The sequence below is a fragment of the Pedobacter sp. genome (assembly GCF_031119335.1).
GTDB lineage: Bacteria > Bacteroidota > Bacteroidia > Sphingobacteriales > Sphingobacteriaceae > Pedobacter.
This window is the reverse complement of record NZ_JAVHXT010000015.1, coordinates 57672-115342: the sequence shown is the minus strand read 5'-3', so window position 1 is coordinate 115342 and position 57671 is coordinate 57672. Positions and strand designations below refer to the sequence as shown.

Genomic DNA, 57671 nt, shown 5'->3' with positions numbered 1-57671 from the left:
TATACCCCCGAAGACCTGAACATTGTGAAAACATATAGATTTGAAGGCATGTCGGACCCGGCAGATAGCTCGGTGCTATATATGGTGGAAGATAGCGATAAGAATATGGGATATATCTTGGATGCTTATGGTGCTTATTCAGATAATGATGGCGCTGCATTCGCAGATTTCCTAAAGAGAATTAATACTGTAGACAGAGATGAACAAGAATTGTTTCGTTAATAACCCTGAATTAAATTGACGCAAACGCTTGATATCTAATTTATCGGGTAAAATCATATATTTGTTGTATACACCACCAACTATATGAAAAAACCGGTAACCATTAAAGAAATTGCGAAGAAGCTAGACTTATCTTTTTCTACCGTTTCTAGGGCTTTACACGGGCATCCAAGCATTAGCTTATCTACCCAGCAACGCGTAAAAGCAGCAGCTGATGAAATGGGCTATGAACCTAACCAAACTGCTATTTTCTTTCAACAAGGAAAGACGTTTACCATTGGGGTAATTTTGCCAGAGTTAGCTGAAGCATTTTTTGCCTCTGCAATTAGCGCCATTGAGGATATTGCCTATAAGAAGAACTACACCGTTTTATTAGCACAATCGCATGATGACGAAGAGCGTGAAAAGTTGTTAGTTGAGAAGCTTAAATCACATCGAATTGATGGACTACTAGTATCTGTATCAAAAAACACATCGAACTTCGATCACTTTGAGCAATTAAGGAAGCAAGGCATCCCCATCGTCTATTTCGATAGAGTTCCACCCTTAAAAAACATTCATTATGTGGCCTGTAATATAGAAACAGGAAGTATTGAGGCGGTAAATTATTTATTAAAAAGAGGGCATAGAAATATTGGACTTATAAATGGTCCTAACTCGCTTATAGCAAGCGGACAAAGAAAAGAGGGTTATATTAAAGCTCTGCAAAAAAATCGTTTAAAATTTGACCCGAGTGTTATCGTAAATTGCGATTTGACAAAAGAAGGAACAACTGCAGCGTTGGAAACTTTACTTAACCATAAACGCAGACCTACGGCAATTTTATGTTTTAACGATTATGTATCGGCTTTTGCTATTAAACACGCCTTAAAGGTAGGTGTAAAAGTAAATGAGGAAATTGAATTTGTGAGCTTTGCAAACTCTCCAATCACCGAATATATGGAATTTCCACCTTTGGCCTCAGTAGAGCAATTTCCGGCAATACAGGGGCAAAAAGCAATTGATACCTTGCTTGATATTATTAAAAATGATGATGGTGGCGATGAGCAGGCTTTTTATAAGATTGTTATAGAGTCTGAGCTGGTTGAAAATATAAAGAAGGAATCTAATTAGTATATCATAGAGAAAGCCATCTACATAGATGGCTTTCTCTATTTAAATTATATCGATTTTATCTATCCAAAGCTATACTGAAATATACTTGGATCACGAAAATTAATATCCGCTATCGTCTAATGCAAAGGTATTTTTTCTCTCTTTCCATTTGCCTTGAGTAAAATCTGGAAATGCCTGCGGTTTGTTCCCTTCTTTTAAAGATTTGGTTGATAAAGGTGTAATTACGCTCATGGTAACCGAATCGTAAACATCTATTGGAGTTTGTTTTTTATCTTTTACTGCAATGATAAAGGCATTAAAAACGAACCAATCCATACCGCCGTGCCCTGCACCTACTGCACTAGCTTCGTATTTTTTCCAAAGTGGATGGTCATATTTCTTAAACCATTCCTCTGCCTTATCCCAAGCGTGCGGCTTTGATTGCCCTTCAATATGAACCGATTTATTTACATCCATCCACAAACCGTCGGTGCCCTGAATTCTAAAACCTAAAGAGTACGGACGAGGCAAATGTGTATCGTGCGACAGCATCACCGTTTCTCCGTTGGCGCAGTTTAACAAAGTGGTAGTTACATCGCCATTTTTGTAATTAATCTTAGCATTTGGATGGCCTGGGGATTTCTTCTCTACGTAATCTGCCAAACCTCTAGCCTTTGAGCTAAAAGAAACGAGGTTTGTAAAACGATTTCCTCTGTTGATATCAACACACTGCATAATTGGACCTACGCCGTGGGTAGGATATAGGTCACCATCTATATCAATATTAAATTGGGTACGCCATTGCGCTTCGCTAATTGCCTTCTCACCAAATTCTACACCACCGCCATAATATTGCTTTCCATCATTAAATAAAACCTCTCTTAAATCATGCTGGTAACCGCCTTCTAGGTGCACTAATTCGCCAAAAAGACCTTGTCGCACCATATTTAATGCAGCCATTACATCTCTCCTATAGCACACATTCTCTAAAGTCATGTAAGGCATTCCGGTTTTTTCTGACGTTCTTACGATGTCCCAATGTTCTTTAACTGTTAATCCAGCAATTACTTCGCAGCCTACATATTTGCCTGCGTTCATACTATAAATAGCCTGCTCATGGTGAAACTGCCAAGGCGTAGAAATGACGATCGCATCAATATCTTTGCGGTCTACCATTGCCTTGTAAGAATCTAACGAGCCTGTGTACTCTTTGGCTGCAGTTCGCCCAGCCTTCGCAATTGCGTTTCTACAATTTTTCAAAGCCCACTCTTGGGTATCGCAAACAGCTACAATTTCTACATCGTCTCTTAAAAGCCCTTCCCTAATGTGGTTCATACCACGGGCTCCTACACCGATATAGCCCAGCCTTACCTTCTTTACATCCTTGGCAAACAATGAACCGCTTGGCAAAATGGTAATTCCTGCCGCAGCCATAGCACTATTCTTTAAAAAATCTCGTCTTTCCATTATAGTTTCATTCGTGGTTTAATCAATTATGGGGTAAGTTAAAAAAAATGAATGTTGAAAATCAAATTATCTAAAGCACTTACACAACGCAAACGTTTGATATTTTATCTCACACTATTTGTACTTTTATCTTTTAAATGAGCGATACGGAAACGAAGAAATATACAATTGGCAACCTACCACTTCAGGTTAAGTTGATGGAACGAGTGGTAAGTATCGATTTTACGGTCTATCATGATAAAAAACATCTACAAAAACTTTATCAAGACAGTGCAACCCTAGTTCGGCTAATTAAGGCAGATTATTTTGACGCCTACGAAACCGAGCTTAAAATTAGCAATGCATCTTTTATAGCAGAAATTTGGGGACACCTCATTGCTTACCGCATATCCCTTTGGTTAAAGAAAAATATTAAGATAGGTTTGATACAGAGGTTGGCGAAATTTACTGCTTTTAGAAGCGGCGTTACGGATTGTGGCGAAGCCAAAGTAGACACTAACCGCTGGTTTTGGGATATACTAGGTTGGCTGTTTTTCCAAAAATACAACTAGCGGTTTCAAAAAAAATACCTAAGCCTAATCTGAACTTTTCAACAAAATAAAATTGAGCTTTTTAACAAAGTGATATTCGATTTTTATATTGACTTTTGTGCTATAGATTAAAGTTGAGAAAATAAAGAAGGGCAACAATTTGCTCCAATTGTACTAATGAAAAAAACACTCAAAATATTTAAATACACCATGATCATCTTATTGAGTTTAGCCTTGATATTGGCTATAGCTACCTATTTCTACATGCGTTCTCCTAAATTTGGCCAAGTACCAAGTGGCAAACGTTTGGAGCGCCTACAACAATCTCCCAACTACAAAGACGGAAAATTCCAAAATATCAGTTTTACGCCAGATTTAACAAAAGGATATTCGATGCTCGGTATCATGTTCGATATGTTTTTTAAAGACCACCCGAGGCGTAAACCGATAGATAGCCTGCCATCAGTTAAAACCGACCTATTGAATTTACCTACAGACTCGAATGTGTTGGTTTGGTTTGGACACTCATCGTATTTTATGCAGATTAAAGGCAAGCGCTTTTTGGTTGACCCTGTGTTTAGTGGCAATGCTTCGCCGGTGCCTGGTACTACAAAGGCATTTAAAGGTGCAGATATTTACAGCGTAGCTGATTTACCTAAAATAGACTTTTTGGTAATTAGTCATGACCATTACGATCACCTCGATTATGAAACGATTATTGAGCTAAAAGGAAAAGTGGATAAGGTAGTTTGCGGTTTGGGCGTTGGCGAACATTTTGAATATTGGGGTTACAAAGCCGACCAACTCATAGAAAAAGATTGGCATGAAAAAGTTGATTTGGGTAATGGCATGATATTAAATACCGTTCCTGGCAGACATTTTTCTGGCCGTAGCTTTAAACGCAACAACACTTTGTGGACATCATACGTTTTGGAAACGCCTAAGGCTAAAATATTTATTGGAGGCGATAGTGGTTACGATACCCACTTTGCTGAAATTGGCAACAAATTTGGCCCAATAGATTTAGCAATTTTAGAAAACGGCCAGTATAACGTTGCGTGGCAAGCTATTCATACTTTACCACAGGAAACTGTACAAGCAGCAAAAGATCTCAAAGCGAAACGTTTTTTCCCGGTGCATTCGTCTAAATTTACGCTTGGTATGCACCAATGGGACGAACCTTTGAACGAAGTTACTAGAATAAACAACGGTCAAATTCCGATGGTTACACCTATGATTGGAGAAGTGGTAAACCTTAACGACGACCAGCAAGTATTTAAGCAATGGTGGAAAGGAGTTAAATAATGGAAGTTAAAGGAATAGAAATTACATCTTGTTATATTGGCCCTGAAATTTCGCCAGAGCATTTTATACCAGAGCATTTATTCATGTTTTTGGCCAAAGGTGATGTAACTGGTTATGATGGAGATAAAAAATACACTTTAAAAAGTGGAGAATATTGCTTGGCAAGAAAGAACCATTTAGCAAGATATACCAAGCAAGAAGACAATGGAGCTTTTGATAAGGTAGTGGTGGTATTTGATGAAGATTTTTTAAAACAGTTTCAGCAGAAACATCAGTTGAAAAGAACCGGAAGCATAGCTAAAGGCGCTTTTTACGAACTGGCTAAAACAGAACTCGTACCCAACTTTGTAAGTTCGTTAATGCCTTATTACAATGGAGCACACAAAATAGATGGTGCTTTTGAGCAGGTTAAAAAGGAAGAATTACTACTTATTCTCCTACAAACCAATCCAGATTTGGTGAACATTCTTTTTGATTTTGGCATTCCAGAAAAGATAGACCTGGAAGCTTTTATGAACCACAATTACAAGTTTAATGTTGGCATAGAACGCTTCGCCTATCTTACGGGCCGTAGCCTTTCCTCGTTCAAAAGAGATTTCATCAAAATATTTTCAGAAACACCGAACAGATGGTTAGTTAAAAGAAGGTTAAAGGAAGCACACTTCCTCATCAACAAGAAAAAACAAAAACCAACAGAAATTTATCTAGATCTAGGGTTTGAGGATTTGTCACACTTCTCTTTTGCTTTTAAGAAGTTGTTTGGTTACGCTCCTACAAGATTGGCAGAATAAGAATTACTCTCTATGCGTAAGCGACGCTTTTTTGGAGAAAAACTAAACACCGCTATTCACAAAAAAACCACCATCTACATTAATAACTGTACCTGTTACAAATTGGGAAGCATCGCTTAAGAGCCACTGCAGTGCACCAATCAATTCGTCAGTATCTCCGAAGCGTTTAAAAGGAGTTTGTTTGATTACCAAATTACCTCTTTCGGTATAAGTACCATCTGGATTGGTTAGCAAATTTCTATTTTGTTCGGTAAGGAAAAAACCTGGTGCTATCGCATTCATTCTTATCTTATCGCCATAACGGTTAGCTAACTCTACGGCAAACCATTGGGTATAACAATCAATAGCCGCTTTTCCCATGCTATAACCTAATACACGTGTTATTACACGCTTGGCACTCATAGAAGATATATTGATAATACTTCCATTTCCACTTTCGGCCATTACCTTTCCAAAAACTTGTGTTGGCAATAATGTTCCCCACAAATTAAGGTCCATTGCTTTGCGCATGCCATCCATACTCATCGCAAAAATATCATCATCTTTCTGTAGCACAGCTTCTGGCATATTTCCGCCAGCTGCATTTACCAGTCCGTCTATCCTACCGTACTTACCGATGATCTCATCTCTAGCTTCTTCTAAAGACTTTTCATTCAATACATCAGCCACCAATGCTAAAGCCTTGCCACCGCCATCAATAACTTCTTCTGCCCGCTGTTTGGCAACCTTTTCATTTCTCCCTAAAATACAAACCGTACCACCGGCAGCAACTATGCCCTTAATAAATGATTTCCCTATAATGCCTGTGCCACCTGTAACTACAATTACTTTTTGGTCTAGCCTGAAATTTACCATATTTATTTTGTTGTTAATTTTTAACTCAATTTACTCCTATTTAACTAAGCGTGCAATTACCAACCCATTTAAACAATAGTTAACCAAAGTTAATGCAATCGATAGCATAAAAGAAATTTATTTTTCTCTAAAAACTACCAAAAAACAAAGATTGTTAAAAAAAGTTATGCAATCGGTTGCAAATTAAAATTTAACTTTATACATTTACCCTAACCAAATATCCTTAAGCCAAATTTAAACAAGCGGATATCACTTAAGATTATTTAAACGTAACTAACCAAATCGTTTTCAAATTAGACCCGTATGGAAAAACCTAGACAACAATCTTTCATGAAGAATGTGCTTTTACTCATTCTTTTCTTGGGATTAAGCCCAACCTTGCTCTTTGCCCAGACTACCCTAAAAGGCAAGGTTACAGACGAAAACAGTTTACCCATGCCAGGAGCTGGGGTAAAACTAATCCCATCTGGAAAAACAACCGTAACCAACAATAACGGAGAATTTACGATAGTTGCCAACAGCGGCGACAAATCAATTGCAATATCTTTTATAGGCTATCCTACAAAAGAATTTGCAATCAACTCAAGCACATCATTTTATAACTTAGGGTTAACACCCGACTCAAAAAACCTAAACGAAGTTGTGGTTATCGGCTACGGGCAACAGAAAAAATCTGATGTTACCGGTGCAATTGCAGGTATTAAAGGCGAAGCCTTATTAGAAGTACCAGCGCCAAATGCTATTGCAGCATTGCAAGGGAGGGTTTCTGGGGTTGATATTGCCAGGAATAGCTCTAGACCTGGAGCAGCTGGTCAAATCAGAATACGTGGAGGCAGGTCTTTAAGTAACAATAGCGACCCCTTAATTGTATTAGACGGTGTACCTTTTGGCGGCAGTATCAACGAAATCAACAACGACGATATCGCAAGTATAGACATCTTAAAAGATGCTTCTTCTACTGCCATTTACGGCGCTAGAGGATCCAACGGTGTAATTTTAATCACCTCTAAACGAGGAAAAATTGGAAAGCCTGCGCTTAGTTATAATTCTTTCTACGGCATCAACAATGTTCGTGACCAATACCAACAATTTAATGGAGAAGAATTTGTAGCCTTTAGGAATGCGGCCTCGCCAGCATACTCTGCGGGATATTCTCCATTAGAACAACAAGGTATTGCTAACGGCGTTTCCACCAATTGGCAAGACCATCTTTACAAACAGGGTTTCGTAACCAACCAACAATTAGGAATAAATGGTGGCGCTGAGAATATTAATTACAATATCTCTGCAGGTTATTTTAACGAAAGCGGTGTAATTACGGGTGTTGGTTTTGAGCGTTATTCTTTAAGTACTACCATAGATGCTACGCTTACCAGCTATCTAAAAATTGGATTAACCACAAGAAATACACTAAACTACAATAATGGAGCTGGCGTTAATCCTCTTTACGCCACCATGCGTATCACTCCGCTTGCCCCAGCGTTTAATGCAGACGGCTCCATGTTATTATATCCGCAAGCAGGTACGGTAGATGAAACAGCAACTGCTAATCCACTCACACTTAATGACAGGAATAATATTGTGGACCGCACAAGAAGGCTTAGAACAAATAATGTGTTATATGCAGAAGTTAGCATTATTGAAGGCTTAAAATATAAACTAAATTTAGGTTTGGATTTTAGACAAGAAGCTAGAGGTACATTTTCTGGTCCTAGAACTATCATCAAACCTGATGCAGCAAATAATGCCAGTGCTACGGCAAGCATAACAAATGCGGAAGCCTATTCTATATTAATGGAAAACCTACTAACCTATGATAAAACTATAGCTAAAGATCACAGAATTAACTTCACGGGCTTGTGGTCTACACAAAGAGATCGCTCGTTTATCAACGGTTTTAATGGCGTAGGCTTTCCTAACGAATCAATACAGTACTATAATTTCTTCGTAGCAAAAACAATTACAGCTATAAATCACGGAGCAAATGCCTTCACCAGAGGTGGGTTACAGTCATTTATGGGTAGGTTAAATTATGCCTATAAGGATCGCTACATGGCCACTTTCACTTTTAGAAGAGATGGCTCTGCTGTATTTCCTGTTAACAAGTATTTAAATTACCCAGCCGCAGCTATTGGATGGAATATTACCAATGAAAGCTTCATGCAAAACCAAAAGGTATTTTCAAACCTAAAACTTAGGGCTTCTTACGGGGTAACTGGAAATCCAGGTATTCCAACAGATGCAACTAGAGGTTCCTTAAGTAACAACAACTATAACTACGGTACCGAAAATGTACAGGGAAGTTTCATTAGCATGCTACCTAATGCCGATTTAAGGTGGGAAAACACCAAACAGTTTAATTTAGGCTTAGATTACGCATTACTTAACAACAGAATAGCAGGCTCTATTGAGGTCTATCAACAAAAAACAGACAATTTGATCGTTCAAAAAGAGCTGCCTAGAAGTAATGGAGCTACAAGCTATTGGACCAACGCCGCAGCAACAAGCGGAAAAGGTATCGAATTTAACATCAGCACGCAAAACATTACAAGCAAAGGCAGCGATGGATTTACATGGTCTACCGATTTTAACTTTGCCATTAACAGAGAAAAAATAGAACGACTAGCTAACGAAGGTCAAACACGCGATATAGGTAACGGATGGTTTGTTGGCCAACCTATAAATGTGATTTACGACTATACTAAAACGGGTATATGGCAAACCTCAGAGGCTGTAGAAGCTAATCGATATGGAGCAACACCTGGACAAATTAAAATTGCAGACATCAGTGGTCCTAATGGTGTACCAGATGGTGCCATTACAGATCATGACAGAAGCATCATCGGCACTTTCCAACCAGATGTAATTATGGGCTTCACCACACGCTTCACCTACAAAGGTTTCGATTTATCTGCTGTGCTTTTCTCTAGATTAGGTAATAAAATTGTAGTTCCTTACTTAACTACAGATGGCACAGGCACAGGTTACTTCGCATTTTTGAATGGTAGAGTAAATCAACCTAAAGTAGATTATTGGACACCAACCAATCCTACTAACGCCTTCCCTAGACCAGCGGGTGGTGCTACGAGCATACCGTACTCTTCAACATTGGGTTATCATGATGGCTCCTTTGTAAAAATGAGAAGTATCAATCTTGGTTACAATTTCCCCAACAAGCTTTCAAACGCTATTGGCTTAAGTTCACTTAGAGTATATGCAACAGCCAACAATCCGTTCATTCTTTACTCTCCATTTGTAAAATCTGGATTAGGCGTAGATCCTGAAGGAACAGGAGTTGGCGGCGCAATTGGAAACAATGCTATCGACAATAGGCGTGCAATAACCGTTGGATTAGATTTGCCATCTACACGCCAATTCATCTTCGGTATTAACGCTAAATTTTAATTAACAGCTAGAATTATAAGAAAATGAAAATACATCAAAATATTAAAATAGGATGGTTAGCCTTAGCTCTAGCGGCGGTTACACCAATAAGCTGTAAAAAAATACTAGAACCTGAATATAGGGCCAACTTAGGACCAGAGTCGTTTAGAACAGCAGACGGTTTACAAGCTGGATTAAACGCATCTTATGCAACTACCCGCTATTTTTGGGGAAGTGAAGGCTTTACCTCTTCGCAAGTTGCTGGCACCGATGAGGTAATTAGAGGGGGCGATGGAGGTTTAGACTTTCACAACTACACCAACATCAATGCACAAAACGGAACTATACAAGGTGTTTGGGATAACAGTTATGTTCCCATCAATAATCTTAATGGAATTTTGGAACTAGGTCCAACAGCCGACATACCTGATGCAGCGAAAAATAAGTTATTAGGGGAAGCTAAGTTTTTAAGAGCATTCTATTATTTCCTATTGGTGCAAACCTTTGGAGATGTTCCGTTAAAATTGAAATTTAATAACCAACCAAGTACGGAAGATTTTCGTGCGCCTAAAAAAGACGTATATGCAGCTATTATTAAAGATTTGACCGAAGCTTCGCAACAATTAGGTGATATCCAAGCTGGACAGTCTAAGGGCAGAGCATCTCGTGCGGCAGCTATGCACTTGCTGGCTAAAGTTTACCTCACCAAAGGTTGGGATCCAGCAGCTAGAGAAGGTGATGGCGTGCCAGACTTTAACAATGCTTACACAACTGCTAACAGCTTAATTACCAACAAGGCAACTTACGGCATTGACTTAGAAGCAAATTTCGCTGACATTTTCAAAGAAGGAAACGAATACGGAAAAGAGGTATTGTTTGTTGCAGATAGAAATACAGACCCATTGTATTCTGAAAGCGGCTTTAACTCTACCAATGCACCTGCTAGCGGCAATAAGGAAAACAGGTTGAATATGTATTGGACTACCTTCTACACCTTAACTAGAAACGTGAACGAAGGTATCCCAGGAGCGCCAAATAACACTACACAAATGATGGCCCGTGACCAAGCAAATGGCCGTATGTTCCGTAGATTTAGGCCAACTCCATACACCTACACTACATTCGATAACAGAACCAATGATGCAAGATACGACGGCACTTTCCAAAAAGCTTGGATCATGAACTTACCTTCTACTTCGAGCAATGACGTGCAAACAACTACACCAGCATTTACGACAACAAGAAATGGCGTTACAGTTTCTCTTACAAAAGGTGTTGATACTGCTATCTATATGCCAGGAAGAGAAGTTACCGTTGCGGAAAGACAAGCATTTAAAGGTGTAATTGTAGCACCATCCCAATATGGTCCAGAATGGTTTCCTACACTTACCAAACATTTAGATAGAACAAAACAGCACTTTAACGATGCTTCTGACAGACCAATTATTTTAATGCGCTTAGGAGAAACCTTTCTAATTGCCGCAGAAGCAGCTTTTAAAGCTAACAGACCTGGAGATGCTGCAACCATGATTAACGCTATAAGAACTAGGGCGGCTTACCGTACAACCAATACACCTGCACAAAATGCAACTGCTGTTGCGGCTTTACAAATCTCAGGTGGCACGGTAACCCTAAACTATATTTTAGATGAGAGAACTAGAGAATTATATGGAGAAATGCAAAGATGGTTCGATTTAACCCGCACACGTACTTTAGTAGAAAGAGCAAAGCTATACAATGAGATGGCCCTGCCTAACATTAAAGATTTCCACGTGCTAAGACCTATTCCTTCTGCTTCACAAATAGACTTGTTAACTAATAGAGATAAGTTTCCACAAAACCCTGGTTATTAAAAATCAATCAAACTAAAGAAGAAATTATGAAACGATATAAACTGTTTTATTTGGCAATTGTTGCCCTCGCCTTAGCTACCGGTTGTAAAAAGGATAGCCAGAACGGCGGTTTTGAAAATGATGGCGATTTTACAGATTTTACCGGTCCGCTTAAAAGCTCCGCTGATTTTCCAATTGGTATTGCTGCCGAGTACGGATTGTCAACAACTAATCAAAAGTATTGGGACATTGTAAAGGCAGAAGCTGGCAACATCACCTTTGGTAATGAGCTAAAAAATGGCTCTATTGTTAGAGCAGATGGCAGCTACGATTTCACAATGGCAGATAATTTCTATAATCTTGCTAAAAACGCAGGTTTAGAAGTTTTTGGACACACTTTGGTATGGCACAGCCAACAACGAGCTAGCTATTACAACAATTTAGTTGGTGGCGGTAGTACAGGCGGCGGTGCTACTAATCTGGCGATAAACCCTGGCTTTGAAACTACCACGATAGGCACTGCAGCTGAACCAGCAGATGGCTGGAGCGTGCTTAATGGTTCTGGCCAATTTACGAGCGTTACTACCAATACGAACTCAGGTTCAAAAGCTATACAAGTGGTAGTGCCTGGCACCAGTCCAGATGCGTGGCGATTACAGATGATTACTAAGGCTCAAATTCCTGTAACTGCCGGCAAAACTTACAACATCTCTTACTACATCAAAGGAACAACAAATACGAGCGTACAAATCGAAATTAGACCTTACAAAGGAGCAACGGCTGATGCGGTAATTTATCGCGGAGGCAAACCTGTAACCACTAATTATGCAAGGGTACTGGATACATACACAGTGCCTGCCGATGTGACCGCCATACAACTTGCTTTCGATTTAGGTAGTTCAACAGCCAATACGCTCTACCTAGACGATGTGAGCATTATGGATGCAGCTGCAGTACCTCCCCCAACAGGACCTGCTATTGTAGCAATTGTAGATAATGCAATGAAAAGCCATATTGAGACTGTTTTAAATCACTATAAAGGGAAGATAAAGGGTTGGGATGTAATCAACGAACCTTTTGCAGAAACTGGAGAATTGAGAAATAATACGAACACTCCTACTCCTTCTGGTCGTACCGATATTTTTGTATGGCAAAACTATTTAGGTAAGGATTACGCCGCAAAGGCCTTCCAATATGCAAAAGCAGTAGACCCAAGTTTAGATCTATATATGAACGATTTTAACTTAGAAAGCAGCACTGCCAAACTTGATGCTTTTGTAGCGATGGCAAAAGAGCTAAAAGCAGCCAACACAGGTATTACCGGAGTGGGCACGCAAATGCACATGCTTATCTCTACGCCTTATGCAAACATCATTAGCATGATGCAAAAGCTGGCTTCCACTGGCCTAAAGGTTAAAATAACGGAGTTGGATATGAGGATTAATCCAGGAGGCCCTAACCCTCAGGCAGGTTTCAAAGCAAGCGCTTATGATTTGAGATTACAAGCAGCAATGTACAAATTTGTAGTTGCTACCTATTTGAAATACGTTCCGCCTGCGCAAAGAGGTGGCATAACCATTTGGGGAGTTGATGACACTTCTAGCTGGTTAAACTCTAGTACCAACGTAACCGAAAATAAGCTAGATTATCCGCTGTTATTCGATAAAGACTTTAACAAGAAACCAGCTTACGCAGGTTTTAAACAAGGCTTACTAAGCAACGGTCAAAACTAAATTAACGCTTTGATAGTTAAAGGCAGTTCAAAAATGAACTGCCTTTTTTTGTTTCTTCGAACTGATAAAGTGAATTATAGGGCTTACATTTTTGATGTGACGCAAGAAAAAATCCTATAATTATCACGGGGCATTAAAACTATCGCTTTAAGATTGCTTTCCCGAAAATTCCTATCGTGTGGACACATCTCGTTCCTCCCCCTTGAATCCCCTCCGAAGCATCGGAGCAGGCTCTCCAAAGGGGGACACGTAGCGCTTAAGCATTTTGCATACCCGCTCTTCGAGAGTTTATCCCGGCTATTCGGGAGGGCAGGGGGAGGAAAATGACATTTGCTAATATTTGTGTCCACACGATAGCAAAAGTCGGGACAGGCAGTTTCTCGCAATGACGACATCCTTCCTAGAAAAAAGATTAATTAACAAATAATTCAAGTTAATTATAACCTAATCGAATGATTTTGCTACAAATTAACGGATCTCCACTTCAAAAGGAGAAGCTGCCAACCCTTCAGAATTGTATAAATTAGCCCCTTCGGGATTATCAGCCCAAGCATATCTCACCTTAACTGGATGAGCTACTTTGGTATTTGAAATTACTACCGTATTAGCGCTTACAATTTTAGCATCAGCCCAAACAAATTTATTATCGTTACCAGCAATAGCAAAATATTTCAAACTCCCGTTTTTAGCTACTAAACCTTTACCAGTTTCAGTAAATATCATCACCAACTTATTCCCTTCTCTTTTTAAGGATTTAAATATTGGACCAGCACCAACAATATTTTCTTTATAAACTGTTTTTCTTGCTTGTAATGCCAAACGCTTGCCAACATCCTTTTTATTTAGGGGATGTATATCGTTCCACTCTCCTAAATCTATGGTTGTAATTAGTGCAGTATGAGGTAACTTAGTTAACTGGCGCTGCTGTTCCCTCATTTCGGCCCAACTACTTTCCATCGGCTGAGCATTAGTCTCCATAAAATTCGGTAACTGAACTATCAAGAATGGCAGTTGGGGTTTTGCAAAGGTTTCCTGCCAATCGGCCATCAAAGTACGCATTAAAGAGCCATACTCTTTCGGATTTCCCGTATTCGACTCCCCTTGATACCAGATCGCCCCTTTTATGCGGTAGTTCTTCAGAGGAGCAATCATTGCGTTGTAAAGACCACCAGATTTCCATCTAAAAAAAGTGCTACTAGGCGCCGCAGTCGACTGAACGCCCCATTTATAACTCCATTTACCGTCGATATTGGTAGTGTCCTTTCCGGTGATTAATTGATAAGGTTTGTCTCTCACAAATTCTGCACTACCATTATTTACTACTAAGCGTACAGTAATTACATTCTTACTTTCCTTCAACAGATCTGTAGCAAAGAGGTATCTCCTTGGGGGATAAAAATAAGTAGTATTGCCTACAAAGTGTCCATTCACAAATGTAGAATCTGCATCACGTAAGGTACCTAACAGCAGCTTTGCCTGTTCTACTGTGGGTTTAGATTTTAGATAAAACTCCCTTTTCAGCCAAACTACACCATTCAACGAACCCATATTTAAGCTATTGAAACTAGCTGGCAGGATGATCTCGCCCCAATCATCAATTTTATCATTTATTTTCCAAGCATTTTTCAAACCCAGATCATTTTGATGTAGGAAATTATACCATTGATTGCTTTTTGCCGTTTCCGCCTTTTGCAAACTATCAATCAGGTCTCTGCTTTTGAAACGTTGCATTTCTTCAAAGTAGTTTGGAAACTTTTTTAAGCCTTTCTCGCTAATCCAGGCCTGCGCAGGCGAACCTCCCAAAGCAGCATTGATAATACCAATTGGCACTTTGTGTTTAGCATACATCTCCTTTGCGAAAAAATAAGCTACTCCGCTAAAATTGAATATGGTATTCGAATCTACTTGCGTCCAACCTGTATTAGTAAAATCACTTCTTTGAGCATTAAAATCATACTCATCTGGCACTAGAAACTGTCTAATTTTATCATTTTTCGCATTAGCGATTTCCTTTGGATATTTATCAATCAAACGGTTCATAGCTAGTTCCATGTTAGATTGTCCACTACAAAGCCAAACATCTCCAAATAAAATATTCGTCAAAACAATTTTATTGCTTGCGGTTAAAACCATTTGATGCGGCCCGCCTGCTTCTTGCGGGGCTACATTTACTGCCCACTCTCCTTTATTATTGGCAACTGCCTGATATTTTTTACCGATAAATTCAATAGTGATTTTTTCTGATGGCGCAGCCCAACCCCAAATCTTTATCAATTCATCACGTTGTAATACCATGCCATTACTTATTAAGCTTGGCAATTTTATTTGTGCGAAACTACACACATAAGTAACTAATAATATCAATGCTAAAAAAACTCTTTTCATCTTAATATCTATAAATCTAATTACTATTTAGGTGATACAATATTCTAGGTAGATAACCGCAAGCTAACATTACGAGGAACTTAACGAAAAGTCTTCATTACAAGTAACAACACCCTTCCAAAATACAAAATAAATTTTTAATTGCAATCGGTTGCATAAATAAAATACTTTACTTAACTTCATCATACCTAACCAAGTATATGCTTCTCAAGAAATTATTTGCTACTGCCATAACCTTATTTATAGCGCAGTTGTTATATGCTCAAATTAATATTAAAAATCCAGTATTGGCTGGTTTTTACCCAGATCCTAGCGTAACCCGCGTTGAGAATGATTTCTATTTAGTAAACTCAACCTTTTCTTATTTCCCTGGCATTCCAGTTTTTCATAGTAAAGACCTTAAAAACTGGAAACAGATTGGTAATGTAATAAACAGACCTGAACAAATGAATTTCATGGGCGATGGCGTTTCTAGGGGGCTATTTGCTCCTTCCATCATCCATCACGAAGGCATCTACTACGTTACTTGTACGCTAATTGATAGAAAAGGGAACTTTGTGGTAACCGCGAAAAACCCGGCTGGTCCGTGGAGCGATCCTACTTGGTTGCCTGAAGTAAAAGGCATTGATCCTTCTTTGTTTTTTGATAACGACGGCAAATGCTACATCGTTTATAACAGCGACCCACCTGAGAATAGACCGCTATACAGTGGGCATAGAACAATCCGTGCTTACGAATTCGATTATAAGAATTTAAAGGTAGTTGGTGAAGAAAAACTACTAGTAAATGGTGGTGTAGATATCAGTAAAAAGCCCGAATGGATTGAAGGCCCGCATATATTTAAACGCAACAACTGGTATTATCTCTGTGCTGCAGAGGGCGGAACTTCTGTTAACCACTCGCAGGTAATTTTAAGAAGCAAAAAACCTATGGGACCTTATATTCCGTACGAAAACAACCCTATTCTTACGCAAAGACATTTAGATCCCGACCGTAAAAATCCAATTACTTCTGCTGGACATGCAGAGTTGGTAGAAGGTCCTGACGGTAAAACTTATGCCCTATTTTTAGCTGTAAGACCATACGAAGGCGATTATTACAATACAGGCAGAGAAACCTTTATTGCACCGGTAGAATGGAAAAGCGACTGGCCAATTATCAACCCTAACCATGAAGAAATACAGTACAATTACCAATTTGGGTTTAAAGAGGCTAAACAGAAAAATGTTTTGCCACAAAGTGGAAACTTTACCTATCGCACTACATTTGAAAAGACCTTAGATCCTTCTCTCCTATTTCTGAGAACTTTAGATACTTCTTGGTTTAGGCTTAGCAAAAAAGATGGTCTTAGCATGAAACTGAAACCTGAAACTTGTATGGATAAAGGTCATCCAGCTTTTATAGCGAAACGCCAACAACATTTGCACGGAAGCGTAAGTACAGCACTTACCTTCCAAGCGGACAAAAAGAATGAGCAGGCTGGACTGTTGATTTTTCAGAATGAAGATCACTTCTATTTCCTCAGTAAATCTGTAAGCGAAGGGAAAAATGTGATCCAACTGCATACCAGCAAGCCGAAAACTAAAACCACAGATTTGATTGAACAGGTAACCATACCTAAAGCAGCTACAGTTTACCTTAAAATTGAAGCAAATGGAAGCTATTACAACTTCTACTATGCCCTAAAATCTAATCAATGGCAGCTTTTGAAAGCTAACGTAGATGGCAAATTATTGAGCACAAAAGTTGCTGGCGGATTTGTTGGTGTCCTATATGCGCTGTATGCTACATCTAACGGAGAAAACACTGAAAACACTGCGAAGTTTAAGTGGCTCGATTACAAAGGAAATGACACCACCTATAAATAAAAAAATTTCCACAGAAATGCAATCGATTGCAAAAACTATTATAAACCATAAAGATTATGAAAAAACAACTACTTAAAAAAGGAATGAAGATGTTATTCCTTACAATGGCTTTAGCAGGAAATGCTATAGCTCAAAATCTATTGAATGTAAACCCAGGCTTCGAAGACGGAAGTGGCAGCGGCCCAAACATATCTCTGGGCGGAGTTTGGTACAGAACAATTGATGGCAGCACTACTGGGGCCGCCAATCAAATCTATCGGAAAGACAATTCCCCTGCTGCCCAACAAGGTTCTGCTTACTTAGAAGCTATAACTCCGTCTGGAGCCACCTATAATGCTTCGTATAAACTGCAAGCTGTAAATAACCAAAGCTTAAATGGAGTTTTAACTGTTGGAAACACCTATAAACTTTCGTTTTATTATCAAAACAGCGCTGGTCATAGTTTTAAAGTTGGCTTACAAGATAATGCAGGTAAAGCGCCGTATAGTTTCTTCACTACTGTTAATACTGAAGCTACTGGGTGGACTTTACATGAATATAGTTTCACAGTAACCTCAGATTTAATTGCCGCAGGAAATGATGTTAGGGTAATGCTTCAATTTGGTGCAGATGCCGGTACGACCCGCATTGATAATGTACAACTTATTAATACAACACCCGTAGCTAGCGGCAGCAATGTTTTGCTAAATCATAGTTTCGAAAGCGGCGCCTTTTCTGGATGGACTAACTATGGAAGCACTGCTGTAACAGAAGCTACTACTGGTTCTCAAGATGGGTCAAAACACGTAAAAGTTACTGTTGCGGGCACTGGTGGCAACGCTTGGGACATTCAATTTCTAACCGCTACGCATTTCAGCGTTGTACCAGGACATCAATATCGCGTTAGCTTTTGGTATAAAGCCGATAAGACCTTTAACTTTATGTTGCAAAATGCGAAGACCGTATCGTTGACTGTAAACGCACCTGTAGCTGTGTGGACCAAATACGAAGCAACCATGACTGTTCCAATTGACGAAAACACATCTACATCTTTAAAATTTCACTTTAATACTGGCGCAGGAACGGTAGAATTAGATAATATGAGTGTTGTAGACCTCACCGCCCTTCCAGTAACACTAAGCTCTTTCTCTGCAAAAGCCAACGCTAACTCCATTGCTGTTAATTGGAAAACGGAAACAGAAACCGATGCCAGTCACTTTGAACTATTAAGAGCTGGTGAAGACGGAAATTTCAAATATTTGACGAAAGTGTCGGCTAAAAATACAGCAAGCACTTACAACTTTAGCGATGCCAAACCATTAAAAGGCATAAACTACTATAAGCTTTTACAATATGATATAGATGGAAAAGTGAACGAAATTAAGGAAATTGCTTCGGCTAAATTTGATTTTAACAGCACCGAATTAGCATTGTACCCAAATCCGGCTACAGGTAATTTCAGTTTTAATTTAGATAGTTACGCTGGTAAAACCATTAGTGTTCAATTAACTGACCTTACGGGTAAAACATTAAAAACCGAAACACTAAATGCGGTTAATGGTATCAACACGGTAAGTTTGCCACAAGCTTTAAGCGCTGGCTTGCATTTCGTTAAAATTAGTGGACAAAACCTCTATAAAACTAGCAAATTGATGATTAAGTAATAAAATAACTAATCAGCCGTCATCATAAAGCAAAGCCCCGATCAAAAAATCGGGGCTTTGCTTGTTTAAAGTTATTCAAAATTTTGATTGTCAGTCTGAGCTTGTCGAAGACTATTCTTAAAAGATGTTTCGACGACTTGTCCCGAAACTTCGGGGGGCTCAACATGACACCTTGCTTTAAAACGAAGAAATCTAAACAGTTCTTAGATTTTAAGTTCTTTATTTCTTTATCGGTTTAATTAATTCGATACTTCCATCTGCATTATGCGTAAGTTCTGTTACTTTGATATTACGCAAATGCGTTTTATTAGAGATCTCTGTATCATGATAAAAAATATACCATTTTCCCTTTATTTCGATAATAGAATGATGTGTTGTCCATCCTTGTACCGGGTCCATAAAAGTGCCTTGATAAGTAAATGGCCCATAGGGGTTATCGCCTATGGCGTAAGCTAAGAAATGCGTATCTCCAGTTGAATAAGTAAAATAATATTTGCCATTGTACTTGTGTACCCAACTGCCTTCAAAAAAGCGTCTATCGTGATCTTTAGTAAGCAAAGGTTTACCGTCCTTATCTAAAATTTGTACATCTTTAACACCTCCATCAAACTGTAGCATGTTAGCACTTAGCTTGGCTACTTTAGCAGTAAGCGCAGGAGAATCTTCTTTTTGGTTGTCTGTTTTAGAACCATTTGCGTCATACTTTCCATTGTTCCAACGTTGCAATTGCCCACCCCAAATACCACCAAAATAAATATAATGGCTACCATCATCATCTTTAAACACCGCTGGATCTATACTGAAACTGCCTTCAATTGGCTTAGGCTCTGCCTTAAATGGCCCAGCAGGACTTTTAGAAGTGGCCACTCCTATTTTAAACACATCATTTTTATCCTTCAAAGGAAAATACAAATAATAGGTTCCATCTTTAAATGCTGCGTCTGGTGCCCACAGCTGTCTGCCTGCCCATGGAATATCTTTAACACTCAATGCCACCCCGTGATCGGTAACTTTGCCACCAATACTGTCCATGCTTAAAATGTGGTAATCTCGCATATCAAAGTGGTCGCCATTGTCATTTTCTGGAGTTCCAGCTTCTATATCATGCGATGGGTAAATGTAAATTTTACCTTCGAAAACATGTGCAGAAGGGTCTGCTGTAAAAATATGGCTTACCAAAGGCTTGCTCAAAAACTTTGAAGATTTAGCTGTATCGGCCTTATCTGTGGTTGCTTTGTTGTTTTGTTGGCACGAAGCCGTTGCTACGCCCGTTGCAACAACCAAGCTTAGCAGTTTAAAATTCATCAATTTCATATCAGTTTATAATTGGTTAATTTATATTATAAGTTTCTTTAGCTCCCAGAAAACTAGGCTTCATACCACCTAAATCGAGTACTAATTTTTGTACAACTACCGCAGGTGTTACCATCCAGTATTTTAAGGTGTGCTTTCCTGTTTTAGTAAATTTTAATGGTGTTTTAAAGATCTTGATACTTTCGGCTACCGATTTCCTCCAAGCAGCTTCGTTATTGTAATCTTTACTGATGTTTACGACAATAGGCGTTTCGTCATCAATAGAAATGGCAAATTTTAACCCATCGGTATTGGTGAAATCTATTGTAGGCGAAATGAAGGTATTTAAAGTGAAATCACCTACTTCATCTATAAAAATATCGTAAGCTAGATGAGGGGTATTTTTATTTAGCCCTTGCGAAGGCGATGTTACCGGACTAGGCATTACACCGCCCAAGGTCTTCCCGTAGTTTGGTAGATCTCTCCAAAGCGCCGGTCTTGAGTTTACCGCTTTGTTATAATTTATGGCTTCGACACCAATTACACCGTTGTTAGCTACAAACAAAGTTCCCTCTTTATCAGTTTTGACCTCATTATCTACAGTAATTGGCAATGTAATTTTTGAACCATCAGAGCCTTTAAAAATTATCTTCGAGGTGCTTTTTCCTTTTGGCGCTTTTGTCCAATCTACATTAATTTCAAGCCGTTTATCAGTTGTAAAAACTCCTTTAAATGTCTCAACTAATATGAAGCTGGGCGCAGTAACCTCGTATTTTAATTCACCTTGGGCTCTGTTAAACAACTCTACATAAAATGATGTATGCGATTGGTAACGATTGAAAACCGGAAATTTATCACTTACGGTCGAACTCCCGATCCAGAAATTCTTACTCCCTTCAATTGTTAATCCAAGGCTTGGTTTGCTAGGCGATACTTCTGTGGGAGCTAAGAAAACAACTTCAGGCATTTTATTGCTATCTGGCTGTTGCCAATAGGTGTAACCAATATGTGTTTGATCCATCATGTGGTCCCATTTGCCACTTGCCATCACTTTATTGTAATAATTGGTGATCTGCGCATCACGTTTAAATAAACTATCAACTTTAGTAGCTAAATCATTTGTTGATATCCTGCCTTGGGCTGCGTACATTTTGTTTTTAGCCGTGATGTAATACAATTCATTTAAATTTGACGCTGCTTCTACCGGATGTAAAACCAACTGATAATAAGCATCTTTTAAGTTAGCCGGCATTTGATTGTAAATCTGCTTCGCTTCAACTTCTAGTTTCTTAAAATCGTTCACTACAGTTTCAAATTCCCGATAGTCAACCAAACTATAGGTATTCTCATCAAGCAATTCTGGCTTAATTCTTCCATTATATTTAGCGTAGGTATCAATTATTTTAGCAGTTTGTTCTGCATAAGTAGGGCCGAATTGTCTTGCTGCCCAATTGATGCTGTACTCTTGCAATTTCTCTACCGGAATAGCTTCTGGTGCCCAAGCAAAATCTAAAAAAAAGCTAATTGGAAACTCCATAGGCTTCAAATCGCCCACATTTACAATCCAGATTTCGTTGGCATCATAACGATAAGCCAAATTCATCTGCTCCCAAACCTTTTGTATCGGATTGGTATTGATCCATTTATAATTCCTCGGATCGCCAACATAATCGAAATGATAATAAATGCCATACCCCCCCGCATGAGGTTTTTCGTTTAATTTCGGCAGCTTTCTTAGATTTCCCCAGTTATCGTCACAAAGCAATAGTGTCACATCATCTGGTACACGCATACCTTTATCGTAGTAATCTTGCACCTCCTTGTACAAAGCCCAAAGTTGTGGCGTTTCTTTGGCTGGCTTTTTGGTTACCTTCTCTATAATTTCACGCTGATCTTTTACGATACGCTCTAGCAATGCAGTAGCTGTGCCTTCTGTCATTGGCTCATCTCCATCGCCACGCATACCAATGGTTACAATCTGTTCTTTATCCGCAACGCGACTAAAGCCTGTTTCCCAAAATTCTCGCAGTTGTTGTGGATTTTGATCGTAGTTCCACTTGCCGCCTTTATATCTTTTCCATTCATCGTGTGCTCTAGTTAAAGGCTCGTGGTGAGAAGTTCCGAAAACAACCCCATACTCGTCTGCTAAAACTGGGTTCAATTTATCATCATCAATAAATGCCCTGCCCCACATGGCAGGCCATAAATAATTTCCTTTTAGGCGAAGAATAAGCTCAAAAACCTTTGCATAAAACTTACTGTTGAAACCACCAAATTCCTTATAAGCCCAGCCAGAAAGTGCTGGAGCTTCGTCGTTTAGAAAAATACCTCTATACTTTACCGCAGGCGAGGCAATGACATGTCTACCTGGAATAACATATAGCGCACTGCTTTTTTGAGGAGCAACATCTGCCCAATAATACCATGGAGAAACACCTATCTGACTGCTCAATTCGTAAATCCCGTAAATAGTTCCTCTTTTATCACTTCCGGCTATTATCAAAGCACTATCCACACCTTTCATCGGGTTTTTCACCACTTGTATAAGGGTACTTTCCCATTTTCCGGCTACACCCGCTACATTGATTTTTCCGTTAGCAATCAAATCATCAATCAGTTTGCTCTTGCCAATGGTACCAATAATAATTGCTGCCGATGAAGGTTGATCTGTCAATATAGAAACCGGATGACCAGTTACCATTTTAATATCTTCTTGCAGATCTTTTGCGGCTCGTTTTACACCTTGCCAATCGTTATCGCTAAGTACAATATTTGGAGATTTACCATTTGCAGCTACAGCCATACTGCCTAATACATACTCTTTAGCTACTATTGGTTTTAAACCTGCTTGTGCAATGCACTGCAAACAAGCAGCAGAAAACACGATCATTAAAAATAGTTTCTTCATCTTAATTATGCTTAAAGTTTACGATCTTCCAGTAAGCCTTTTTAGGCTGTAGGTTTTTATTAAATAGTAGCGGGTAATTTTTTCTACCAGAAACAGGGAAGAAGTCTAGCCAAGAGTATCTGTCGGATACGTTCCAGAAAGTTACGTTTTCTATCACATCTTTATACTTTCTGAAAACTTTGAAGATCATCTCGTACTTGTCAATTTGCTTTTGTTCCATTTCAGCGGTGAAAGCCTCTGATTCGTCTGGTCTTTTTTTACGTTCTTGAGCTTCCCAAGGGTAAACAGAAATGTCTAATTCCGTAATGTGTATTTTTAGGTCTAATGCGGCATATTGCTGAATAGCGGTTTCTAAAGCCAATTGATCAGGTTCGAAAATAGACCAATGAGATTGCATCCCAACACCGTGGATAGGAACATCTTTCTGTTTCAAAGATTTCAGCAAGCGAAGCACATTTGCCATTTTATCTGGGCGTTCTATGTTGTAGTCGTTATAAAAAAGTTGAGCATTTGGATCGGCTTCATGCGCAAATTCAAAAGCTTTCGCAATGTAATCTTCGCCCAAAACTTCGTACCATTTAGATCTTCTGAGATAGTTATTTGGGTTATCGTCTATCGCCTCGTTTACTACATCCCAAGCATAAATCTTTCCCCTATACCTTTTTACCACCGTTTGGATGTGGATTTTTAGTCGTTGAAGCAACAACTCTTTTGAAACCTGCTCACCGTTGGCCCCTAAAAACATCCATTCTGGCGTTTGGTTATGCCAACAGAGCGTGTGGCCTCTAACTTTAAACTTGTTCTTAACGGCAAAACCTACTATCGAGTCAGCAGTAGACCAATTAAAAACACCCTCTTTTGGTTGTAAAGAAGTCATTTTCATTGCGTTTTCTGCGGTAAGGCTATTAAAGTTGTGCTTAATTAAATTGAGTTCATCACCTACTAAACTTCGCTTGTTAATAGCTACACCTACAGGAAAATAATTTCGATAAAAATCTTTAAGCCCACGTTTTTTGGATTGCTGCGCAACACAACAGAAAAACAAAAGAGATGCAGCCAAAGCAATTAAGAACTTCAACTTATATTTCGTTAAAAACATACAGCAATTAATATTTGGTTCACACTTTAACAACTAAGCCAAAGCCTATCTTCATCATTTGTAAATCCACTACTTATACTGTGAACAATTTACGTTTGACGAAATCCTCAAAATGAATTATGCTAAAATAGAATATTAAATTGTAAATTGCAATCGGTTGCATAAATAAAAAACATTTTATTTCCAATTGTTGCATAATGAAGTAATTTTTACTTAGTTTGCTATATCCAAATAAATCGACTATCAATTTGAAAAAGAAAACCACCATTTACGACATCGCTAAAGAGCTTAATGTTACTGTTTCAACGGTATCTAGAGCGCTAAGTGGGTTTTCTGCAATTAGCGATAGCACCAGAGAAGCAGTCTTCGAAGCTGCAAAACGCCTAAATTACAGCCCCAACAGATTGGCTTCGGCTTTAAAATCTGGCCGTACTTATATTATAGGTGTAATTGTTCCAAGTGTACAGGCGCATTTCTTCGCTTCTATTATTCATAGTATTGAAGAAGGGTTGAAAGATAGCGGTTATAGAATAATTCTCTATCAATCTAACGAGTCAGCTGCATCAGAAATAAATGGCGTAAAAACCTTACTAGAAGCACAAGTAGATGGCATAATGGCTTCGCTTTCTTTAGAAACAGAAAATGTTGACCATTTTAACGAAGTGATTAAGCAGAATAAGCCGCTGATATTATTTGACCGTGTACACGAGAAATTAAAAGTACCAACAATTACGCTGGATGATTATAAAGCAGGCTACATGGCCACCCAGCACCTTATAGATAAGGGCTACAAAAGAATAGCTTATGTAACAACAGTGCACCAAATTGCTATTTTTAATGACCGATTAAAAGGCTACAAAGCTGCTTTAGCAGACAATGGTTTAACCCTCGACGAAGAAAACATCATTTTTGGTGGGCTATCTATTAAAGATGGAAGATTTGGCGCTGGAAAACTTATGCGTTCTAATAATAAACCTGACGCAATTATAGCTGGAGACGATTTTACAGCTTTAGGTATCATTAAAAAATTGAAGGAAATTAACGAGACACCACCAGAAATAGGTGTTATCGGCTTTGCTAACGAAGCTTTTTCAGCGTACATCACCCCTAACCTTTCAACAATAGACCAACACCCTAATCAAATAGGTGCCGAATGTGCGAAGCTTTTTTTGAGTATGGTGCAACAAAGTTCACCTTATCAGAATATAACTCACGTAGTGATCGATCCATCACTAGTAGAAAGACAGTCTACGGATATTAGTAGATAATGCAACAAATTTAAATTTGCATTTTAATCCCATTTCTTTTACTTCTTAATCATCAAAATTTTTAAACTTTTTAATAAAATACTTGACATTGCAAATTTAACAGCTATCTTTATGCAACCGTTTGCATAACCAAATATTATAACTATCGCATAAATGTATTTATTAGGCATTGACATAGGCACTTCTTCAATTAAAGTAGCAGTGGTAGACGCAGCAACTCAAAAAAGCGTTGCAACTGCGCAATACCCTGAGGAAGAAACGACCATTAAATCTTTAGCACCAGGATGGGCCGAGCAATCGCCTATGGATTGGTGGCACAACACCCAACAAGCTATATTACGCCTTAACGCCTCAAAAATATTCGATCCTAAAGAAATAGAAGCAATAGGTATTGGTTACCAAATGCACGGTTTAGTAGTAGTAGATAAAAACCAAGAACCGCTAAGAGATTCTATTATTTGGTGTGATAGCCGAGCGGTGGAACTGGGCCACGAAGCTTTTGATGTTATCGGACAAGAGAAATCATTAGCGACTCTTCTTAACTCGCCGGGAAACTTCACCGCATCAAAACTAGCTTGGGTTAAGCAAAACGAACCAAACATCTATGAAAAAATAGATAAAATTATGCTTCCTGGCGATTTCATTGCGATGAAACTCACTGGCGAAATCACTACAAGCATATCAGCATTATCAGAGGGAGTTTTTTGGAACTTCCAGAAAAATGAGATTGCAGAAGATGTGATAAATCATTACGGTTTAAGCAAGCATGTAATTCCAGAAATCAAACCGCTGTTTTCTACCCACGGCCAAGTAAAAGAAGGAGTGGCTAGCCTATTAGGCCTAACTGCGGGAATTCCTGTAGCTTATAAAGCTGGCGACCAACCTAACAATGCTTTATCATTAAACGTACTTCAACCGGGAGAGGTAGCGGCAACAGCGGGAACTTCTGGTGTAATTTACGGCGTAAGTGATCAGCTAACTTACGACAAACAATCCAGAGTAAACACCTTTGCACACGTAAACTATAGCGCAGACGAAGTAAGAACCGGAGTATTGCTTTGCATTAATGGAACTGGCAGCATGTACCGCTGGGCGAAACATACATTCGCTCCGTATTTAACTTACAACGAGCTTAACCAAATAGCCGCCCAAGCACCAATCGGCAGCAATTCTTTAAGAGCGCTACCTTTCGGCAATGGCGCAGAGCGGATGTTGAACAACAAATATACTGGCGCACAATTTCTAGGCATCGATTTAAATACGCACAATCAATCGCACATTTTTAGGGCAGTACAAGAAGGTATCGCTTTTGCTTTTAGATATGGATTTGACATTATGCGTGAAAACGGCATGAAGCCAGCGGTAATTAGGGCAGGCAGGGCCAATTTATTCTTGAGCGATTTATTTGCACAAACCTTTGTTGATGTTACCAATGTGCCCGTAGAGCTTTACGATAATGATGGCAGTGTAGGTGCGGCGCTAGGCGCTGGTGTTGGAGCTGCGATTTTTAGCAGTCCAGCAGAAGCATTTACTAACCATCAAGTATTAAAATATATCGAGCCTAAAAACGCACAAGCTTACGAGCCGATTTACCAGGATTGGAAGGAAATACTTAGAACAAACTTAAAATAATCAGACATCTTAAAATCAATAATAATGACAAAAGTAGTTAAAGGAGAAAAGGAATTTTTTAGTGGCATTAACCAAATTAAATATGAAGGTTTAGAAAGCAATAATCCTCTTGCTTTTAGATGGTACGATGCGAAAAAAGTAGTGGCAGGCAAAACCATGACAGAGCATTTTAAATTTGCTTGTGCTTATTGGCATTCTTTCAATGGCAATGGTGCCGATCCATTTGGTGGCGCAACACATGTTTTTCCTTGGGATGCGAAAACAGACGCCGTAGAACGTGCAAAAGACAAAATGGATGCCGCTTTTGAGTTCATCACCAAAATGCAATTGCCTTATTATTGTTTCCACGATGTGGATTTGGTAGACTATACCGATAGCGTAGTAGAAAATGAACGTCGTTTGCAGGCAATTGTTGATTATGCTAAGCAAAAGCAAGCTGAAAGTGGTGTGAAATTACTTTGGGGCACTGCAAACTTGTTCAGTCACCAACGTTATATGAACGGTGCAGCAACTAACCCAGATTTCCATGTATTAGCGCATGGTGGTGCACAAGTAAAAGCTGCTTTAGATGCAACCATTGCTTTAGGTGGCGAAAACTATGTGTTTTGGGGCGGTAGAGAAGGTTACATGAGCTTGCTAAATACCAACATGAAACGTGAGCAAGAACATTTGGCCAAATTTTTACATGCAGCTAAAGACTATGCCCGTAAGAATGGCTTTAAAGGTACATTCTTTATTGAGCCGAAACCATGCGAGCCGTCTAAACATCAATATGATTACGATGCAGCAACAGTAAAATCTTTCTTGCAACAGTATGATTTATTGGAAGATTTTAAACTGAACCTGGAAGTAAACCATGCTACACTTGCTGGCCATACTTTCCAACATGAATTACAAGTAGCAGTCGATAATGGCCTATTAGGATCTATTGATGCTAACCGTGGCGATTACCAAAACGGATGGGATACAGACCAGTTCCCTAACGATATTAACGAGCTTACAGAAGCAATGCTGATTATATTAGAAGGTGGCGGACTACAAGGAGGAGGCGTTAACTTCGATGCTAAAATCCGCAGAAACTCTACCGACCAAAAAGATTTGTTCTATGCCCACATCGGTGGAATGGATTTATTCGCAAGGGCATTAATCACTGCAGATAATATTCTTCAAAAATCGGAATATCAAAAAATTAGATCAGATAGATACGCGTCTTTCGATAGCGGAAAAGGTGCTGACTTTGAAAAAGGGCTTTTAAACTTAGAAGATCTTAGAAACTATGCTGCAGAAAACGGAGAGCCAGAAGTAAGAAGCGGCAGACAAGAATACATCGAAAACTTAATTAACAGATACATTTAATTTTTCCTTCTAGTACACTTGGTATTTGGCTAAGTGTACTTTTAACACGTATGTTATTGTTTTTCTAGTTTACGAACAATACATTTGAGTTACCAATACCTAACCATCAATAAACCAAAAAACTAAATGAACAGTAATGTATTAGATATCAAGGATTACATTGTATTCTTGGTATACTTTGTAATTGTAGCAGCTTATGGTGTTTATATTTATTACAAAAAGAAATCTAAATCAGCAGATTCTAAAGACTATTTCCTGGCCGAAGGCTCGCTTACGTGGTGGGCAATTGGCGCATCTCTAATTGCTTCAAATATCTCGGCAGAGCAGTTTATTGGCATGAGCGGAGATGGCTTTACTATGGGGCTCGCCATTGCCACTTACGAGTGGATGGCCGCAGCAACCCTTATTGTAGTTGCCGTGTTTTTCATCCCAGTATATCTCAAAAACAAGATATACACCATGCCGCAGTTCTTGCATCAGCGGTATAACGGAACCGTAGCTATGATTATGGCAGTATTTTGGTTATTACTATACGTAGTAGTGAACCTTACTTCCATTTTATTTTTAGGGGCCCTAGCCATTAGTAGCATTTCTGGCATTAGCTTAACCGCTTGTATGATTTTCTTAGCAGTGTTTGCTGTGATCATTACCCTAGGAGGAATGAAGGTAATCGGCTTTACAGATGTAATTCAAGTTTTCTTTTTGATTTTGGGAGGATTGGCTACAACTTACCTAGCACTTGATCTGGTAGCCAAACATTTTGGCACAGAAGGAGCTATCGAAGGATTTAAACACATTACTCAACAAGCCGACACCCATTTCCACATGATCTTAAAACAAGATAATCCACATTACATTAGTTTACCAGGACTAACCGTTCTAATAGGCGGTATGTGGATCGTGAATTTGAATTATTGGGGCTGCAATCAATACATTACCCAAAGAGCTCTTGGTGCAGATTTAAAAACAGCCCGACGCGGCATTTTATTCGCAGCCTTTCTTAAATTATTGATGCCAGTCATTGTGGTGCTACCGGGTATCGCAGCCTATGTGCTGTTCAAAAATGGTTATTTCCAACAAGAAATGATGGTAAATGGTGAGCTTGTAAAAGATAAAGCCTATCCAGTTTTATTAAATTTATTACCGTCTGGATTAAAAGGACTTTCTTTTGCTGCACTTACAGCTGCTGTGGTAGCGTCTTTGGCAGGTAAAGCAAACAGTATCGCTACTATTTTTACCTTAGATATCTATAAAAAGAAAATAAATCCAGAAGCAAATGAAAAAGCTCAAGTACGTATAGGGAGAGCTACCATCATCATTTCGATGCTGCTGGCTGTAATGATCGCTCCATTCTTAGGCATCGACAAAAAAGGTGGGTTCGAATTTATTCAAGAGTATACAGGTTTTGTTTCTCCCGGTATTTTCGCCATGTTCATTCTTGGCTTCTTCTGGAAAAAGACCACAAGTAACGCAGCCTTGTTTGCAACCATTGGTGGTTTCGCCTTATCGGTAATATTTAAGATTATGCCTAGATGGGTAAACTTAGAGTTTTTAAGTCCGATGGGATTTTCTAAACAAGTATTGCAAAAAGACGGCAGTTTAATTTACGAAATTCCTTTCTTAGACAGAATGGGCTTTGTATTCCTGTTTGCTGTATTGGGCATGTATATCATCAGCGTTCTGGAAAACAAACGAGGTGTTGTACCAAACGGACTGGAAGTAGATACCAAAATGTTCAGAACAGATTCTAAGTTTGCAGCTGGAGCTTTAATAGTAATTGGGATTATAGTAGCGCTATACACCATTTATTGGTAGCATTTTGCTATGTGAGTTGGTTCTTCGGTGAGCAATAAATTAAAAACCAGTAGTGATTAGATCGCTACTGGTTTTTTTACAATATTCTACAAGCAAATTAAATTACAAACCGGCAATGCTAAGGTCGGTTTCATAAGCTGTATGCACTATTGCTTCAGCAAAACTCAACAAAGGCTAATAGTAGATTAAAGTATTGTGAGGCAACTTACAAAGTTATTATTTCCCCTAACAAGTTCGCTTGATCCGTGAAGCATCATCCGGCAACTAAAATAGTTTAAAAGCAAAAACCCACTCAGATTATCTCTAAGTGGGTTTTTTGCGGTCCGGACGGGACTCGAACCCGCGACCTCCGCCGTGACAGGGCGGCATTCTAACCAGCTGAACTACCGAACCGTTTTCCTAACTTTCAGACGTCCGTCTTTCCGTTTGGGTTTGCAAATATAGCTTGTTTTATCTGTTTTGCAATAAAAATTTCAAATTATTTATAACAAGTTGTTTATCAGCACCAAAAAAAAAAGATTAGCAACTGAATTATCAGCTAAAATTAGCTAACAGCACCTTCCTTCATTTTTTCAGCGTTCTCAGCAAACTGCAGCTTCTCAATTAACTCTTGTATATCCCCATCCATAATAGAAGGCAGATTATACAACGTTAAACCAATACGGTGGTCGGTAACACGGCCTTGCGGATAGTTATAAGTTCTAATTTTAGCAGACCTATCTCCCGTAGAAACCATCGTTTTACGCTTTGCAGCAATATCTCCATGCTTTTTCTGCACCTCAATATCGTAAAGCTTACTTCTCAGCATCTCCATGGCAATAATACGGTTACCCAATTGCGAACGCTCTTGCTGGCAAACCACTACAATTCCCGAAGGCTTGTGCGTTAACTGTACCTTAGTTTCAACTTTGTTTACGTTCTGCCCACCAGCACCACCAGAACGCGATGTTTGCAATTCAATATCTGCTGGATTTAAGTAAAAATCAATCTCCTCAGCTTCTGGCAAAACCGCTACAGATGCAGCCGATGTATGTACCCTGCCCTGAGTTTCCGTATCTGGCACACGTTGCACGCGGTGTACACCACTTTCATACTTTAAAGTACCGTAAACATCGTCGCCAGTAACTTTTAGCACCACCTCTTTATAACCACCGGCAGTACCTTCAGTTACATCAACAGTTTCAACTTTCCAGCCTCTGCTTTCGAAATAACGAGTGTACATACGGTATAAATCGCCGGCAAAAAGCGCTGCCTCATCACCACCCGTACCACCACGAATTTCAAATACTGCATTTTTAGCATCTTCAGGATCTTTTGGAATTAACATTAACCTAATTCGCTCTTCCATTTCCTCCTGCTGCACCAACAACAAATCCTGCTCTTCTTTTGCCATCTCACGCATCTCCGGATCCTTCTCGTTGTTCAAAATATCTTTATTTGCCTCAATATTGCTCATTACGTTCTTGTACACTTTGTACTCCTCCACAATCTTGGTCAAATCTTTATACTCTTTGTTTAAAGCCGCAAAACGCTTCATATCCTGTATCACATCAGGATTACTCAACTGCTCTTCTACATCTTCCCAACGCAGCTTAATCGCTTCTAATTTATCTAACATATTTTTATAAGAAAATTAAACCCCTAAATCCCCTAAAGGGGACTTGCCCTTTTCGCAGACAATGCTAAAAGTCCCCTTTAGGGGATTTAGGGGTTATCGGACAGCAAAAATACGGCTTTTTCGGTTAACACCGCAATTAATTTGTTTCCAACCGCAACCTGCTTAATGGGCGGCAATAAAGGGAGTTTTGTCTGACTGCTTTCAAACGAAGTTGGATTATAATTTACCAGCTTATCACCTTTAATGTAAGCAATAATATTGCTGGTAATATTAAAATCGGATAGGCTATCTATTGGCAATTCACGCACAAAACCACCAAACCTATCGAACTGTAAAATGCCATTACTTTTCTGCTGCAAAAAAACATATTGGTCAGATGCCACTAATTTCTTCGGGTCTATTACCACATCAAAAAGCTGGTACAAATTGGCAGAACGAGTATCTTCTGTAAAATTACTGCTCAACTTAATGAGCATATTTTGTGCCCTATCAAAAATCCAGAGGCTATTATTATTTGCAGACGCAATTACCGAAACCAACAAATTTCCGTCTTTGGCAAATGAGTAACTGGTAATCTCGTTTAAATTATTATTAAGTACTACCACTTGCTGAAAATCGGCATAAAATAACACTACCCGCATAGGGTCCGAAACATCCACACTTTGTAATTTACCAAAACGATTGTTACTGTAACGCCAGCGCAGTTTGCCTTTCGCATCATACTTTAACAGTTCATCCCTGTCAGAAAGCAAATAGACATTATCTAAATTATCGGCGTAAATGGCTTTGCCAACCGTATCTATTTGGGCAATTTGTTTTAACTGTGCACTGGCAACGCCGTTGTTAAGCAATATAGCAATAAAACAATTCAGCAATAAAACAATTAACCTTTTCATCTCAACTAATAAGTTAACGAATTTATAAAAAAGATATGATAGGCTTTGATTTAATAACACATAGGCCCGATTAACAACATCTAACACTTAACCTTTTGTTATTATTAACACAACAGAATGTTAATGGACTTTTTTAAAGTTTGCAATGTTTTAAAAATCAATTAATTGTGTTTGAATTATTTGCAATTGTTGCCGTGTTGTTAACGGCTTGTTCATATCAGTTTCTTTTTTGTAACGCCAGTTTTAGCAGGCTTGGATGGCATAATTTTCAACTTCGTGCCAATTAAAATGGATATCCGAATTCAAACAAATTAAAAGAACAATTGAAACCGTGCTGATTTCATATCGGGATGCTTCATCACCTCTAAAAACAAAAAAAGAACAAATGAAAACACTTTTTACTTCAGTACTTTTATTTTTCGCTGTAGTATTTGCCCATGCACAACAAGGTAGTGGTGTAATTACAGGTAAAGTAATTGAGAAAATAACCAAAGCTTCTTTGCCAGGCGCTACGGTTAGACTAAATGCAGGCAGTCGCTACACTGTCTCAGACCAAACCGGAGATTACGAATTTCTAAAAGTACCAGCAGGAACTTACGAATTAGAGGTAATCTACATGGGTTATCAAACCCAAAAACAAAGCGTAACCGTAACCACAGGTGGTAACACAGTAGTTAACTTCGTTCTAGAAGACGGTGCTGTTTCCATGAACCAAGTGGTGGTAATGGGCGATAGATTAAGAGGTCAGGCTCGTGCCTTAAACCAACAAAAGAACAAATCTAACATCTCAAATATCATTTCATCAGACCAAGTGGGGCGTTTCCCAGATGCGAATGTGGGCGAAGCTTTACGTCGTGTGCCAGGTGTAACCATGCAAAACGACCAGGGCGAGGCTCGTAACATCATTATTAGAGGTTTGGCGCCAGAGTTAAACTCGGTAACCTTAAACGGCGACCGTATTCCATCTGCCGAAGGCGATAACCGTAAAGTGCAAATGGATTTAATTCCATCAGACATGATTGCAACCATCGAAGTAAACAAAACCTTAACATCTGATATGGATGCTGATGCGATTGGCGGTTCGGTAAATTTGATTACCCGTGCTTCTCCAAATGGTGAGCGTGTATCGGCAACCTTATCATCGGGCTACAACCCAATTCGTGATAAAGCACTTTATACAGGAAGTTTTGTTTATGGAAATCGCTTTGCGAAAAGTGCCATTGGTATGGTATTAAGTGGTTCGTACAACAATCAAAATTATGGTTCTGATAACGTTGAGGCCACATGGAAAAAAGACAATTTTGGAAATACTTTCGTAAGCGCAACAGATATTCGTAGGTATGATGTGCAAAGGGTAAGAAGAAGTATGGCTGCTGCCTTCGATTTTAAATTAGGTAAAAACCATACCATTTTTGCTAACGCGATGTATAACTGGCGTGACGATAGAGAAAACAGGTACCGTATGCGCATAGACAACATTGCTCCTACTTATAACGCAAACAACGAAATTACAGGCTATGCTGGCCGTGTTGGCTTGCAAACTAAAGGTGGTATAGATAACGATAGAAACAAAATGACACGTTTAGAAGACCAACGTGTGCAGAACTATTCGTTACGTGGTGAGCACTTAATTACTTCTGGTTTAGATATGGATTGGACAGTGAGCTATTCTACAGCCAGAGAGTTTCGTCCTAATGAGCGTTATATGCTGTTCAGACAGAACAACAGAACGATAAACTTTACAGGAACTAGCGATTTCCCAGTGTATAACACTACAAATTTTAATGCTAATACCGTAGGTTTAAATACCATTTCAGAAAACGACAACCTAACCGAAGAAAGCGAATTGGGTGCTAAATTGAATTTTAGAATGCCGTTATCAGTAATTGAAGGGCAAAAAGGTAGATTACGTTTTGGAGGTAGATTAAGAGTGAAAGATAAAGACAGAAATAACAGCTTTACTAAATATACACCCGTTACAGCAGGTTTAATCCCGAATTTAGGTTCTATTCCAAATATTTACTTTGATGGCAAAAACTACCAAGCTGGAGAGCAATATGTACCAGGCTTGTTTGCAAGTAGAGCTTATTTGGCTGGTTTAAACCTAACCAATCCTGCGGTGTTTAAAGGCGAAGCAGACCCTACAGAATTTTTAGCCTTAAACTACACTGCCAAAGAGAATATTTTAGCAGGTTACTTACGTTGGGACCAAGACATTAACGATAAATTATCTGCCATTGCTGGTTTACGTGTAGAGCATACTAGAATTAACTACACAGGTAACATCATTGAAGACGAAGAAGATTTAGCTGGTACCCGTACTTCAAAAAATAACTATACAGATTTCTTGCCTAGCTTAACTTTGAAATATCAAGCTAATGACGATTTAGTTTTCCGTGGCGCATTTACGACTGCTTTAGCTAGACCAAATTATTATTCACTTACTCCTTTTGTTGGCACCATTGCTGGCGATCAAGAAATTGATGCTGGCAACCCTAATTTAGATGCTACCTATGCTTACAATTTCGATTTAATGGCAGAGCAGTATTTCAAATCCGTAGGTTTAATTTCTGGTGGTGTTTTCTACAAAAAACTTAAAAACTTCATCTACACTTATGCAGATAGAGCTTACACCACTTCAAAATTTGCTAACGATTTCCCTGATTTAGCTAATCCAATCCCTGCCGGCGAACAATGGGAATTTCAGCAAGATAGAAACGGCGAAAGCGTAGATGTGTATGGGTTTGAGGTTGCTGCGCAAAGGCAGTTAGATTTCTTACCGGGTAAATTCTTAAGAGGTTTTGGAGTGTATGCCAACTATACTTTTACTAAATCTAAAGCCAAAGGAATTGCTGATAGCGATGGCGTTTTGAGAGAAAACATCACTTTACCAGGAACTGCCCCTCACATGTTAAACGCTTCGTTATCATGGGAAAACAGCCGTTTCTCTGCAAGGTTATCAGCAAACTACACTGCAGCATATATAGATGATTTAGGTGGCGATGCTTTTGGCGATGCTTACTACGACAAGCAGTTCTTCTTAGATGCTAACGCTTCTGTGAAGGTTTCTAAAGTAGCTAGATTTTTTGCTGAGGCAACCAATTTAACCAATCAGCCTTTAAGATATTACCAAGGCACAGTAAACCAAACTATGCAAATGGAATACTACCGCCCTAGGTATAACTTGGGAGTGAAGTTTGATTTTTAGAGATTGAAAATTAGAAACACCCCGCCCGTTGGGCACCCCTCTAAAAGAGGGGAATGTTGGACGCAATTCCCCTCTTTTAGAGGGGTGGTCGAAGACCGGGGTGTTTAGAAAATTAACCCTCTCTGGCTACGCCATCTCTCCCAGAGGGAGAGAGTTTGCGAGTTGTTTTTCTCTCCCTAAAAGGGAGAGATCCCGATTTATCGGGAGAGAGGGTAAAAAATAAAGCAGTATGATAAAACAGATTTTATGGCTCCTATCAATGGTATTTTGTGTAGCAGGGCAACTTGCTGCACAAAATCCAACTGCTATTCATGAAGTTAACGAGCACATTGAGAAAACTTCGCCTCAAACTTCGGATGCCCTTTTTATCCGCCAAAACGAAATCTATAAACAAGCAAAAGCTGATGCTGACTTAGTGAAACAAGCCAGGGCGCTACAGCGCATGGGACAAATCTGCTATCAAATGGGTTTGTTTACGCAATCGCTCAATTATCACATCAAAGCAGATGAAATTTACCGTTCGGATAAAAACGAGAAACAAGCTGCAGATAACCTGAACGATTTAGCCTTACTTTTCTTGATTACCAAGCAAGAAAAAGATGCCAAACAGTCGTATTTTAAAGCACTAACTACTTTTCAACGATTGAGAGATAGTAGCGGGATAGCTCGTACTTATGCCAATATTGGTCATTATTACGAGAAAACTTTGAATTATGATAGCGCCTATTTCTATCAGAAAAAAGCCATGCAGGTATTTGATAGCATTGGCGATGCAGAAGGCGCAGCATTAGTACACGAAAATTTAGGTAGCATTTATGAGGACAAATCTCAATTTGATAAAGCTTATTTTCATTTTTCTAAAGCGCTAGCATGGTTTGAGCAAGGTGGTAACACCGAAATGCTGATTGATGCGTATAACAACGTCGGCGATATTTATCGTAAGCAGGGAGCTTATGCTGAGGCCTTGCGTTACACCAGAAAAGCAGAAGCTTTGGCTAAAAGCACCAAATCTTACAGCAGGTTAAGCAGTGCCTATCGGGATTTAGGAAAAACCTATAGCTTCCTTAAACAAACCGACAGTACTTTTCACTATCTAGAACTGAGCAGACAATACTTTTTAAGGTCTTATTCTGAAGAAAGTAAAAACCAAGAAGCTTTGTTAAAAGTGATTTACGGGCTCGATAGAAAGGAAATACAGCTTGCCGAAATGGCTAGACAGGAAAAGGTTGCTTGGGCAATTTATATCGCTTCGGGTATTGCGGCAGTGGTATTTATTTTGGTGGCAGCCATTATCATTCGTAATCAACGGCATCGCATTTTAAAGGAAAGAGCAACCAGTGCTAAGGAAGAGGAAATCTTGAAAACAAAGCAAGAGCTGATGGAGGTTGACCTTAACAATAAGAAGCTGCAAGAAGAGCAATTGAAGGAAAATCTGCACACCAAGGCCAAAGAAATTACGGCACATACGTTACAAACTATCCAGAAAAATCAATTACTGGAAGATATTAGGGAAGCTTTAACGGAGATGATTAAGAGTGATGGCAGAAGTTATAAGAAAGAACTACGAAGCTTATTGAATAAGATTAACCAGAACTTTAACAAAGATGCGTACTGGGACGATTTCAGAAGGATTTTCGAAGAGATTAATCAAGAGTTTTTTGACCAATTGCAGCAAATCAATCCAGGTCTTTCTGCAACAGATATCAAACTAATATCTCTAATTAAATTAAATGTTAACGCGGCAGATATAGCTGCATTGTTAAGCGTATCTACCGATAGTTTACGTGTAGCTCGTTATCGACTAAGAAAAAAATTAAAATTGGAACAGGGTGCCAGTTTAACGGCCTTTATCCAATCCATTTAACAGCAAATGCTGCTTTTTTGACACTCACAAAAGATGGCTTGTTCACTATTTGTAACGCTGTTCTTTTGGTTTAATCAAGTTGAAAAGCAAAATTTGTTCATCAAAACTAAATTGTAATGAATAATTCAAAAACATATTTTTTCGGGCTGATGCTATTAGCTCTTGGTGCTTGCGGCCAGAAAATAAAAGAGGATAAAAACAAAAACAATCCGAACACAGTACAGGCTACCGTTATTACCGAGAAGGTAAAACACGACACCGACGACCCCGCCATTTGGATTAATCCAGCTGATGCTAGCAAAAGCTTAATTATAGGTACTGATAAAGATACTGATGGTGCTTTGTACGCTTTTGACCTTTCGGGAAAAGTAGTGAAAAGAGTGGGCAACATTCAACGTCCAAACAATGTTGATATCGCCTATGGCATTACCCTTGGTGGAAAGAAAGTTGATATTGCAGTTACTACAGAACGTCAGACGAATAAAATCCGCATTTTCACTTTGCCAGATTTACAGCCTATTGATAATGGAGGTATCGATGTTTTTGCTGGCGAAACAGAAAGAGACCCAATGGGCGTAGCTTTGTACACACGTCCTTCAGACAATACAATTTTTGCTATTGTAGGCAGAAAATCTGGCCCAGCAGATGGTTACTTGTGGCAATATCAATTGAAAGACAATGGGAAAGGTGCTATTACTGGAGAAAAGGTACGTAAGTTCGGCAAGTACAGCGGAAAAAAGGAGATTGAAGCCATTGCAGTAGACAACGAACTAGGTTTCATCTACTACTCTGATGAGCAGGTGGGTGTTCGTAAGTATATCGCCGACCCGGCTGCAAAGAATGACCAAGAGCTAGCTTTATTTGCAAAAACTGGATTTTCAGAAGACCACGAAGGGATGGCCATTTACAAAACTGGTGCAAAAACTGGCTACTTATTGATATCAAACCAAGGTTCTCAGAGTTTTATGGTTTTCCCTCGTGAAGGCAGCAATGGCAATCCACACCAATATGATTTGATTACCGAATTTCCGGTAAGTGCAATGGAAACAGACGGTGCCGATGCCACAAATGTAAACTTAGGCACAAATTACCCAGAGGGAATTTTTGTAGCCATGAGTACCGATAAAACTTTCCATTTTTATGATTGGAGGTTGATTGCCGCTAAGATTAAAGCAGCTGCTAAGAAGTAATTTTAATTAACCACATAGGCACATAGCAAGAAAATAAATCTATGTTTCTATGTGGTTGTTTTTGCCCTTACTTCTCGAAATACTCCAATCGCATTTCTTCCCCATTAAAAACGCCGTAAGAGTTGTAATTTAACCACTCGCCAATGTTAATGTAAGTACTTCGGTCGTTTAATTTCATTTCTATTGGCAAATGCCTGTGACCAAAAACAAAATAATCGAAATGTTGCTTTTGCAATTGCTCTTTAGCGTAAATAGCCAACCACTCTTTGTCTTCTCCTAAAAAAACTTCCTCGGCCTTACTGGCTGCCCTACTGTGCGAAGACCAAGTGTTGGCAATGCCCATTCCAATACGAGGCGGCACAATTCCAAACAACCACTGACAAATGGGATTTCTGAAAATCTTACGTAAGAACTTGTACTTTTTATCGCCAGGCCCTAAGCCATCGCCATGATGCAGGTAAAATTTCTTTCCGCCTCGCTCAATCAACAGTTCGTCGCTTACAATTTGTACACCTAGCTCTTTAATGAAATAATCTTTCACCCACATATCGTGGTTTCCTTTAAAGAAGTAGATTTTGATGCCTTTGTCAGACATTTCGGCCAATTTTCCCTGCAATCTCACAAATCCTTTTGGCACCACATATTTGTATTCAAACCAAAAATCAAAAACATCGCCCATTAAAAATAACTCGCTACAAGTAGGTGTGATAAAGTTTAACCACCTAACAATACGGTCTTCTCGTTTCCTGCTTTCTGTATAGTTAGGCGAACCTAAATGAAAATCTGATGCGAAATATATGTGCTTAGTCATGTAAAGCCAAAGGTAAGCAAAAAGCTTAAACAAAAACCCCAGAGCAACAGCCAACTACCCTTAGCTTCTCCCTAAGAAAAAACATATATTAGTAAATAAATTTAGTAAACATGAAGAAACAAATTTTATTAGGCTTATTTGCAATAAGTCTCTTTGCTTGTAAAGAAGGCAAAAAACCTGCAGAAAAAATTACCTTAATGAAATATCCCGATACTAAAAAAGACAGCACTACAGACAATTATTTTGGAACTATCATTGCCGACCCTTACCGTTGGCTAGAAAATGATACTTCAGCAGAAACTAAAGTTTGGGTTGATGCCCAAAACAAAGTAACACAGAATTACCTAGCGCAAATTCCCTACCGTAACGACATTAAAACCCGTCTCACCGAAATCTGGAATTATCCTAAAGAAAGTGCACCGTTTAAAGTAGGCGATTATTATTTATTCACCAAAAATGATGGACTACAAAACCAAAACATTTGGTTCATTAAAAAAGGTTTGGATGGCACCGAAGAGATATTTTTAGACCCTAACAAACTCAGTGCAGATGGCACAGCAGCCATCAGTTTTCTTGGTGTTTCTAACGATAAAAAGTACATTGCTTATTCTGTGGCCCAAGCTGGCTCTGATTGGAGCAATATCTATGTAATGGAAATGGCTACCAAAAAGAAGCTTGCAGACGAGTTAAAGTGGACAAAATTCTCTGGTGCAGCTTGGAAAGGCAATGGTTTCTATTACAGCAAATTTGATGAACCCGCTAAAGGAACCGACCTATCTGCGGCAAATAAGTTTCAAAAAATTTATTACCACAAATTGGGCGATGACCAAAAAGATGACCGTTTAGTCTTCGAAGATAAGACAAATCCGAATTTGTACTTTGGGGCAAGCGTTACAGAAGATGAAAGGTTTTTAACCATCTATGCCAGCGCCGGAACTTCGGGAAATGCACTATTCTATCAGGACTTAAATGAGCCAAACAGTAAAATTTCACCTTTGGTAGAAGGCTACAAAAACAACCATAGCATTATTGATAATGATGGCGATAAATTATTATTGAATACTGATCTAGGTGCAGAAAACAGGCAAGTGGTGCTCATTGACCCTAAAAATCCTGACCCTAAATACTGGCAGAAAATTATCCCGGAATCTAAATTGGCCATGGAAGGTGTTGGCACTGGCGGCGGTTATTTGTGGGCGACTTACTTAAAAGATGCAAGTACAAACATTACCCAATTCGATTACAAAGGCAAGAAAATAGGTGACGTTAAACTTCCAGCAATCGGCACTGTTGGCGGTTTCGGCGGCTATAAAGATGATCATGAGTTTTTCTACTCATTCACTAATTTTACTACACCCGGCACAACGTACCGTTACAATATTGCCAAAGGCGAATCGGAGCTTTACAAAAAATCGCAACTAAAATTCGATACCGAGAACTATGAAACCAAACAAGTTTTTTATCCCTCAAAAGATGGAACGAAGGTACCCATGTTCATTGTTCACAAGAAAGGACTTAAACTTGATGGCAACAACCCTGTTTATCTTTACGCCTATGGCGGTTTCCAGGTTAGTTTAACTCCGGCATTTAGCCTATCTAGAATGCTGTTTTTAGAAAAAGGCGGCATTTATGTACAACCTAGCTTACGTGGTGGCAGCGAATATGGCGAAGCTTGGCATAAAGCCGGAATGTTAGAGAAAAAACAAAATGTATTTGACGATTTCATTGCTGCGGCAGAATACCTTATTAAAGAAAAGTATACCAACTCCTCAAAAATAGCAATATCTGGAGGTTCTAATGGCGGGCTTTTGGTTGGTGCATGTATGACACAACGCCCAGAACTTTTTAGGGTGGCCTTACCTGCCGTGGGGGTTTTAGATATGCTGCGTTACCACAAATTTACCGTTGGTTGGGGTTGGGGCGTAGAATATGGCATCAGCGATAAAAAAGAAGATTTCGACTATTTGATTAAATATTCGCCACTGCACAATGTTAAACCCGACGTTAATTACCCGGCAACGCTAATTACTACTGCCGATCACGACGATCGTGTAGTTCCTGCACACTCTTTCAAGTTTGCTGCTACGTTACAGGAAAAATACAAAGGAAACAATCCAATATTAATCAGAATTGAAACCAAAGCTGGTCACGGCGCAGGTAAGCCTACTGCAAAACTCATAGAAGAATCTAGTGACATTTGGAGTTTTGTATTCCAAAACCTAGGAATGAGTTGGTAACCAAACACAAAAGGAATGTTTAACTACATTCCTTTTTACTTAAAAATGATTTGTTTTTGAATTGCTTTAAGCTCAATTTCAGAATTTATTTAGCATAAAAACAACGCACAAAACGCTAAATCTATAGGTTTAGTAGTGATTTTGATTTTCTATCTAGAATTCATCTAAATAGCTTACTTTTTTTAAAACTTAATTTTGTACTTTTGCACAAAATTTTATTTGATATGATCTCTACTGATATAGCTATTATAGGCGCTGGGCCAGTTGGTTTGTTTGCAATTTTTGAAGCGGGTTTGCTAAAAATGCGCTGCCATTTAATTGATTATTTGCCACAGGTAGGCGGTCAGCTATCAGAAATATATCCTAAAAAACCTATTTACGACATTCCTGGCTTCCCATCGGTATTGGCCCAAGAGCTGGTAGACAACTTGATGGAGCAAGCTAAACCTTTTCATCCTGGCTTTACTTTAGGTGAGAGAATTGAAGGTTTGGAGAAACGCGGAGAAGCAGACTTTGTGCTAACTACCAACATGGGCACTGTAATTGAAGCTAAAGTAATTGTAATTGCTGGTGGCTTAGGTTGTTTCGAACCTCGCAAACCTGCCGTTTCTGGTTTAGAAAAATTCGAAAATGGTCGTGGTGTAAACTACATGATTTTGGATCCAGAGAAATACCGTGATCAAAAAATGGTAATTGCCGGAGGTGGCGACTCTGCTTTAGACTGGACAATTTTCTTAGCTGAAGTTTGTAGCGAATTAACTTTGGTACACCGTAGCGAAAGCTTTAGAGGTGCCCCAGATTCGGTTGCTAAAGTGATGGAATTAGCAGAAAAAGGAAAGATCAACTTGATTTTAAATAGCAACCTAAACGCTGTACATGGCGAAGGCAAGTTAGAAACTGTTGAAATTATCCATAATAAAACCATGGAAACCATTTCTGTAGAAGCAGATCATTTAATTCCGTTGTTTGGTTTAAGTCCTAAATTAGGTCCAATTGAGCAATGGGGATTGAACATCAGTAAAAGTGCTATAGAAGTGAATGTAGATGATTATTCTACAAACGTACCAGGTGTATATGCTATCGGCGATATCAATACTTACACCAACAAATTGAAATTGATTTTATGTGGTTTCCACGAAGCTGCATTAATGAGCCATAGCGCTTATCAGTATATGAACCCAGGAGTAAAATATACGATGAAGTACACTACCGTTAATGGTGTAAGCGAATTTTAACCCCTATCCCTAAAGGGGAAATAAAATATTTTATAATGAGTGATATCAATATAACTGTTGAAGACAGAGAAGGAAACGTAGCTGAGCTTTTGGCACCAACTGATATGGGCCTAAGCTTGATGGAGTTTTTGAAAGCTAGCGAATATGATGTTTTAGCTACTTGTGGAGGCATGGCTTTATGCGCCACCTGCTGCGTAGACGTTATACAAGGTGAAGAGAAACTAAATGAAATGAGTGACGATGAATATGCGATGTTAGATACTTTACCAGATTTATTACCAAATTCTAGATTGGCATGCCAGATACAATTAAGCCCCGCAATGGAAGGTTTAAGTGTTAGGCTGCACGCAGAGCAATAAGATTAGTAAAACTTCTAGTGATTAAAAAAACTCCAAGGGTTAGCCTTGGAGTTTTTTTAATTATTAACCTTTTTCCAATTATAAACTCCTATCTGCGGATTTGTAATCCGTTTTTAAAACATAATCGGGTCACAGACATTATAACAAGGCTTCGGAGTTGCAAACTCCGAAGAGCGGGTTCTTACCTATAAGCATTTAAACAATTTTATTGAACACCCCGGTCTTGGACCACCCCTCTGAAAGAGGCGAATGGAAAACGAAATTCCCTCCGATTTATCGGAGGGTGCCTAAAAGGCGGGGTGGTTATTTTGATGTTGATTTCAGTTTATGATTAATGCAATACGGGTTTTATATATAATAAAAACCTTACGGCATCCTCAAACCATACAACCAAAGAAGCTCTAAATGCTTTCATAAGCTTAAATTACAATGCTAATCGTTGTTTCTAAAACCTGGCCATTTCCTTGTATAACTAGCCACCTACTCACTTACACTCGGTTATCAAAAACCTTTATAGAAGGCTAAAGAACCAACAAATAAGGGTTTTTTAAGGGGTAAAAAAATATAGTCTTTTTCATTTGGCGCTTACCTTTGCAGTCTAATTTTTTTAACAATTAAAAACGCCCTACTCACCATGAAAAAAATTTTATTCACACCCTATTTGCTCACAGTAATATTTACTCTTGGAGCAATTTTCGCGAAAGCGCAAACCGTTAGCACCTTTGCCGGAGGAACCTTCGGGAGTGTAGACGGAACTGGTACATCAGCACAGTTTAGACATCCAACAGGTACAGCAGTTGATGCTGCTGGTAACATTTATGTAGCAGAACAAGGTAACAATGCTATACGCAAAATTACCCCTGCAGGCGTAACAAGTACATTGTCAACTGGGTTTAGTGCACCAAGAGGTATAGCCATTACAGCAGATGGCGCTACGCTTTATGTAGCAGATGCTGGTGGTCACAGGATACGCAGAGTTACCGTTGCAACAGGTGCTCAATCTATTGTTGCTGGTAACGGTGTCGCAGGCAGTACAGATGGTACAGGTACAGGTGCACAATTTAGCTCGCCAAGAGGCGTAGCTGTTGATGCTGCAGGCAATGTTTATGTTGCCGAAGAAGCAAACAACAAAATTCGCAAAATTACCCCTGCAGGTGTAGTAACAACTCTAGCTGGAAGCGGTACGGCTGGCAGTGCAGACGGTACCGGTACAGCAGCAACTTTTAACCAACCATGGGGCATTGCTGTTAAAGCAGATGGCAGCGAAATTTATGTGGCAGATAGTTATAATCATCGCATTCGCAAAGTTACAGCCGCAGGAGTAGTAACTACATTGGTAACTGGACTTTCTACTCCAATGGGCATCGCTATTGATGGGGCTGGTATCCTTTATGTAGCAGAAGCGACTGGACATAGAATACGCCTAGTAACTCCAGGAGGGACTTTAGTTGCATATGCAGGTGCTGGCACTGCTGGTGCCACCGATGGAGCAGCAGCTACAGCACAATTTAACCAACCTGTGGGCGTAGCGGTTGACGCTAGCGGCAACACTTGGTTAGCTGACCAACTTAACCACACCATACGTAAAATTACTCCAGCAGTATTACCGGTTACCTTTACAGGTTTATCGGCTAAAATTCAAGGCGGAGTTTTAAACGTAGATTGGAATACTTTAAGCGAAAAAGACAATGATAAGTTTGTGGTACAAGGCTCTACAGATGGAAAATCGTGGACAGATTTAGGTACTGTAGCTACTAAAGCAACAAACGGCAACTCGTCAGTAAAAATAGCTTATAGTTTTTCTAGACAGTGGGGAGAGACCGTATTAGCAGGCTTTGGTCTTCTAGGCTTATTATTATTGCCAGCTACCAGAAATAGATTAATGAGATTAGGTATGTTAATCTTCGTTGTATCTATGGTAGTAGCTTGTGCTAAAGATACTGATGGTTTACAACAACTAGAAGGTGGTAGCAAAGCAGGTAAAGCGACTTATATTAGAGTAGCACAAGTAGATAAAGATGGAACAATCTCTTATACTGAAACTGTTGTAGCTAAAAAATAGTTAGAATTACCAAGCATTAAAAAGTCCGTAGTATTGTGCTACGGGCTTTGTTCGTTTTATGATATTTTGCCATCATTAAGAGAGTTTACTCTGAATAATCTGAAAGGAACCACTAATAAAGACCCAAGACTTACGTTGAATTAATTCCTCCTATTGTTGGTGTTATCACCATAAGTATTCGGAAGATGTAAGTTTGGATAGATTGCTTCACTTTTCCCGCTTAGCCATACGCTTCATTTCCCGAATAGTCCTATCGTGTGGACACAAATATTAGCAAATGTCAATTTCCTCCCCCTGCCTCCTCGAAGAGGGGGATATGCAAAATGCTTAAGCGCTACGTGTCCCCCTTTGGAGGGGGATTCAAGGGGGAGGAACGAGATGTGTCCACACGATAGGAATAGTCGGGACAGGCAGCAATGACGCACCTATTTTCGTTATTGCTGTGACGTGTGAAAGCACAAAACTCATTTTATATTAATTCTGTGAATCGCTTACTTTTAACGTTGGACTGCCTATAGTTTTATGGCTACCATCTCCTTTTAAGATTGCCAGCATTTGGCTCTGGTTACCAAATAATGATTTCGCCCTTGCAATTTCCTTATCGTATTGGAAAGACTGCTCTATTCTACCCTTCTCGTGAAAATAGCGGCTAATGATTTGTGTTTCTAAAGCTCGTTTAATCTCTTCCTTATGCGTAGTTAAATCGCTTTTTTTAGCCGAAGTCATTTTAAGTTTTAAAGCTTCTAAATCAGCTTTCACCGTTGCTGCCTTATTCTCCTTCTCGGCTTCATTCTTCAACTCGTTCAATAAACGCTCTGATCTTGAGGTATAGGTGTAATCTTTATCAGATAATGATGCTAAAAACTGCGTGTAATTCGCATCGCTGAGTTGAAATTCTTTAGCAGAAACAATTGTTTTATTGGCTTTCTTAAATGAATTTGCGTAATCGAAAAACAAATTCTTAGTAAATAGCGAAATAGTAATTGGACTGTATTTGGCAGGTTCTATTTCTACATCTGGAAAAACGCCATTACCATCGTACACCGTTCTTCCAGCTTTTGTGCCGAAAGCTTTCAACGTACTATCGGCAAATTTTCCGGCAGATCCGTCTTGCTTTTTATGCGCATAATCTAACGCCTGAATACATCGCCCAGATGGTGTATAATATTTTGCCACTGTAACCTTAACTAAACTGTTATAAGGCAGGTTAAATGTTTGCTGCACCAAACCCTTGCCATAGCTGCGTTGCCCTACCACAATGCCTCTATCTAAGTCTTGCAATGCGCCGGCAACAATCTCCGATGCAGAAGCGGAAGTACCATTAATTAGCACTACTACTGGTAAATTAGGCGCAATGGCATTGTTAGTAGTTCTGTAGGTAACGCTCTTCTCTGGATTACGGCCTTTTTGTGTAACTACCAATACATTTTTATCTACAAACAGATTTACAATCTTAACGGCTTCTTGAAGAATACCGCCGCCATTGTTCCTTAAATCTAGAATAAGGCCTTTTGGATTTTGTTTGTTGATTTTTTCTAAAGCCTCCCTTACTTCTTGCCCAGAATTTTCTAAGAATTTATCTAAGCGGATGTAACCAATTTGATCATCTAACATTCCTGAATAGGAAACATTTGGCTGTTTAATTTCTTCTCTGGTTATTGTCTTGTTAATTATCGTACCATCCCTCAAAAGCATCAAATTAACCGGTGAACCTTTTGGCCCACGCAATAACTGGCTAATCTGTGATCGCTCTTTGCCTTCAATCTCTACGCCATTAATTTTTACAATCTGATCTCCCGGGCGTATGTCATTTTTTTGGGAAGGATGACCTTCACTAACCTCGTTTACGAAAAGCTTACCATTAATATTTAAGGTTCCCGCACCTATGCCTCCATATTGGGTACTAATGTATTTCAGTTTATAGTCTTCAATCTCCGATTCTGGTACATACTCCGTATAAGGATCTAAACTGCCTAGCATTGCATCAATGCCATGCTTCATCAGCTCAGAAGGATTGGTTTCATCTACATAATTAATGTTAATTTCTTTATATATCGATGCAAATACGTCGAGATTTTTTGAAACCTGAAAAAGATCTTCCTTAAAAGCTAAAGTAAGCGAGGTAACGGCTAAAGCAGAGCAGAGGAGTATAGTTTTTACTTTCTTCATATCGTTTAATAATGAAAAAGTTATTGGTGTTTGTCATTACCAAATAGGGACAAACGATAAATAACGAAAAGTAAATTTACTAAAACCATCACGTTTTTTCAAACTTACATCGCAAGAGCTTGTAGCCATTCAAAAAAATTAACAGCTTTATCACTATAAAAAGACTATTTATAACGATGAAAACGAATAAGAAAGGTATGCGGATGATTAAAGACGGTTGCCATCTGGATCTGCCAAAGCTTTACGAATGGTAAACTCTATATAGGCGTTATCTCTGTTTACCAATTTTGCCAAGGTTTGCACCAACTGATCTTCTTGTCCAGGTATAAAGTTGATTTCTACCGCCGCTAACTCGCGATATTTCCTTAAGAACTTTGTCTTTACTTTATTCCAGCTTTCAGATGTAAGGGTAAAACTTGCCATGATTAAAAGGTTTTGGACAAAGATAGGAATTTTGCTGAGGTCTGGTAACAAAAACAGCCCCGAAAATTTCGGGGCTGTTATATCATTCATAGTATCAGTTATTGAAGATAACCTTCATATTCTTGATCGGTTGCACAGTCCCACCAAACTGGTAAAGACCATATATATAACTGGTTTGCATGCGGATTTATAGCGAGAACATTAGTTGTGTTATACTGCAACTCTAAAGTAGCAGGTAATCTCCAACGACGCATCCAATATCTCGGATCTGTTTTTGCTCCCCCTGGTAATTCAGCTGTACCTGTAAATAGAGGTCCTCTATCATAACCCGGATATACAATGCCAAAGCCGCCAATATTACCAGCACTATAATTAAAACGACGCATATCGTTCCAATTCTCAATACTACAGCCCATTGCAATATATTTCTGCAACATGATGTCACGCATAGTCAAGTCTCCTGCACTTTGTACCACTGCTGCACTTGAAAGGTAGCTTGTAATATCCGCTTGATTCATCGGTCTCATATCAGGATTAGAACTTCCATAAGTACTTTGCCATTCGGTTAACTTAGCTTGCATCATATTAATATGAGCTTCTACTCCCCTCCTATACGCTAAATGAGCAGCACCTGTAGCTCCTCTACGCATTTCTGCTTCCGCTTGGATAAAACACATTTCGTGATAGGTTAAAACTTCAAAATCAGAAACTGGACGAGTTTGGAATGAACCCGTTGAGCCTACAACACCAGCACTATGTGCTTGCGCATTGGCGTACCAATTTACGTCGTTTTCAAGCTGTGCGGCATTACCAGATGTTGCAATAGCATTACTTCGCATATTTACATAAGCAGTATCTCCCGCCAATACATAATTAGTACTACTGATATACATTGAGCCAGCTCGATAAGTTACAGTGACATTATTTCCTGACACTGAATAAGTTTTCCCTTTAGCAATAAGATCTGCGATGAAGGCTGCACGATCGGCTGCATTGGCAATCGGGTATGTAATTGGTGTATTTGCTGTTGCATAGACAGGTAAAGCAATTGATGCTGCTGTAGATTTTAGCAATCTAGTTGATGGTCCATAAGAATCTACACCAATAGAACGAGTCCAGTCAAAGCTGCTCACTCTACCATTAGTCAATCTAACATTCGTCATCATTGCTGGTACAATTTTAGTCATTCTAGGATCTACTACTGCCGCACCACGCATATTTGTTAATAGGTTATAATGAAACTGGGAAATGCGTTGATTGTTTCCATATGCCGCGTAATTAAAATTACCATTAGTAACCACAGGATCGCCAATTAAATAATCAAGAACCATACTATTGTTAAGACCTGGTAAAATAGCATTATCTGCATTAGACTGTGGGCCTTTTGACAAAAAATAAAATAAGGAATCAGCATTATACAAATCCGACTTTTTTGATAACTTAAGCATATATCTAGCTTTCAGACCCCAACACAATTTGATCCATTTGTCTACGCTTCCTTTATGCATCATATCTCCAGGCGTTAGGGCTGGTGCTCCCACTTCTTGTGTTTTGCTAAACAAACTGATAGCTTCATTTAACTTGGCCATACACCCATTATAAATAACTTTACCTTTATCATATTTAGGGCTAGGATTACCATAAGTCGCATCAGTGTAAGGCATTTCGCCATAAAGATCTAGCATCTGCATAAATCCAAGCGCATGAAACACATTAGCCGCCGCCATATAATGATAAGCTCCTTTCTCTTTAGCCGAATCGTACATATCGGTAAGATTTGATGATACTGTTACAAAGAATGTTTGGTAAGGAGTCGTAGTAAGACCAGCTGCAGGCTTCCAGGTAGTTGTTATAGAGTTTGTGTTGGCATTGTTACTATAATAAACGCCTGCCTGAGATGCCGTACGAAAATTTGTCACACCTGCAGAGTACATATAAAAATGCTGTATCCAGGGCAATCGGTTCTGTAATAATACACTTTTGTTATTTGGGTTATCTTTGTCTACATTAACATCTAACCATTTTTTACAAGATGTTAAACCAACTACTAGCGCAAAAGCCAATAATATTATTCTATTGTTTTTATTCTTTTTCATGAACTGTCTTAATTAAAATTTAACATTTAATCCAAATGTAAATGTAGCAACGGCAGGAACACCAAGGTAATCTATACCTGTTGAACCTGAACCTCCAGTACCTCCAGCTGCACTTACCTCTGGGTCCATACCTTTATAATTCGTCCAAGTTAGAAGGTTGGTACCTACAGCAGTAGCAGACAAGCCTTTAATAAATTTAACTTTCTTAACTAAACTACCAAAATCATAAGATAATGTCACGGATCTCAATTTTAACCAATTAACATCTGTTATAAAATTATAGGAGTTAGCTGCATGATTTGCCCAATAGCGTTGAATCATTGCAGTTCCAGCAACGGTAGTGGCTCCAATCGTATAGGTCTGGTCAGCATGATAAGTTTGTGAGAATTCTGCTCCTGTTGCACTGTTTACACCTGTTACTGTCACAGACTGTCTATCGTTTAGCAAAGTTCTTTTACTTAATCCGTTTGAAACTAAAGCATATTCGGTTCCGTTAAATATTGCTCCGCCTTTTCTAACATCTAATAACACTGCTAGCGATAATTTTTTATAACGGAAATTATTATTAATACCACCAATAAAACTTGGCTCACGATTACCTACAATTGGGTTATTAGCATTTATTCGATATAATCCAGTAGTTGGGTCAACTAAATAACGTCCATTAGGAATTTCTTTTCCATTACCATCCAGTTCACGAGCATAAGTTTGACCTGTCATGCCAAGGAAAAAACCACCGTTAGGAATAGAGGCAGCCTTTACAGTTCCAAACTGAGCATCAGTTGGATAGAAATATGCTACTCCAGCTAGAAACTCTCCTAATCTCCCTTTATTATAAGAAAAATTTAGCATTACATCCCAAGTAAAATCTTTCTGGTCAATTGGCTTGCCACTTAGCGCAACTTCCATACCTTTATTAATCACAGATCCAGTATTTAACGAACTAAAAATAAAGCCTCCTGCATTTGACAAACGTGGTTGTGCAATTTGATTTTTAGTTTGACTGTGATAATAGGTATAATCCAATCCTATTCTTCCTTTGAGAAATCTAAATTCACCACCTACTTCCCAAGAGCTTTGGATTTCTGGTTTAAGTATTGGGTTGCCGGCAGACCACTGATTTCCTACAGCAGTATACGAGCCAATAACATAAGGCGAGTTCACATAAGTTAATGTAGAATAAGGATTAGCATCTTTACCTACCTGCGCCCAACTTGCCCTAAGTTTGCCATAAGAAAGAATATTGTTTTTAGGTATCAATTCTGTGAATACTACCGATCCACTTACAGATGGATAAAAATATGATCTATTTTCAATTGGTAATGTAGATGACCAATCATTACGTCCCGTAACAGTTAAGTAAGCGATGCTCTTATAAGAAACACCAGCTTCCCCATAAGCACCGAATAAACGTCTTTGAACAGTTCTATCAGAAAAAAACTTGTTTGTATTGTTGATGTTATTTAAACTAATTGTTCCCGCTGTAACAAACCCATAACCCCAATGGTTTTGACTTAAGGTCTCGGTATTCTCAGTAGTAGCGCCTAACATCAAATGAGTTTCGAAATCACCAAATTTTTTATGGAAATTATTCATTAATGTAGTTGTCAAAAACGAATAATCTACATCATTTTTACTTAAACGACCATTCTGATATGCTGGCGCAACAGCCGAACCAGGGGCAATGTAGGTATAATCATCGGTAGTGTGCTGGTCATAACCTAAACGAGCAGTTAAATCCCACCATTTTGCAATGTTATAGGTTCCATTAATACCACCGGTAATGCGCTTAGTTCTTGAGGTTAATTCATTTTGGTTGATGATCCAATATGGGTTATCCATATCACTTTGCAAATCTAATGTCGCTGCATAAGGACGGTATTGGGTGCCGTCTATATTGATATAATTTCTAATATCGAAAATAGTTGGCCAATTATACAATGCCCCCATACTTCCAACACCACCTCCACCGTACAAACCTGCCGTTGTCAACGTTCTGTCCATATCAGCAATCGAATAAGCAATATTAGCATCAAGTGTTAGCTTACCATATTTTTGTTGACCGTTTAAGCGAAACGTTGTTTTATTGTAGCCAGTATTAGGAACAATACCAGATTGATCAAAGTTAGATGCAGATAAAAAAAATGTTCCATTTTTAGATCCTCCGGAAACGTTGATGTTGTTATCAAAAACACCTGCATTTTGAAAAAATGTTCCTATATTATCATAGGTAGTATTGGCAGCAGTCAATTTTTTCCCCCATGAGCTATAAGAATTAGCATCATCGAAAACGCCATTTACCGCGTAACCACCTACACCAAATTCCTTTTGAACTTCTGGTAGTTTATTCGCCCAAGAAGTACTTAGTCTAGTTGCATAGTTAACGTTAGTAGCCCCTTCTGAACCTCTTTTGGTGGTAATTATGATTACTCCGTCAGCTGCCCTTGAACCATACAGGGCTGCAGCCGCTGCACCTTTTAGCACAGATAAATTTTCGATGTCTTCAGGGTTAATATCCATCACCCTATTAGAGTATGTTGTATTACTACGAGACAACCCGTCAGTTCCTGTATTACCTGTACTTGATGTTGTGTTATCATAGATAATACCATCCACAACAAATAAAGGCTGATTCTGTCTTCCCTCAGAAGAAGAGGTACCCCCTCTAATGGTAATAGACGCTCCAGCTCCCGCAGAACCACCAAATTGTGTTACGTTAACCCCAGGAACTTTTCCGACTAAGGAATTTACAACGTTGGTGTTTTTGTTCTTCATCAGCTCTTCTGCATTTAAATCAGATACTGCGTAACCAACTGCTCTTTTCTCCTTTTTAATACCTAATGCCGTAACAACGACCTCACCTAAAGCTTGGCTATCTGAAGCTAGGTTTGCGTTGATTACCGAAGAACTGCCAACGGTAGCTTCGTAGGTTTTCATTCCAAGAAAAATAAATTGCAAAATATCTCCCTGCTTGGCACTTAAAGAGTAGGTTCCATCTGGCTGTGTTTGTACGCCCATAGTAGTCCCTTTAATCTTGATTGAAGCTCCAGGTATGGGAAGTCCATCTTCCATGGAGGTAACTTTTCCTGTGATTGTTTTCTGTTGAGCGATTACTTGAATAGCTAGAAAAAACAAACCCAAGAATAGCGTGAGTAATCTTTTTTTCATAAAATTTGCATTTAGTTTAATAGTGTTTTGTTGATCGTGCAAAACTGCATTTATACGCAGAATAATGCTTATGTAAATATAACCAAATGTTTTCCATGAAAAAAAGAAAAAAATTACTCCTTTTTAAAGGAATGAGCGAAGGAATGGCGCAAAATTACTTAAAAACCTGCAAAGCAGTACTGTTAAAATCGACGAATAAAAAAAGCAGCCATAAAATGGCTGCTTTTCAATTTTTTATACCTTTAAAACTGGATTAAATATGCTTATTTTTTCTCTACCAAATCAGATGGTTTACTTTCTTGGTTATCGACGTTAATAGTAGAAACAGCATAATGTCCGTTTGCACTAGCGGCAATACTGCTCGCTGTAGTAATAGCGAGAACCTTACCCTCTTTTTTCGAATCAGCAAAATAATAAACTACAGATTTTACACTGCCAGAAGTACTCCATTTCAACTCTCCGCCCTCTATTCTAACATTGGTTGCAGCTGCCGGAACTGCGGCTACAGCCCTACCCAAAAACGGAATCAAAGCAGGATCTTTATATATAGTAGCAAGCTTATTGGTAATGCCAATTTTGTTGTCATTCAAAGATAGGGCTCTGTACTGTACATTTCCAACAACTTTTTGGTTAAGCCTACTCATATCAAACTGTCGTTGCAGCTCATCTACCGATTGAAAAGCAGCACCGGCACTAGGGTCTCCAAATCTATAATAGCCGTGTCCTACCATTAAAGCAGCTTTATAGCTAATGTTAGTCCAATTGGCAAGTCGAGCTCTAAAATCGCTGGTTGGGTGACCAATCTCATGATATAATTGTGGAATTACCACATCTACCCAACCCTGTTCGTTCCACTTCCTCACATCGGCGTACAACGAATTATAGTTTTTATTAATATCAGGGGCAGGAGAAACAGAAAAGATAACACCCGGCTTAGTTGCCACTATGGCATCGTAAACACCTTTTATAGCTTTATTAACATTCTCTCTCCTAAACTCCTGGATAGTACTAATGCCTGCACCGTAAGTTGCATAATCTGCTTGGTCAGCTAAGGTTACACCTTCTGGGTAAAAATAATCGTCGAAATGTATACCATCTACATCATATTTTGTAATCATGTCTTTTACGATGTCAACCAAGCGCTCCCTAACTTTTGGCAGAGCTGGGTTGTATATGCGTATTTCGGGAAAATCTACCACCCAACTCGCATCAATAGTATGATGAAGTGCAGCAAATGAGGTTGTAGCAGTACGAGTTCCTACACGATAGGGATTCATCCAGGCATGAAACTCGATATTTCTTGCGTGGGCTTCGTCAATCATAAATTTGAGCACATCATATCCTGGGTCTTTACCACGGGTACCAGTAATATATTGGCTCCACGGCTCGTATGGCGAACTATAAAAAGCATCTCCCATTCCCTTCACTTGAAAATAAATGGTGTTGATGTTTAATGTTTTAAATTTCTCCAGATAATTGATGTATTGCTGCTTCTGACTTTCCATACTATAGGCGCCCTGCGGCCAGTCTAAACCCCAAACAGTAGTCATCCAAACTGCCCTTACTTCCTTTCTAGGGAAAATGGGGCCTCCAGCTGTAGGCGGGTTTACTGGATCTGGTGTTGGATCGCCGCTACCTCCTCCTTTTTTACAAGCATTTAAGAACACTGCTAACGCCAACACCATCACAAGGTGTAACCAATTTTTTTTCATCGATTAATAAATTATTTTGATAAATAACATCATCATTAATAAGGAGCGTTTTAATCTGAGGTTTTTACTGGGAATTCAAAAAACACAAATCCTCCATCAACTGTGGCTGCGTAAAGCATTAACTTTTCATCTTTACCTTGGCCGTCTTTTTTAACATGAAAACCCGATTGAACTGCCGGAGATCCATTAACTATCGGGCCCATTAACGAATAATCGAAGATAGGAGTAATGGTAGGCAGATTGTTTAAATTGGTTAAAGCATCTCTCACGTTTGACCCCTTAGTAATATCGTAAACCCTAAGGTTAGAGAACGCGTTAGCGCCTATCGGTGCCGTAACAACAATTAAATAACGCTCACCATTAAAGTAAACTATACGTGCATCTGAGCTAGTTATTGGGAAAGAGGTGCCATTTGCAAGAGTGGTCATTTTGGTAGTAGTAAAGGTGGATGTACCCCCATCATTTACCAAAGCAAGCTGTGCACCATGTCCTGTAAACAAATACTCACTGGTATTGCCAATGCGGTTGTAGGTAGTCCAGGCGCCAGCACCTGTTAACGGCATTGCAAAAACAGTTGGATTACTAACAGTAGTATAATTGGCTACGCTTAATCTTAACACTTTAGTAGCAGCGTTGTCACCAAAAAAGAGAAAACCATTTCCTTGATCATCTAAGGCGGCCGAGAAATTATCGCCATGTCTAACTCCTGCGCCTGCAATTGTAGCAACATTTAAATTAGCTATAATTTGTGGAGCAGCACTTGGATCTGTCCAATGATAAACTTTTAATGGGCTAGTCTGTCCTCCAGATAGGTTTGCAACATAGGTATGACCGTTTACTTGGGCGCCCATGTTCGTGATAAATGTACCTCCTACAACTCCAGTAATATTTAAAGGAATTTTATTGATTGTACCTGCTTTCAAATCAGATACGTTAAGTACATGAGGGGCCTCTCTTCTCACCACCAAAACTTTCTCTCCATCAAATCCACTTCCTCTGGTTGCTTGCCCATTAAAGGCATCATAGGATGATTGACCTAGAGGATTATTCGAGAAATCATATGTGGTACCTTTTTCAAAATCAGCTCCATACACAGGCACCTGCAATCTCAACCTCACTAAATATTCGCGAAAACGAGGCGAACTCATTACTTTTACTACAATTACCTGTTCTGATTGCCCGGCTTCAAATGTTACGGGATAAACTTCCTTATCCAATTTAGCTCCACCAGACACCTCTGCTTCAAATTTTAGTTTTGAGAAATCAGTAAGCGTGTCTATTCTCGGAAACCATACGGTCTTTGCATCTTCATCTACTACTCCTTGCAAGACTATATTTCCATTTGCCCCAGCGTTAACTATTTTTATATTGTTTAAAACAGTAACATTCGAGGATGTATCAAGCGGTTTTGGCAAGTCATCTTTACACGCGACAAGCATTAGCAGCCCCACAAAGGTTGCCAAAGGTCCTATTTTTGATATTTTATGTATTAGTTTCATCTGTTTTTAATTTTGTTTTAATTGTCAGATGTTCCTTACCATCATTACGGTTTGATGATGGATGGTTCATATTAAATTTGTCTAGTATTAATATAGATTGCATACTTAATTTTGCGGCCAACCCTGTGTTTGCTGCAATTTGTAACCTCTAGCTTTATAATCGTCCATTTGCACCATTCCAACTGGTGTTAAGTATGGATTAATATTGGATTGATTAATAAATGGCAAACGACCTTGATTTTCAAGATTTCTGTAAAAGCCAGTCATTGCTGCAGCATTGGTTCCGTTGTAAACAATCTCTGTTCCATCTTCCTTCACTACAGCAAGCTTTCCTACATTTGCATTATTTAATACAGCCGGTAATTGAGTTTGGAAATTAACCCATCCACCAGTAATCAAATCAGTGTTAAGGTTATTATCCATATACTCCAATTTAGACCATCTTCTTAAATCTGCTAAGCGGAAAATTTCAAAAGCAAATTCCATTCTACGCTCTCTTCTAACTTCCCACAACAAAGCAGAAACTTGCGGATCTCTACTTGGATCGGCCGGAAGTGCAGCTAAACTAAGTGGAACGGTTTTAACTATGCCTTTAGCTACAGCTTCTGCCGCTAGAGGTCTATTCCTAATTTTATTAACTGAT

At 39.0% G+C, this 57671-nt stretch carries 38 protein-coding genes and 1 tRNA gene (2 of these 39 cut by a window edge); 22 read left to right on the top strand and 17 right to left on the bottom strand.

Annotation, left to right across the window (positions count from 1 at the left end; translation table 11 throughout):
- Both REI64_RS15195 and REI64_RS15190 read left to right on the top strand, forming a co-directional pair.
- Positions 1 to 222, top strand: partial view of a hypothetical protein gene (locus tag REI64_RS15195; protein ID WP_308850990.1) — the 3' portion only. It extends 126 nt beyond the left edge of the window; only the last 222 of its 348 coding nucleotides appear in the window; its start codon lies beyond the left edge, outside the window; the stop codon is at positions 220 to 222.
- An 84-nt stretch (positions 223 to 306) separates the two neighbouring features.
- On the top strand, positions 307 to 1335 hold the full coding sequence (locus tag REI64_RS15190; RefSeq protein WP_308850989.1) for a LacI family DNA-binding transcriptional regulator: 1029 nt from the start codon (positions 307 to 309) through the stop codon (positions 1333 to 1335).
- Between the two features lie 102 nt (positions 1336 to 1437).
- On the opposite strand, the gene REI64_RS15185 is transcribed toward REI64_RS15190, so the two are convergent.
- The gene (locus REI64_RS15185) at positions 1438 to 2784 is read right to left on the bottom strand and encodes a Gfo/Idh/MocA family oxidoreductase (RefSeq protein WP_308850988.1); all 1347 of its coding nucleotides are present in this window, start codon (positions 2782 to 2784) and stop codon (positions 1438 to 1440) included.
- 137 nt (positions 2785 to 2921) lie between these two features.
- On the opposite strand from REI64_RS15185, the gene REI64_RS15180 reads away from it, so the two are divergent.
- The 3 genes from REI64_RS15180 (at position 2922) to REI64_RS15170 (ending at position 5410) form a co-directional block, all read left to right on the top strand.
- On the top strand, positions 2922 to 3335 hold the full coding sequence (locus REI64_RS15180) for a hypothetical protein (protein ID WP_308850987.1): 414 nt from the start codon (positions 2922 to 2924) through the stop codon (positions 3333 to 3335).
- Positions 3336 to 3491: 156 nt separating this feature from the next.
- On the top strand, positions 3492 to 4619 hold the full coding sequence (locus REI64_RS15175; RefSeq protein ID WP_308850986.1) for an MBL fold metallo-hydrolase: 1128 nt from the start codon (positions 3492 to 3494) through the stop codon (positions 4617 to 4619).
- Positions 4619 to 5410: an AraC family transcriptional regulator gene (locus REI64_RS15170; protein WP_308850985.1), complete on the top strand. Its 792-nt coding sequence runs from the start codon at positions 4619 to 4621 to the stop codon at positions 5408 to 5410. Before REI64_RS15175 ends, REI64_RS15170 begins: the two co-directional genes overlap by 1 nt.
- 42 nt (positions 5411 to 5452) lie before the next feature.
- Here the strand turns inward: REI64_RS15170 and REI64_RS15165 are convergent, their stop codons facing one another.
- Positions 5453 to 6265, bottom strand: coding sequence for an SDR family oxidoreductase (locus REI64_RS15165; protein WP_308850984.1), 813 nt, complete (start codon positions 6263 to 6265; stop codon positions 5453 to 5455).
- A gap of 303 nt (positions 6266 to 6568) precedes the next feature.
- Here REI64_RS15165 and REI64_RS15160 point away from each other — a divergent pair, with 303 nt between their 5' ends.
- From REI64_RS15160 to REI64_RS15150, 3 genes are read left to right on the top strand one after another with little or no spacing between them, the layout of a single operon-like run.
- Positions 6569 to 9670 carry a TonB-dependent receptor gene (locus tag REI64_RS15160; protein WP_308850983.1) on the top strand — a complete coding sequence of 1034 codons (3102 nt, stop codon included), beginning with the start codon at positions 6569 to 6571 and terminating at the stop codon, positions 9668 to 9670.
- A gap of 23 nt (positions 9671 to 9693) precedes the next feature.
- The gene (locus REI64_RS15155) at positions 9694 to 11502 is read left to right on the top strand and encodes a RagB/SusD family nutrient uptake outer membrane protein (protein WP_308850982.1); all 1809 of its coding nucleotides are present in this window, start codon (positions 9694 to 9696) and stop codon (positions 11500 to 11502) included.
- A 26-nt stretch (positions 11503 to 11528) separates the two neighbouring features.
- Positions 11529 to 13214 carry an endo-1,4-beta-xylanase gene (locus REI64_RS15150; RefSeq protein WP_308850981.1) on the top strand — a complete coding sequence of 562 codons (1686 nt, stop codon included), beginning with the start codon at positions 11529 to 11531 and terminating at the stop codon, positions 13212 to 13214.
- 468 nt (positions 13215 to 13682) lie between these two features.
- Here REI64_RS15150 and REI64_RS15145 read toward each other — a convergent pair whose 3' ends face one another.
- Entirely contained in the window at positions 13683 to 15599 is a 1917-nt protein-coding gene (locus REI64_RS15145) for a sialate O-acetylesterase (protein WP_308850980.1), read from the bottom strand.
- Between the two features lie 200 nt (positions 15600 to 15799).
- Between REI64_RS15145 and REI64_RS15140 the strand changes: the two genes are divergently transcribed.
- Together REI64_RS15140 and REI64_RS15135 are read left to right on the top strand one after the other, a co-directional pair.
- Entirely contained in the window at positions 15800 to 17467 is a 1668-nt protein-coding gene (locus tag REI64_RS15140) for a glycoside hydrolase family 43 protein (protein ID WP_308850979.1), read from the top strand.
- 56 nt (positions 17468 to 17523) lie between these two features.
- The gene (locus REI64_RS15135) at positions 17524 to 19110 is read left to right on the top strand and encodes a carbohydrate binding domain-containing protein (protein WP_308850978.1); all 1587 of its coding nucleotides are present in this window, start codon (positions 17524 to 17526) and stop codon (positions 19108 to 19110) included.
- A 219-nt stretch (positions 19111 to 19329) separates the two neighbouring features.
- On the opposite strand, the gene REI64_RS15130 is transcribed toward REI64_RS15135, so the two are convergent.
- The 3 genes from REI64_RS15130 to REI64_RS15120 are packed head-to-tail and all read right to left on the bottom strand — an operon-like array spanning position 19330 to position 24410.
- Positions 19330 to 20415: a glycoside hydrolase family 43 protein gene (locus REI64_RS15130; protein ID WP_308850977.1), complete on the bottom strand. Its 1086-nt coding sequence runs from the start codon at positions 20413 to 20415 to the stop codon at positions 19330 to 19332.
- A 25-nt stretch (positions 20416 to 20440) separates the two neighbouring features.
- Positions 20441 to 23311, bottom strand: coding sequence for a glycosyl hydrolase 115 family protein (locus tag REI64_RS15125; RefSeq protein ID WP_308850976.1), 2871 nt, complete (start codon positions 23309 to 23311; stop codon positions 20441 to 20443).
- A gap of 1 nt (position 23312) precedes the next feature.
- Positions 23313 to 24410, bottom strand: coding sequence for an endo-1,4-beta-xylanase (locus REI64_RS15120; protein ID WP_308850975.1), 1098 nt, complete (start codon positions 24408 to 24410; stop codon positions 23313 to 23315).
- Positions 24411 to 24658: 248 nt separating this feature from the next.
- Between REI64_RS15120 and REI64_RS15115 the strand changes: the two genes are divergently transcribed.
- From REI64_RS15115 to REI64_RS15100, 4 genes are all read left to right on the top strand, one after another.
- Complete coding sequence (locus tag REI64_RS15115) at positions 24659 to 25678, top strand: LacI family DNA-binding transcriptional regulator (RefSeq protein WP_308850974.1); 1020 nt, start codon at positions 24659 to 24661, stop codon at positions 25676 to 25678.
- A gap of 153 nt (positions 25679 to 25831) precedes the next feature.
- Complete coding sequence (locus REI64_RS15110; RefSeq protein WP_308850973.1) at positions 25832 to 27310, top strand: FGGY family carbohydrate kinase; 1479 nt, start codon at positions 25832 to 25834, stop codon at positions 27308 to 27310.
- Positions 27311 to 27334: 24 nt separating this feature from the next.
- The gene (xylA, locus tag REI64_RS15105; protein WP_308850972.1) at positions 27335 to 28666 is read left to right on the top strand and encodes a xylose isomerase; all 1332 of its coding nucleotides are present in this window, start codon (positions 27335 to 27337) and stop codon (positions 28664 to 28666) included.
- A gap of 126 nt (positions 28667 to 28792) precedes the next feature.
- Entirely contained in the window at positions 28793 to 30481 is a 1689-nt protein-coding gene (locus tag REI64_RS15100) for a sodium/sugar symporter (RefSeq protein WP_308850971.1), read from the top strand.
- A gap of 319 nt (positions 30482 to 30800) precedes the next feature.
- Here the strand turns inward: REI64_RS15100 and REI64_RS15095 are convergent.
- From REI64_RS15095 to REI64_RS15085, 3 genes are all read right to left on the bottom strand, one after another.
- A tRNA-Asp gene (locus tag REI64_RS15095) sits at positions 30801 to 30874 on the bottom strand.
- A gap of 151 nt (positions 30875 to 31025) precedes the next feature.
- Positions 31026 to 32099 (bottom strand): peptide chain release factor 1, encoded by a 1074-nt coding sequence (prfA, locus tag REI64_RS15090; protein WP_308850970.1) that lies wholly within the window; start codon positions 32097 to 32099, stop codon positions 31026 to 31028.
- A gap of 86 nt (positions 32100 to 32185) precedes the next feature.
- Positions 32186 to 32995 carry a hypothetical protein gene (locus REI64_RS15085; protein WP_308850969.1) on the bottom strand — a complete coding sequence of 270 codons (810 nt, stop codon included), beginning with the start codon at positions 32993 to 32995 and terminating at the stop codon, positions 32186 to 32188.
- Between the two features lie 385 nt (positions 32996 to 33380).
- On the opposite strand from REI64_RS15085, the gene REI64_RS15080 reads away from it, so the two are divergent.
- The 3 genes from REI64_RS15080 (at position 33381) to REI64_RS15070 (ending at position 39257) form a co-directional block, all read left to right on the top strand.
- Positions 33381 to 36203 carry a TonB-dependent receptor gene (locus REI64_RS15080; protein WP_308850968.1) on the top strand — a complete coding sequence of 941 codons (2823 nt, stop codon included), beginning with the start codon at positions 33381 to 33383 and terminating at the stop codon, positions 36201 to 36203.
- A 229-nt stretch (positions 36204 to 36432) separates the two neighbouring features.
- Positions 36433 to 38067, top strand: a complete 1635-nt coding sequence (locus tag REI64_RS15075; RefSeq protein WP_308850967.1) for a tetratricopeptide repeat protein — start codon at positions 36433 to 36435, stop codon at positions 38065 to 38067.
- A 116-nt stretch (positions 38068 to 38183) separates the two neighbouring features.
- Positions 38184 to 39257, top strand: coding sequence for a phytase (locus tag REI64_RS15070; RefSeq protein ID WP_308850966.1), 1074 nt, complete (start codon positions 38184 to 38186; stop codon positions 39255 to 39257).
- 67 nt (positions 39258 to 39324) lie between these two features.
- Here REI64_RS15070 and REI64_RS15065 read toward each other — a convergent pair whose 3' ends face one another.
- Positions 39325 to 40068 (bottom strand): UDP-2,3-diacylglucosamine diphosphatase, encoded by a 744-nt coding sequence (locus REI64_RS15065; RefSeq protein ID WP_308850965.1) that lies wholly within the window; start codon positions 40066 to 40068, stop codon positions 39325 to 39327.
- A gap of 110 nt (positions 40069 to 40178) precedes the next feature.
- On the opposite strand from REI64_RS15065, the gene REI64_RS15060 reads away from it, so the two are divergent.
- From REI64_RS15060 to REI64_RS15045, 4 genes are all read left to right on the top strand, one after another.
- Positions 40179 to 42305 (top strand): prolyl oligopeptidase family serine peptidase, encoded by a 2127-nt coding sequence (locus tag REI64_RS15060; RefSeq protein WP_308850964.1) that lies wholly within the window; start codon positions 40179 to 40181, stop codon positions 42303 to 42305.
- A gap of 224 nt (positions 42306 to 42529) precedes the next feature.
- The gene (locus REI64_RS15055; protein ID WP_308850963.1) at positions 42530 to 43540 is read left to right on the top strand and encodes an NAD(P)/FAD-dependent oxidoreductase; all 1011 of its coding nucleotides are present in this window, start codon (positions 42530 to 42532) and stop codon (positions 43538 to 43540) included.
- Positions 43541 to 43575: 35 nt separating this feature from the next.
- Positions 43576 to 43899 (top strand): 2Fe-2S iron-sulfur cluster-binding protein, encoded by a 324-nt coding sequence (locus REI64_RS15050; protein ID WP_308850962.1) that lies wholly within the window; start codon positions 43576 to 43578, stop codon positions 43897 to 43899.
- A 634-nt stretch (positions 43900 to 44533) separates the two neighbouring features.
- A complete protein-coding gene (locus REI64_RS15045) occupies positions 44534 to 45961 on the top strand; it encodes an NHL repeat-containing protein (RefSeq protein ID WP_308850961.1) in 1428 nt (475 codons plus the stop codon).
- Between the two features lie 474 nt (positions 45962 to 46435).
- Here REI64_RS15045 and REI64_RS15040 read toward each other — a convergent pair whose 3' ends face one another.
- The 4 genes from REI64_RS15040 to REI64_RS15025 all read right to left on the bottom strand — a co-directional run bounded on the left by REI64_RS15040 (position 46436) and on the right by REI64_RS15025 (position 53817).
- Positions 46436 to 48130 (bottom strand): S41 family peptidase, encoded by a 1695-nt coding sequence (locus REI64_RS15040; protein ID WP_308850960.1) that lies wholly within the window; start codon positions 48128 to 48130, stop codon positions 46436 to 46438.
- A 207-nt stretch (positions 48131 to 48337) separates the two neighbouring features.
- On the bottom strand, positions 48338 to 48553 hold the full coding sequence (locus REI64_RS15035; protein ID WP_308850959.1) for a hypothetical protein: 216 nt from the start codon (positions 48551 to 48553) through the stop codon (positions 48338 to 48340).
- 98 nt (positions 48554 to 48651) lie between these two features.
- On the bottom strand, positions 48652 to 50649 hold the full coding sequence (locus tag REI64_RS15030) for a SusD/RagB family nutrient-binding outer membrane lipoprotein (RefSeq protein WP_308850958.1): 1998 nt from the start codon (positions 50647 to 50649) through the stop codon (positions 48652 to 48654).
- 12 nt (positions 50650 to 50661) lie between these two features.
- Complete coding sequence (locus tag REI64_RS15025) at positions 50662 to 53817, bottom strand: SusC/RagA family TonB-linked outer membrane protein (protein WP_308850957.1); 3156 nt, start codon at positions 53815 to 53817, stop codon at positions 50662 to 50664.
- A 95-nt stretch (positions 53818 to 53912) separates the two neighbouring features.
- On the opposite strand from REI64_RS15025, the gene REI64_RS15020 reads away from it, so the two are divergent.
- Positions 53913 to 54074, top strand: coding sequence for a hypothetical protein (locus REI64_RS15020; protein WP_308850956.1), 162 nt, complete (start codon positions 53913 to 53915; stop codon positions 54072 to 54074).
- Between the two features lie 6 nt (positions 54075 to 54080).
- Here REI64_RS15020 and REI64_RS15015 read toward each other — a convergent pair whose 3' ends face one another.
- The 3 genes from REI64_RS15015 to REI64_RS15005 form a co-directional block, all read right to left on the bottom strand.
- Entirely contained in the window at positions 54081 to 55529 is a 1449-nt protein-coding gene (locus tag REI64_RS15015) for a family 10 glycosylhydrolase (RefSeq protein ID WP_308850955.1), read from the bottom strand.
- Positions 55530 to 55579: 50 nt separating this feature from the next.
- Positions 55580 to 57028 carry a DUF4623 domain-containing protein gene (locus REI64_RS15010; RefSeq protein ID WP_308850954.1) on the bottom strand — a complete coding sequence of 483 codons (1449 nt, stop codon included), beginning with the start codon at positions 57026 to 57028 and terminating at the stop codon, positions 55580 to 55582.
- Positions 57029 to 57133: 105 nt separating this feature from the next.
- A protein-coding gene (locus REI64_RS15005) for a RagB/SusD family nutrient uptake outer membrane protein (RefSeq protein ID WP_308850953.1) crosses the window boundary here: on the bottom strand, positions 57134 to 57671 show its final stretch. 1271 nt of this gene lie beyond the right edge of the window; the window shows 538 of its 1809 coding nt (coding positions 1272–1809); its start codon lies beyond the right edge, outside the window; the stop codon is at positions 57134 to 57136.

Excerpts from the sequence above, each read along its gene's own strand:
- REI64_RS15015 (WP_308850955.1), bottom strand. The coding sequence starts at position 55,529 with ATGAAAAAAAATTGGTTACACCTTGTGATGGTGTTGGCGTTAGCAGTG.
- REI64_RS15035 (WP_308850959.1), bottom strand. The coding sequence starts at position 48,553 with ATGGCAAGTTTTACCCTTACATCTGAAAGCTGGAATAAAGTAAAGACA.
- REI64_RS15130 (WP_308850977.1), bottom strand. The coding sequence starts at position 20,415 with ATGAATTTTAAACTGCTAAGCTTGGTTGTTGCAACGGGCGTAGCAACG.
- REI64_RS15030 (WP_308850958.1), bottom strand. The coding sequence starts at position 50,649 with ATGAAAAAGAATAAAAACAATAGAATAATATTATTGGCTTTTGCGCTA.
- REI64_RS15080 (WP_308850968.1), top strand. The coding sequence starts at position 33,381 with ATGAAAACACTTTTTACTTCAGTACTTTTATTTTTCGCTGTAGTATTT.
- REI64_RS15060 (WP_308850964.1), top strand. The coding sequence starts at position 40,179 with ATGAAGAAACAAATTTTATTAGGCTTATTTGCAATAAGTCTCTTTGCT.
- REI64_RS15055 (WP_308850963.1), top strand. The coding sequence starts at position 42,530 with ATGATCTCTACTGATATAGCTATTATAGGCGCTGGGCCAGTTGGTTTG.
- REI64_RS15045 (WP_308850961.1), top strand. The coding sequence starts at position 44,534 with ATGAAAAAAATTTTATTCACACCCTATTTGCTCACAGTAATATTTACT.
- REI64_RS15070 (WP_308850966.1), top strand. The coding sequence starts at position 38,184 with ATGAATAATTCAAAAACATATTTTTTCGGGCTGATGCTATTAGCTCTT.
- REI64_RS15165 (WP_308850984.1), bottom strand. The coding sequence starts at position 6,265 with ATGGTAAATTTCAGGCTAGACCAAAAAGTAATTGTAGTTACAGGTGGC.
- REI64_RS15025 (WP_308850957.1), bottom strand. The coding sequence starts at position 53,817 with ATGAAAAAAAGATTACTCACGCTATTCTTGGGTTTGTTTTTTCTAGCT.
- REI64_RS15110 (WP_308850973.1), top strand. The coding sequence starts at position 25,832 with ATGTATTTATTAGGCATTGACATAGGCACTTCTTCAATTAAAGTAGCA.
- prfA (WP_308850970.1), bottom strand. The coding sequence starts at position 32,099 with ATGTTAGATAAATTAGAAGCGATTAAGCTGCGTTGGGAAGATGTAGAA.
- REI64_RS15185 (WP_308850988.1), bottom strand. The coding sequence starts at position 2,784 with ATGGAAAGACGAGATTTTTTAAAGAATAGTGCTATGGCTGCGGCAGGA.
- REI64_RS15160 (WP_308850983.1), top strand. The coding sequence starts at position 6,569 with ATGGAAAAACCTAGACAACAATCTTTCATGAAGAATGTGCTTTTACTC.
- REI64_RS15175 (WP_308850986.1), top strand. The coding sequence starts at position 3,492 with ATGAAAAAAACACTCAAAATATTTAAATACACCATGATCATCTTATTG.
- xylA (WP_308850972.1), top strand. The coding sequence starts at position 27,335 with ATGACAAAAGTAGTTAAAGGAGAAAAGGAATTTTTTAGTGGCATTAAC.
- REI64_RS15180 (WP_308850987.1), top strand. The coding sequence starts at position 2,922 with ATGAGCGATACGGAAACGAAGAAATATACAATTGGCAACCTACCACTT.
- REI64_RS15170 (WP_308850985.1), top strand. The coding sequence starts at position 4,619 with ATGGAAGTTAAAGGAATAGAAATTACATCTTGTTATATTGGCCCTGAA.
- REI64_RS15010 (WP_308850954.1), bottom strand. The coding sequence starts at position 57,028 with ATGAAACTAATACATAAAATATCAAAAATAGGACCTTTGGCAACCTTT.
- REI64_RS15135 (WP_308850978.1), top strand. The coding sequence starts at position 17,524 with ATGAAAAAACAACTACTTAAAAAAGGAATGAAGATGTTATTCCTTACA.
- REI64_RS15125 (WP_308850976.1), bottom strand. The coding sequence starts at position 23,311 with ATGAAGAAACTATTTTTAATGATCGTGTTTTCTGCTGCTTGTTTGCAG.
- REI64_RS15075 (WP_308850967.1), top strand. The coding sequence starts at position 36,433 with ATGATAAAACAGATTTTATGGCTCCTATCAATGGTATTTTGTGTAGCA.
- REI64_RS15050 (WP_308850962.1), top strand. The coding sequence starts at position 43,576 with ATGAGTGATATCAATATAACTGTTGAAGACAGAGAAGGAAACGTAGCT.
- REI64_RS15120 (WP_308850975.1), bottom strand. The coding sequence starts at position 24,410 with ATGTTTTTAACGAAATATAAGTTGAAGTTCTTAATTGCTTTGGCTGCA.
- REI64_RS15065 (WP_308850965.1), bottom strand. The coding sequence starts at position 40,068 with ATGACTAAGCACATATATTTCGCATCAGATTTTCATTTAGGTTCGCCT.
- REI64_RS15140 (WP_308850979.1), top strand. The coding sequence starts at position 15,800 with ATGCTTCTCAAGAAATTATTTGCTACTGCCATAACCTTATTTATAGCG.
- REI64_RS15040 (WP_308850960.1), bottom strand. The coding sequence starts at position 48,130 with ATGAAGAAAGTAAAAACTATACTCCTCTGCTCTGCTTTAGCCGTTACC.
- REI64_RS15020 (WP_308850956.1), top strand. The coding sequence starts at position 53,913 with ATGAAAAAAAGAAAAAAATTACTCCTTTTTAAAGGAATGAGCGAAGGA.
- REI64_RS15145 (WP_308850980.1), bottom strand. The coding sequence starts at position 15,599 with ATGAAAAGAGTTTTTTTAGCATTGATATTATTAGTTACTTATGTGTGT.
- REI64_RS15190 (WP_308850989.1), top strand. The coding sequence starts at position 307 with ATGAAAAAACCGGTAACCATTAAAGAAATTGCGAAGAAGCTAGACTTA.
- REI64_RS15155 (WP_308850982.1), top strand. The coding sequence starts at position 9,694 with ATGAAAATACATCAAAATATTAAAATAGGATGGTTAGCCTTAGCTCTA.
- REI64_RS15085 (WP_308850969.1), bottom strand. The coding sequence starts at position 32,995 with ATGAAAAGGTTAATTGTTTTATTGCTGAATTGTTTTATTGCTATATTG.
- REI64_RS15100 (WP_308850971.1), top strand. The coding sequence starts at position 28,793 with ATGAACAGTAATGTATTAGATATCAAGGATTACATTGTATTCTTGGTA.
- REI64_RS15150 (WP_308850981.1), top strand. The coding sequence starts at position 11,529 with ATGAAACGATATAAACTGTTTTATTTGGCAATTGTTGCCCTCGCCTTA.